The organism is Cellulosimicrobium sp. SH8, assembly GCF_025818875.1.
GTDB classification, from domain to species: Bacteria; Actinomycetota; Actinomycetes; order Actinomycetales; family Cellulomonadaceae; genus Cellulosimicrobium; species Cellulosimicrobium cellulans_D.
Window position 1 is genome coordinate 114,315 of record NZ_JAMXMH010000006.1, and the last position, 56,255, is coordinate 170,569.

Genomic DNA, 56,255 nt, shown 5'->3' on the forward strand with positions numbered 1-56,255 from the left:
GTCATCAACCGCTACCAGGGGTGGCTGTTCTTCCCGCTGCTCACGCTCGAGGGCCTCAACCTGCACGTCCAGGCGTACCGCTCGCTCCTCGCGGGCGGCCGGACGCGCGGCAACGTCCGGGCCCGGGTCGTCGAGCTCGTGATCCTCACGCTGCGCCTGTCGCTCTACGTGGGCGCGATCTTCTGGTTCCTGCCGCTGGGCATGGCGTTCGCGTTCCTCGGCGTGCAGCTCGCCGTGTTCGGCGTCTACATGGGGGCGTCGTTCGCGCCGAACCACAAGGGCATGGCGATCATCCCCGAGAACACGAAGATCGACTTCCTGTCGAAGCAGGTCCTCACGTCGCGCAACATCCGCGGCGGCTGGTGGATGAACGTCCTCATGGGCGGGCTCAACTTCCAGATCGAGCACCACCTCTTCCCGAGCATGCCGCGCCCCCACCTCGCGCGGGCGCGCGAGATCGTGCGCGAGCACTGCGCGAACCTCGGTCTGCCGTACACGGAGACGAGCCTCGTGCAGTCCTACGGGATCGTGATCCGCTACCTCAACCGCGTCGGCCTCTCGGCGCGCGACCCGTTCGACTGCCCGATGTTCAAGCAGCTCCGCAAGGTCTGACCGAGGCGGCCGCTCGCCCGGCCACCCGGACCCCGCCCGACGACGCGCGGCCGGTCCGCTCAGGACGACGCGGCGTGCCCGTGGCGCCAGTACCCGACGAAGTCGACGTGCGTCTTGGGCACGCCGCGGTCGTTGACGAGGTGGCGGCGCACCCCGGTCGCGAGGGTCGACTCGCCCACCGCGTAGGCGTAGACGGGCCCGGAGGGCAGGTCGGCCGACCGGACGGCCTCGAGCGCCAGCGCGCCGGGCAGGAGCTCGTGCGGGTCGGCGCCCGCGGGCGCCGCACCCTCCCGCACGACCCAGCGGAGCTCGACCCCGGCCGGGACGCGGAACTCCTGCGCGTCCGCCGCCTCGGGGATCTCGACGATCGCGAGGCCGCGCGCGTCGTCGGGCAGCGACTCGCAGATGCCCGCGACGGCGGGCAGCCCGGTCTCGTCGGCGACGACGAGGGTCCAGTCGTGCGGGACGCGCGGGTTGTACCCGACCCCCTGGTCGAGCACCCCGACACGGTCCCCCGGCTGGGCGGACAGCGCGAACGACGACGCGGGTCCGGCGTCGCCGTGCACGACGAAGTCGACGTCGATCTCGCGCAGGTCGGGCCGCGCTGCACGCACCGTGTAGTTGCGGACCCAGGGCCGGCGCGCCTTGGGCGTCGCGAGGTACTGGACGTACCACAGGCCGGAGGTGCGCGTGGGCAGGCGCAGGGAGTCCTGGTCGTCGCGGGCGAGGAACAGCCGGAACCACTGGTCGAAGCCCATGGGCGTGAAGTGGTCCAGGTCCTCGCCGCCGAGGGTCACCCGCACGACGTTCGGGCTCACCCGCTTGGTGCCCACCACGCTCAGCGTGACGACGTGCGGGTCGGCGGGCTTGACCATCGTGAAGGTGGCCATCAGCGGCTCCTCGGGTGCGGCCCGGGCCTCCCGGGCGGACGACGGCCCCGCGACCACGGCGACCGAAGGCAAGGTTAGCCTCACCTACTGCTCGTCGTCGATGTGGTCGATCCCACACACCCCGCGCCGCTCCCCCGTCCCGGCACGCCGCTCTCCGCTGTCATGCTCGACGCGTGGAGCTCCCCGTCGCCTGGTCCGTCCTCCTGCTCGTCGCCGCCGCGTGGAACCTGCTCATCTGGCCGCGCTTCCTCCAGCGCATCGCCAAGGATCCCCGCTCGCGCGACGCCGACGGCCGCGCGACCCGCTTCCTCACGGTGCACGTCGTGCTCATCGCGGTCTCGCTCGTGCTGGCCGTCGCGGTCGGGGTGCTCGGCGTCCTCACGCTCGTCTGAGCCCGGCGAGCCGCTCCGGGTTCCGGAAGAGCAGGACGCGCACGACGCGCTCGCCGTCGTACTCGACGGTCGCGGCCATGGCGGGCTCCCCGCCGACCGTCCACACGCCGCCCAGCGCGCCGTTCACGAGCGCGGGCTCGAACGCCATCGCGGTCGTCTCGGGCTTCGCCGACAGGCCCACGAGCATCCGCGCCACCTTGTCCGCGCCCGTGACCGGCCGCAGCGCCGCGCGCGCCTTGCCGCCGCCGTCGCTCACCACGACGACGTCCGGCGCGAGGACCTCGACGAGCGCGGTCGTGTCGCCCGTCGCGCACGCGGCCATGAACCGCTCGACGGCGGCGCGCTGCGCGTCGTCGGGCGGCGTGAACCGCGGGCGCCGCGCCCGCACGTGCTCGCGCGCGCGGTGCGCGGTCTGGCGCACGGCCTCGGGCGAGCGGTCGAGGCCCTCGGCGATCTCGTCGTAGGGGACGTCGAACACCTCGCGCAGCACGAACACGGCACGCTCGAGCGGGCTCAGCGTCTCCAGCACGACGAGCAGCGCCATCGACACGTCCTCCGCGCGCTCCACCTGCAGCGCGGCGTCCGGCGTCGTGAGGAGCGGGTCGGGCAGCCACGACCCCACGTACGTCTCGCGTCGCGTCCGCAGCGTGCGCAGCCGGTCGAGCGCGAGCCGGGTCGTGACGCGCACGAGGTACGCGCGCGGGTCCAGGACGCCGGACCGGTCCGCCGACGACCAGCGCAGCCAGGCCTCCTGGACCACGTCCTCGGCGTCCGCGGCAGAGCCCGTCATCTCGTACGCGACCGCGAAGAGCAGACGGCGGTGTGCCGCGAACGGCTCGACGTGCGCGGCGCTCTCGCTCACCCGGCCAGCCTGCCAGCCGTGCCCGCGGTGCGCAGCCCGCCGCCGAGCGGGACCTCGCACCGGTCGCTGAAGCCCTGGCTGGACAGGCCGAGGGCGGCGTTGATCCGGCTGCGCAGGTTCTCCAGCGCCACGAAGGCGGTGAGCTCGACGAACGCGGGCTCGCCCAGGTCGTCGACCAGCGCGGCCGCGAGCTCGTCCGTCACCGTCGGCGGGGTCGCGGTGGCGGCCTCGGCGTACTCGAGCACGCGCCGCTCGACGGCGGTGTACGCGTCGCTCTCGCGCCACGCGGGCACGTCGTGGAGCTTGCGGGGGTCGACGTCCCCGTGCTCCGACTCCCAGTAGCCGAAGTCGACGCACCACGAGCAGCCGATCTGCACCGCGGACGCCATGACCGCGAGCGCCGACAGCGTCGGGTCGAGCGTCCGCCAGCGCGCGACGCCGGCCTCGAGGACGCAGTACGTCGTCGCGACGCGCGGGTTGTGCCCGACGGCGGCGAGCGGCTCGAGCACGGCGCCGTACCGGCGCCGTGAGAGCGCGGCGAGAGTGCGGTTGAGCAGGGTCCGGGGCGGGTCGAGCGAGATGCGGGCCACGAGGGTCTCCTTCCGTCAGCCGGCGCGGTGCGCGCCGGTCGTGCGCGGGGTCGACCATCCAGACGCGCGCCGCGGGGCGTACGTGACATGCCCGCGCGTGACCTGCGTCACGGCCGGTGGGCGCGCTTCTCGTTGCCCCGCCGGTAGTTTCCCGTCGCCCGGGCGAGCAGGAGCTGGACCTCGCCCTCGTCGTCGCGCGCCTCGGCCCGCTCCAGGGCCGCGACGAGCCGGTCGGCCGCCGCCCCTGCGACGGTGACGACGACGCGCCCGCCGCGCGCGACCCGGACGCGACCGTCCTTGGTCACCTGGTGGTCGAACGGGTTGGGGAACGGGTCGGGGGGTGCGGGGTCGCTCGACATCCCGCCACGCTAGGGCGCGTCCGACGGCACGCGCACGGCCTTTTGCCGGGCGCGCGGCGGCACGAGGTTCGCGAGCGGCGAGTAGCGGGGTACCCAGCGCGCGAGAGCCGCCGCGGAACCCGCGCCGAGGAGCGACGTCGCCCAGACGCCCGCCGCGAGCGACCCGAGGGCGGCCCCCGCCGAGAGCACGAGGGGCCCGAGCGCGTCGCCGGTGTCCTGGAAGAGCCGCCACACGCTGAGGAAGGTCGGGCGCACGTCCGGGGGCGCGACGTCGGCCCCGAGCGTCATGACGATGCCCGACCCCATCCCGTTGCCGACGCCGAGCAGCGCCGCGACGACCGTCACCGCGGCGACGGTGTGGGCGAAGGGCAGCAGCGCGAGGCCGAAGGCCATGGTGAGCATCGACGGCACGGCGACCCACAGGCGCCCGAACCGGTCCATGACCTTGCCCGCCGGGTAGAACAGCAGCATGTCCAGCGCGCCGGAGACGCCGAAGATCAGCGACGTCACCTCCGCGTCCAGCCCGAGGTGCTCGCCCCAGAGCGGGATGACGGTCTGGCGCGCCCCGCGGACCGCGCTCACGAGGAGGATCGCGACGCCGAGCGTCGCGAAGAGGCGCCGGTGCTCGCGCGCGACGGCGGCGATCGTGACGCGCGGGCCGCCCGCGGCGCGGCTCGCCCGGGACCGGGCCCGACCGTCACGCTCGCTGGCGTCCGGGCGCACGACGGTGAGCACCGCCACCGCGGCGAGCGCCGACCCGGCACCGAGCCAGTACGCGCCCCGCACGTCCGTCGCCGCGATGACGGCGGCCCCGGCGAACGGGCCGAGGAACAGGCCGATGCGGTGCACGCCCGCGAGCGTGGACAGGACGCGAGCCCGCCGCAGGGGCGGGGTGATCTCCGTGAGGTACGCCTGCCGGGCGAGGTTGAAGACGGCGGTCGACGCCCCGAGCGCGAGCACGCCCGCGGCGAGGCCCCCCAGGCTCGGCGTGAGCGCGATCGTCGTGAAGGCGGCTGCTGCGACGCCGCCCGCGAGGAGCATCGCCGCGCGGTCGCCGAGCCGCTGGGCGAGGGCCCCGGCCGGGAGGTCGAACAGGATCTTGCCGATCGGGACGAGCGCGGCGACGAGACCCGCGACCGTGAGGCTCGCGCCGCGCCCGGTCGCGGTGACCGCGACGACGGGCAGCATCGCGCCGATGCCGATCTCGAGGACGAGCGTCGGGACGAACGCGCCGAGGACGACGCTGCGGAGCGGGAAGAGCGGCGCGTCGGTGCCCGCCGGGGCGGTCACCGCACCTCCGCCGCGACCTCGACGCCCACCGGCTCGCCGTCGGGTCGCGCCACCTCCACCCCGCGGCACGCGGGGGCGTCGGCGAGGAGCTCCAGGAGCTGGGGCGCGGCGGACGCCGTGCTGTCCCAGCGCCCGGTCACGACGGAGACGACCCAGCTCGGTGCGCCGCCCTCCGGCAGCGCGAGCGTGACGAGGCGCTCGGCCTGCGGCTTCGCGGCGACGTGGCGGGGCACGAGGGCGATGCCGAGGCCGCGGTCGACGAGCTCGAGGAGCGTGTGCACGTCGTTGACCGAGCAGCGCACGCGCCGGTGGACGCCGTGCGCCGCGCACGTCGCGTCGTTGACGGGGCGCGCGCCCCAGGACGGGTCGAAGTCGACGAACTCCTGGCCGGAGAGGTCGGCCCAGTCGACCCGGCCGCGCGTGGCGAGCGGGTGCTCCGGCGCGCACACGAGCACGAGCGGCTCGCTGCCCAGCACGGTCTGCGACAGCGAGCCCAGGTGCTCGGTGGTCGCGACGAACGCGACGTCGAGGTCGCCCTCGCGCACGCGCGCGAGCAGGTCGTGGGAGCCGGCCTGTGCGAAGTGGATCTCCACCTGCGGGTAGCGGCGGTGGAAGCGCTCGAGCAGCGTGGTGACGTCGAGGACGCCGAGGCACTGCTCCGACCCGACGCGCAGCGAGCCGGACAGGGCGCGCGTCGCGCGGACGACCGCGTCGCGACCGGCGGCCGCCTGCGCGAGCATGGACCGTGCGTGCGGCAGCAGCGCCAGGCCCGCCTCGGTGGGCTCGACGCGGCGCGTCGTCCGCGTGAACAGGCTCGCGCCGAGCTCCTCCTCGAGGCTGCGGACCGCGGCGGACAGGCCCGACTGCGAGACGCCGACGAGCTGGGCGGCCCGGGTGAACTGGCGCTCGTCCGCGAGCGCGACGAGGTACTCCATCTGACGAAGATCCATTGACCACTCACACTTCTCTATATGACAACTACTAGTTGTTGGACTTCTAGGTTATCGCTTCCTAGGCTCGAGCAGTCCCGGTCGGTCGTCTCGCACCGCCCGGCGCCCCGCCCTCGCAGGCGGGCGACGTCCCCCTTCCTACCCCTGAACCGTGAGGAAGTCCCCCATGCAGCAGCGCACTCTCGGATCCCGGACGGTCTCCGCGATCGGTCTCGGCGGCATGCCGATGTCGATCGAGGGGCGACCGGACGAGGCCCGCTCCGTCGCGACGGTCCACGCCGCGCTCGACGCCGGCGTCACGCTGATCGACACGGCCGACGCCTACCACCTGCACGCCGACGAGGTCGGGCACAACGAGGAGCTCATCGCCCGCGCGCTGCGCTCCTCCGGCCGCGACACCTCCGACGTCCTCGTCGCGACCAAGGGCGGCCACCTGCGCCCCGGCGACGGCTCCTGGACGCGCAACGGCGACCCGACCTACCTCAAGCAGGCCGCGAAGGAGTCCGCGCGCCGGCTCGGGGTCGACGCGATCGGGCTGTACCAGTTCCACCGCCCCGACCCCGAAGTCCCGTACGCGGACTCGGTCGGCGCGCTCGTCGAGCTGCTCGACGAGGGCGTGATCCAGCTCGCCGGGATCTCCAACGCCGACGTGGGCCAGATCGACCTCGCGCACCAGCTCCTCGACGGGCGCCTGGCTTCGGTACAGAACCAGTTCTCGCCCCGCTTCCGGTCGAGCCAGGGCGAGCTCGACCACTGCGCGGCGCTCGGCGTCGCGTTCCTGCCGTGGAGCCCGCTCGGCGGCATCGCGAACGCCGCGGAGCTCGGCGCACGCCACGCCGTCTTCCAGGAGGTCGCCGACGCGCACGGCGTGAGCGTCTACCAGGTCACGCTCGCGTGGGAGCTCGCGCTCGCACCCGTCGTGATCCCCATCCCCGGCGCCTCGCGGCCGGAGTCGATCCGTGACTCCGCCGCCGCCGCCGACCTCGTCCTGACCCCGGAGGAGGTCGCGCGGCTCTCCGCCGCGTGACGACCTGCCGGAACCCACCAACCCCCGCGAAGGAGCTCCACCGATGAAGACCTTCACCCTGCCCGCCACCGACCTCGTCGTGCCGAACGTCGTCCTCGGCCTCATGCGCATCCAGGACAAGACCGACGACGAGGTCCGCACGCTCGTGCGCACCGCCCGCGACGCCGGCATCACGTTCCTCGACCACGCCGACGTGTACGGCACCGACCTGCACGGCTGCGAGCGCCGCTTCGCCGAGGCGCTCGACCTCTCCGCCGCCGAGCGCACGGAGTGGGTCATCCAGTCCAAGGCCGGGATCGTGCGCGAGGGCCCGTACTTCGACTACTCGTACGAGCACCTCGTCGCCTCGGTCGAGGGCTCGCTCGACGCGCTGCGCACGGACTACCTCGACATCCTCCTGCTGCACCGGCCCGACGCCCTCGTCGAGCCCGAGGAGGTCGCGCGCGCGTTCGCCGACCTGCACGCCGCGGGCAAGGTGCGCGCGTTCGGGGTGTCCAACCACACGCCGGGCCAGATCGAGCTGCTGCGCCGGTACGTGGAGCAGCCGATCGTCGCGAACCAGCTCCAGCTCTCGATCACGCACGCGCCGATCGTCGCGCAGGGGGTCGCGTCGAACATGCAGGGGCTGGACCAGTCGATCAGCCGCGACAGCGGGATCCTCGACTACTGCCGCCTGCACGACATCACGGTCCAGGCGTGGTCGCCGTTCCAGGCGGGGTTCTTCACCGGCGTCTTCCTGGGTTCGGAGAAGTACCCCGAGCTCAACGCCGTGATCGACCGTCTCGCCGCCCGCTACGACGTGCCGCCCATCGCGATCGCCACCGCCTGGATCACGCGGCACCCGGCACGGATGCAGGTCGTGCTGGGCACGACGAGCCCGGAGCGCGTCGCCGGCGCGGCCCTCGGCTCGGAGGTGCCGCTCACGCGCGCCGAGTGGTACGAGCTGTTCCGCGCCGCGGGCTACACCGTCCCCTGACGGTCGTGCCGCGGCGAGCGCCCCGGACCCCGTGCCGAAGGTCACGCACGGGCCGTCCGGGCCGCCCGCCGCGGCGGTCTAGGCTCGTGCCGTGGCAACCTTCTCGGCAGTGACCCGGCAGCACATCCTCCAGGCGATCGCGGACTGGGACGACCGGGGCCGGGACGCGTTCCTCGGGGTCTACGGGTTCACGGCGACCCCGGGCACGCCGCTCCTCCACGAGGACCGGGCGTACGACGCCCAGGCGATCCTCGGCGTCGCGCACCGGTACGCGACCGGGCGCGTGGCGACGGCCGAGGAGTTCCGCAACAGCCCCGTCGGCGTCGCCGACCTGCTGCGCAAGCGCGGGTTCGACGTACCCGGCGCCGCGCCCGCGGCGCCGGTGCCCGCGCGCCGGACCGCGGCGAAGGCCACGACCGCTCCCCGCACGCCCCGGCGCACGACGACGCCGCGCGCGTCCGAGCCCGAGAAGCCGCCGGCCGTGTGCCCCACGTGCTTCACGGTGCTGCCCGCGACGGGCATCTGCGACGACTGCGGCTGACCGGGTCTCCCCCAACGCACGACGAGGGGCGCCGTCCGGACGGACGGCGCCCCTCGTCGTGCTGCGAGTGCCCGCGGGGGCCGCGGGCTAGCGGGTCAGTTGACCTCGGACGGGTGCGCGCTCACGCGGCCCGAGCCGTCGCCCGTGTCGAGGGCGTCGATCGCGGCGACCTCGTCGGCGGTGAGCTCGAACCCGAAGAGGTCGAAGTTCTCCGCCATGCGCTCCTTGCGCGACGACTTGGGGAACACGATGAAGCCGCGCTGCAGGTGCCAGCGCAGGACCGCCTGCGCGGGGGTCACCCCGTGGGCGGTCGCGGCGTCGACGACGGCCTGCCGCTCGAACAGCGGGTACTTGCCCTGGCCGAGCGGGCCCCAGGCCTCGATCTTCGTGCCGTTCGCGTCGGCCCACGCGAGCACGTCGCGCTGCTGGTAGGCCGGGTGCAGCTCGATCTGGTCGACGGCGGGAACCACGCCCGTGTCCGCGACGATCCGGTCGAGGTGCTCGGGCAGGTGGTTCGAGACGCCGATCGAGCGCGCCAGGCCGGCGTCACGGATCTCGATGAGCTTGGCCCACGCGTTCGTGTACTGGTCCTGGGCGGGCGCCGGCCAGTGCGTGAGGTAGAGGTCGACGAACTCGAGGCCGAGCTTGTCGAGGCTCTCGCGGATCGCGTCGTGCGGCTGCTCGCCGGACTGACGGTCGTTCCAGAGCTTCGTCGTGACGAACAGCTCGTCGCGCGCGACGCCGCTCTTCGCGATCGCGGCGCCGACGCCCTCCTCGTTGCGGTAGATCGCGGCCGTGTCGAGGTGGCGGTAGCCGACCTCGAGGGCCTCGCTCACGGCCTTCTCGGCCTCGTCCGGCGGTACGAGGAAGACGCCGAAGCCGAGCTGGGGGATGGTGTGCCCGGAGTTGAGCGTCACGGTCGGGACAGAGGGAACGGTCATGCCCTCCAGCCTAGGAACCGGGCGTCCGGCCGTCCAACGACTGCCGGTGGTGCGACTCAGCGCTCCCGCTCATGAGTCCCTGACCTGCTACGCGGGATCCGGGCTGGACTTTGTAGATCACGGTTTGGTTACATGGGCGCGGTCCTGACCACGAACGAACCGGAGCGCACCATGTCCCGAGGCCGCCACAGCGCAGCCCCCGCAGCGCCCGCGCGCGCGTTCCGGCTCCCGGCCCTGCCCGCTCTCCCGGCACTCCCGGCACGCGCCCTCAAGCTCCCGGCGCTCGCTCTGGTCGGGCTGCTCGGCGCAGGCGTGGTCGGCGCGGGCCCCCAGCCCGCCGAGGGCAACCCTGACCTCGCGCCGCTGAGCGTCGAGCCGACAGCCGGGTCGACCGTGGAGCGCGGCACCGGTGCCGCCAGCCGGTCCGCCGCGCGCGTCGCTCCGCCCGCCGCGACGCAAGAGTCCCCGCTCGTCGAGACGGCGGCGCAGATCACGGTCGTGCCGGCCGCCGAGGCCGCCCCGCCGGCCCCGGTCGTCCCCGCCGCCATCGGTCAGCTCTGGACGACCGACGCCGTCAACGTCCGCACCGGGCCGTCGGCCGACGCCGAGCGTGTCGCGACCGCCGCGTTCGCCACCGCCGTCGACGTCACCGGGGCGACCGAGGGCGAGTGGAGCCAGGTCGTGTGGGGCGGCGCGGCGGCCTGGATCAAGTCGAGCTTCCTCGCGGACTCCCAGCCCGAGGCTCCGGCGGCGACCACCGCGAGCGGCGGGTCGGGCGCGAGCGGGATCTCCGACGCCGCGTGCTCGGTGAGCTCCGGGATCGAGTCGTCGCTCCGGTCCAACGCCCGAGCGGTCTACCGGGCGGTGTGCGCGATCTTCCCGCAGGTGACCTCCTACGGCGGGATCCGGCCGGGCGACAGCGGCGACCACGGCACGGGCCGCGCCCTGGACATCATGATCACGGGCGAGACGGGCTGGGAGATCGCCCGCTACCTCCAGGCCAACGCCGGGGCGCTCGGGATCACCTACCTCATCTACCAGCAGCAGATCTGGATGGCCGGAGACCCCGCGAGCGCGTGGTCCGGCATGGAGGACCGCGGCGGCACGACCGCGAACCACTTCGACCACGTGCACGTCAGCACGTCGTAGGTCCGCGACCGCCCGTCACGGCACGACGTTCGAGAACAGCCTCCTCCCCAGGGCGTCCACGTCCGACCCGTCACGGGTCAGGCCCACGTAGCCGCTGCGCTCGACGACGAAGACGTCGGACGGGACCGCGGCCGTCAGCCGCGACACCCAGGAACGCTCATGGGAGTGGGCGACCACCTGGACGCCGTCGGCGACCAGCCGCAGCACCACGTCGACGAGCCCGGGGTGCGCGGGCAGCGGTGCAGGACCATCCTCGTCGCCGTACCGGGCATCCTCAGGAGCCGACCCGCCCGAGAGCTTGAGCGACCTGAGCCGCGGCAGCCCTGTGAGGAACGCGCCGTCGGCGCCGTCGAGGCTCAGCGACAGCCGCTCGACGGCGGTGTCTCGCAGCGCGGTGAGGTCGGCACCCCGGGTCGTACCGACCAGGCGCAGCTCCGTGAGCGCGGGCAGCTGCGCCAGCGCCTCGACGCCCGTGATGCCGGGTCCACCAGTGACGTTCACGTGCAGCCGCCGGAGCTCGATGCACTCCGCCAACGGCGCGAGGTCCGCGCGCTCGACGAGGACCATGCCGAGGCCCGTGAGTCCCTGCACCGCGCCGATGCCCTCGACGGTCGAGCACGCACCAAGCTGGAGGATGGCATCCCCGGGGCGGAACATCGCCGCGGCGAACTCCCGCCGGTCGAACCTCCCCCACGCGCGGTGCAGCTCCGCGAGCTCGACGTCGGGATAGCCGTCGCGCGCGTACCCGGCGAGCACCTCGAGCGCCGCCGGGGTGGCGATGCTCCCCAGCGCCCGGAGGGCGACCCGCCGCTCGGCCGCCCGCTGCCCCGGGCGTGCAGCGAACCACCGGGCATCCGCGCCAGGATGCCCGGCGAGCCACCTCCCCACCTGAGCCAGCTTCTCGGGGAGCACGGGGACGTCGTCCCCGGCGGGCGCAGGCGGCGAGCTGGGGGCAGCAGGGGACGAAGGCGCGGACCCCGACGCCGCCGCGTGCTTCGCGACGGCCCGGCGGATCGTCGCGACCTTCGGAGCACCCCGCTCGGCGGTCTCCGCCGGGAGCCGGTCGAGGACGGTCACGTCCGCCCGGGCCGCGAGCGCGAGGAGCGCCCAGAGCGCCCGCGCGTCGAGGGCACCCGCGAGGCTCGACGCGTCGAGGCCGGCGGCCGCCCCGACGTCCGGGTCCTCGAACACCCGCAGGGCAGCTCGCTCCAGCGCGGGATCGCTCGGGAGCCGCGAGGCGCCCTTGACCGCGTTGGGCTGGTTCGAGTTCCGCTCGAACCGGGCCAGCAGCTGCTCCGCCCGCTCTGCGCCCACAGCATCCGAGAGCGCGGCGAGGACGTCCGTCGAGCCCGGCATGGGAGCCTCCGTTCACTGCACAGGGGGGTCAGGGCGGTACCGAGCTCCGACGGCACCGACACCGTGAGCGGTGTCCTCGCGACCCTATCGGTCCCGTCCGCGGCCCGAACGCTCACGAGCACGTGACCCGACGACCACCGCCCTCGTCGCGCGGACTCGCACGGCGCCGGTCACGCGAAGAGCTCCTGGCCGATGAACGCGGTGCTCGTGCCGTCGAGGAGGCCGGCGTCGTCGCGGACGCCCGCCGGGACGGCCCAGATCCCCGAGCCCGTGTGGCGCAGGTACTCCATCATGGGGTCGTCGCGCGACAGGGTCGTCTGCATCGGGACGTACTGCGTCGCGGGGTCACGTACGTAGGCGAGGAAGAAGAGCCCGGCGTCGAGGCGCCCGAGGCCGTCCGAGCCGTCGGTGTAGTTGTAGCCGCGGCGCAGCATCCGCGCCCCGGCGTTGCGCGTGGGGTGCGCGAGCGCGACGTGCGCCGACGGATCGATGAGCGGCTCGTCGCCGCGGCCCGTGACCGTGAAGTCGGGCTCGGTGAACTCGTCGCCGCCGGAGAGCGGCGCACCCGAACCCTTGGTGCGCCCGACGATCGCCTCCTGCTCGCGCAGGGGCGCCCGGTCCCACGTCTCGATGGTCATGCGGATACGCCGGGCGACGAGGAAGGACCCACCGGCGAGCCAGTCCGCCGCCGGGTCGTCGCCGGGCGCGACCCACACGTGCTCGTCCAACGCCTCGCTCTCCTCGGCCTTGACGTTCGCCGTGCCGTCCTTGAACCCGAACAGGTTGCGCGGCGTCGCCTGCGCGGTGGACGTCGACGACGTGCGGCCGTACCCGAGCTGGCTCCACCGGACGCTCGCGGTCCCGAACGCCAGGCGTGCGAGGTTACGGATCGCGTGCACCGCGACCTGCGGGTCGTCGGCGCATGCCTGGACCGCGAGGTCTCCCCCGCAGCGCGCCTCCTCGAGCGCGTCCGCCGGGAAGTGCGGCAGGTCCTGGAGCAGCGCGGGCCGACGCCCGTCGAGCCCGAACCGGTCGACGCCGTCGACCGTGCGGAACAGCGACGGCCCGAACCCGAACGTCAGGGTGAGGTTCGACGCGGGCAGCTCCTGCGCCTCCCCGGTGTCGTCGGGCGGCGCGTCGTAGGGCCCGGACACCGGCCCGAACGTGCCCGCCGGCAGGCCGCGCGTCATGCGCGCCGCCGCGGCGGTCCACGCCGTCAGCAGCGCGACCAGGTCGTCGCGCGACGTCGTCGTGAGGTCCCACGTGGCGAAGTGGAGCCGGTCCTGCGCGGGCGTCGCGACGCCCGCCTGGTGCGCACCCGCGAACGGGACGACGTCGTCCGGCCCGACGGCCGCCGTCGGGCCCGAGGGCGCGTCCGTCGCACGGGCCGCCGCGAACCCGCCCGCGGCCCCGGCCGCGAGCAGTCCCGCGCCCGCCGCGCCCAGGAGGGAGCGACGGGAGAGGCGCGGCGACGCGCCCTGCGGCTCGGGCGACCCGCCCTCCGGGGTCCGGGGCCCGGCGGGCTCCCCTGGCACGGGCGTCTCGGGCTGGGTCATCGCACGCTCACGTCCATGGTCAGAGGACGACCGCGGCGGTGAGCTGCGACAGCGGCTCGCTCAGCGCGTCGACGCCGTCGGCGAGCGTCTTCACCTGCTCGGCCGTGAGGTCGGTGTAGAGCACGAACCCGTCGCCGTCGCGGTACCGGTCGAGCTCCTCCTGGAGCGCGGCGAACCGGGCGTCGAGGTCGTCGGCGAGGTCGGCGTCCTTCGCGAGGACGACGTCGCGCAGGCCGTCGTACGCGACCTTCGCGCCGTCGACGTTCGCCTGGAAGTCCCACAGGTCGGTGTGCGACCAGATCTCCTCCTCGCCCGTGACCTTGCCCGTGGCGACCTCGTCGAGCAGACCCTTGGCCCCGTTGCCGATCGCGGCGGCGTCGATCTGCTCGGCGAAGGACGCCTCGTGCGTGCGGTCGTAGAGCTCCTGCGTGTCGGCGAGCAGCAGGTCGGCGTACTGTGCACGCTGCGCGTCGGTGAGCGGGGCGTACTCCGCGCCGCCGTTCGCGTCCGGGGCCGGCGGCCACAGGTCCTTCTCCAGCAGGTGCCAGCCCGTCCACTCCTGACCCGCCTCGAGGTCGGCCTCGCGCAGGTCCATGCGCGGGTCGAGGTCGCCGAACGACTCCGCGACCGGCTCGATCCGCTCCCAGTGCACGCGGACCGGGGCGTAGAGCTCGCGCGCCGCGTCGTCGTCGCCCGCCGCGTAGGCGTCGACGAACTCCTGGGTCCCCGTGAGGAGCTGCTCGGTCTGGTCCTTGACGTACGCGACGTAGTTGGTCGCCGCGGCCTGGACCTGGTCGGCGACCTCGCCCGTCGGCTCGACGACGGCGCCCGAGTCCGTGACCGTGAAGTCGGCCCGGATGCCGTCTCCGACCATGCCCGGCTTGCACGCCGTGACGTACGAGCCGGGCTTCGCGGTGAGGACCAGGTCGCGGGTGATGCCGGGGCCGATGTTCTCGACCTCGGACACGATGCGCAGGCCGTCCTCGGCGAGCAGGTAGAACTCCGTGACCCGGCTCCCGTCGTTCGTCACCGAGAACACCAGGTGGCCCGACGGCGCCTCGGCCGCCGACACGTCGCACGCGTCGTCCGTCGAGCTCACCGTGAGCGCCGTCGGCCCGTCTGCCCCGGGGCTCGTCGCACCCGCCGGGTCGTTCGGCGTGCAGGCCGCGAGGGGGACGAGCAGGACGGCGGCAAGCAGCGGCGCGGCTGCGCGCGGGGCCGGGGTGCGGGTCATCGGTCTCCTCCGAGAGGTGCGGTGTTCGTGACGGGTACGGGCGCGGGCTTCGCCGGTGCGCCGGGGGACGGCCCGAACCACACGGTCCGGACGAAGAAGAACAGGGTGGGCAGCAGGTAGAGCCACCAGGCCGCGAGCTCGAGCCAGGTCGTGGCGGGCGAGAAGTTGAAGACGCCCTTGAGCACCGTGCCGTACCAGCTCGACGGCGGGACCTGCGCCGACACGTCGAACGCCAGGTTGCCCAGCCCCGGCAGGATGCCCGCCTCCTGGAGGTCGTGGACCCCGTAGGAGAGCACGCCCGCGGCGACCACGATGAGGAACAGCCCGGTCCAGGCGAAGAAGAGCCGCAGGTTCAGGCGGAGCGCCCCACGGTAGACGGCCCACGCGAGCCCGACCGCGACGGCGATGCCGAGCACGGCGCCCAGCAGGGGCCGGGTGGTCGCCCCGGTCGCCTGGGCGCCGGCCCACAGGAACAGCGCGGTCTCGAGCCCCTCGCGCCCGACGGCGAGCATCGCCATGACGACGACGGCCCACCGGCCTGCGGCGATCGCGTCGTCGAGCTTGTGCTGCAGGTCCGCCTTGAGGTGCCGCGCCGTGCGACCCATCCAGAAGATCATCCAGGTGATGAGCCCGACGGCGAGGATCGAGAGCGTGCCGCCGATCGCCTCCTGCGCCTCGAACGACAGCCCTTGGGGGCCGAACGTGAGCGCCGCGCCGAAGCCGAGGGAGACCAGCACGGCCACGCCGACGCCGGACCACAGCGCCGGGAGCAGGTCGCGGCGCCCGGTCTTGACCAGGTACGCGACGAGGATGGAGACGACGAGCGACGCCTCGAGCCCCTCGCGCAGACCGATGAGGAAGTTCGCGAACACGGATCCTGACCCTCCGGGACGTCCCGAGTCCTGGAGCAGGGGTACGGGAACCGATCGTTCAGGCCGCGCGTTATTAGGCCAGCCTGTGCTAACTCCGCAGATGCTACTCCTCGCCGCCGTCGGCTCCGACCCCATGGACCCGATGCGGACCGCCGCGGCCGTGATGGTCGTCACAGCGATCACCACGGCGGTCGTCGCCGGGTGCTGTGCGCGGGTGCCCTCACCGTGCTGCTCGTCACGTGGTTCCTCGGCGCGCCGACGACGCTGTCGACCCGGCGTCGCGCGAGTAGGCCGGTCGCTGCCCTGGAACGACGAAGGCCACGTCCGATCCCTCTGCGGGATCCGACGTGGCCTTCGACCGTTGACGGGTGGAGCTGAGGGGACTCGAACCCCTGACCCCCTGCATGCCATGCAGGTGCGCTACCAGCTGCGCCACAGCCCCGTGGATCTGCGAAGATCCTGGTCAAACACTGGATGAACACTCTGCTGAGCGGTTTCCCGTCCTGCGGAGCGTCGCTAGTCTACGCAGAAACCGGCTCCAGATTCCAATCCGGTCCCGCGTTCCACTCGTCGAGCGGGAACCCGGCGCCGACGTTGTGCGCCACGAGGCGCCACGCGGGCGTCGCAGCGGGCGCGGAGCGGTGCAGGTGGGACCAGTGGACGTTGTGCAGGCCGGAGATCCCGCGCCACCCCTCCGGGTCCAGCCCGAGCAGCGCGGTGACGGCGAGCGTGATCGCGGCGCCGTGAGACACGACGACGAGCGTGTCGTCGTGCTCCAGCGCCTCGACGTGCTCGGTGACGGCCTCCACGAGGCGCGCGGCGACGGCGGCCTTGGTCTCGGCGCCCGCGCGCGTGGGCTCCTCGCCCCGGCGCCACGCCGTGTACTCCTCGGGCCACCGCTCGGCGATCTCCGGGCCCGTCAGGCCCTCCCACTCCCCGAACCCGCGCTCGCGCAGCCGCGGGTCGAGCAGGACCTCCGCGCCGATCGCGCCCGCGTACGCGCGCGCGGTGTCGGTGGCCCGCACGAGGTCCGACGCGACGACGCGCGTCGCGCGGTGCGCGCTCGCGAGCGCCTTCGCGCCGTGCTCGGCCTGCCACTGCCCGACGCCGTCGAGCGGGATGTCGACCTGGCCCTGCAGGCGCATCGCGGCGTTGTACGCCGTCCGGCCGTGGCGCAGGAGGACGAGCGTGCCGGCGGTCACGCCAGGGGCTCCCCCGAGAGGCGGATGGCGCCGTCGCCGCGGGTCGTGTCGTCGGCGTCGCCAGCCGTGCCGTCGCCACCGCGCGCGTCCTCGGGGAGCTCGACGACGGGGCAGTCCTTCCACAGGCGCTCGAGCGCGTAGTAGACGCGGTCCTCGGAGTGCTGCACGTGCACGACGACGTCGCCGAAGTCGATGAGGACCCAGCGGGCCTCCTGCTTGCCCTCGCGACGGATCGGCTTGGACCCCGCCTTGAACATCGCCTCCTCGACCGCGTCGACGATCGCCGAGACCTGGCGCTCGCTCGACCCCGACGCGATGAGGAACACGTCCGTGAGGACGAGCTGCTCGCTCACGTCGAGCGCGATGATCTCCTCGGCCTTGCGGTCGGACGCCGCCCGCGCCGCGATGACGGCGAGCTCTACGGCTCGTTCGGTGGCAGTCACGTGTCTCCGTTCATGGTGCGGCCGTTCAGCGGCCGGTGTCGAGGGTGCCGGGGTCGTCCCACGTGGACACGGCGGTCGCCGCGGCGCTCGTGTCCTCGGTGGCGAGACCCGGGTCGTCGCGCGAGACGAGCGTCCACACGAGCAGGCCGAGGACGAACGCCACGGCGACGAGGATGAGGTAGTGCAGCCATGTGTACGAGGGGCCGCGCGGCTCGTCGTCGAGGTCGTCGTCCGCCTCGTCGTCGAGCTCGTCCGCGCGGGCGCGCACACGGGGGAAGAGGTCGTCGGACGGGCCGCCGGCCGCGACGGGTGCTGCGGCCGCCGTCTCGCGCACGCCGCCGAAGGGCGAGGCGGGCTCGCGGCCCGCGCTCGCGGGCTCGGGTGCCGAGCCCGAGGTGATCGCCGACCACGGGAGCGCGGCCCCCGGGGCCTCGGCGGGCGGAGCCGCGGGCCGCGCGGCAGCCGGCGTGCGCTCGGGCGCAGGCGCGGCGGTCGCACCCCACGGAGACGGAGCGGGTGCGGGAGCCGGCGTGGCGGGGGGCGCGGCCGGTGTCGCGGCGGGGGCTGAGAAGGCCGACAGCCGCTGCGGTTGGGCGGGCGGCGCCTCGGGCGCGCCGACCCGGCCGACCGGTGCGGACCCGAAGCCGGTCACGGGGGCGGACGGCGTCGGGGGCCGGACGGGGCCGGTGGCGCCCGGCACGGCGGGTCGCGGCGTGCCCGCAGGGGGTCGAGAGCTCGTGCGCGTCGGCACGACGGGCGTCGGGGCCGGCGGTCGGATCGCGACGCGCTCCGCCGTCTCCTGCACCGGGGTGAGGCGACCCGTCTCGTCGAGACCGCGCATGCCGCCCGAGGCGGCCGGCGGGCGGACGACGGACGGCTGCGACGGGTAGTCCGTCGGACCGGTCGTCTCGCGCAGGGTGCGGCGCGACGGCGGCGGGGTCGCCGGAGCAGCGGGCCGCGCCGGGGCAGGCTGCTGCCACCCGCCGGCGCCGGGCGCCGGGGCGGGTGGAGGCGTGCCGGGCTGCGCGGACCGCTCGGCCGCGGCCGCCTGCTCGCGCTCGCGCATCTCGCGCCGCGTGAGGGGGCGGACGGGCTGCATGTTGCTGCCGTTGTCACTCATCGTGCTGACCTCGATACAAACCGTGCTTGGCGATGTACTGGACCACGCCGTCCGGAACCAGGTACCACACCGGCTGGCCCGCCTCCGCACGCCGACGGCAGTCCGTCGACGAGATGGCGAGGGCCGGGACCTCGAGCATGGTGACCACGCCCGGCGGCAGACCCTCGACGCTCAGGCTGTGGCCCGGGCGGGAGACAGCCACGAAGTGTGCCATCTTCCACAGCTCGTCGGCATCCTTCCAGGTCAGGATCTGCTCGATCGCGTCCGCACCCGTGATGAAGAACAGCTCCGCGTCCGGGCGCGCGGCCCGCAGGTCGCGCAGCGTGTCGACCGTGAAGGTCAGTCCCGGCCGGTCGACGTCGACCCGGCTCACCGTGAACCGCGGGTTCGAGGCGGTCGCGATGACCGTCATGAGGTACCGGTGCTCGGCCGGGCTGACGCTCTGGTGCTGCTTGAACGACGGCTTGCCCGTGGGGACGAACACGACCTCGTCGAGGTCGAACCGCGCCGCGGCCTCGCTCGCCGCGACGAGGTGGCCGTGGTGGATGGGGTCGAACGTGCCACCCATCACCCCCAGGCGGGGACGGCGCGGGCTCATCGGGGCGTCATCGGTCGCGGGCGCTTCCGTCGTTCGCTATCAGTGCCGCGTGCCGACGCTGCGGAACGCGTAGGTCACGAGCAGCAGGGCCACGAGCCCGCCGAACCCGAGCAGCCCGTAGGCGAGCGGCGGGATGGGCAGGTGCGACGCGGCCTCGGCGCCTTCCTCGGCGGCCAGCACGACGGCAGAGATCACGACGTCCTCCTCGAAGGTCGTCCCCGGGGCGGACGGTGTCGTGCCGCGGTCCGGGGTGGTGCGGTGGAACGGTACGCCTGCCGGGACCGGCCCGACGGCGGACCGGACGGGCTCCGGTCGCCGACCAGTCTCTCACGACCGTCCGGCGGCCCGGTCCGGCAGGTATCAGGTACTTGCCGACGAACCGCGCGTCACGGACGAACGTGACCGTCGCCGTGCACGACCCATTTCGTCGTCGTGAGCTCGGCGAGGCCCATGGGGCCGCGCGCGTGGAGCTTCTGCGTCGAGATGCCGATCTCCGCGCCGAGGCCGAACTGGCCGCCGTCGGTGAACCGCGTCGACGCGTTGACCATGATGGCGGCCGAGTCGAGCTCCGCGACGAACCGCTCCGAGGACGCGAGGTCGCGCGTGACGATCGCCTCGGTGTGCCCGGACGTCCACGTGCGGACGTGCTCGATCGCGGCGTCGAGGTCGTCGACCACGCGCACGGCGATCTCCGGCGCGAGGTACTCGGTCGCCCAGTCCTCGTCGGTGGCCGCGAGCACCTCGGTACCCTCGGGCGCGAGGCCGGCCGTGCGGTCGTCGCCGTGCACGACGACGCCGGCCGCGGTCAGCGCGGCGAGGGCGGCCGGCAGGAAGTCGGGCGCGGCGTCCGCGTGGACCAGGAGCGTCTCGGCGGCGTTGCACACGCCCACCCGCTGCGTCTTGGCGTTGAGCAGGATCTCGAGCGCCATCGCCCGGTCGGCGCTCGCGTCCACGTACACGTGGACGTTGCCGACGCCGGTCTCGATGACGGGCACGGTCGACTCACGCACCACCGTGCGGATGAGGTCGGCGCCGCCGCGCGGCACCAGCACGTCGACGAGCCCGCGCGCGTGCATGAGCGCGACGGCGCCCGGACGGCCGTGGCGGTCGATCGACTGCACGAGGTCGCCGGGAAGCCCCTGCCCCTCGAGCGCGCGGGCGAGCACGCCCACGATCACCTCGTTGGAGCTCGCGGCCGCGGAGCCGCCGCGCAGGATCACGGCGTTGCCGCTCTTCAGCGCGAGCCCCGCGGCGTCGACCGTCACGTTGGGCCGCGCCTCGTAGATCATGCCGACGACGCCCATCGGCACGCGGAGCTGGCGCAGGCGCAGCCCGTTCGGCAGCGTCGATCCGCGCACGACCTCGCCCACCGGGTCCGGCAGGCCCGCGAGGGCGCGCACCGCGTCGGCGATCGCGACGATGCGGGGGCCGTCGAGCGCGAGCCGGTCGAGCAGGCCCTCGCTCATGCCGTTCGCGCGCTCGCGCGCGAGGTCGACGGCGTTCGCGGCCACGATCTCGTCCGTCGCCGCGACGAGCGCGTCGGCGAGCGCGAGGAGCGCGGCGTCCTTGGTCGCGCGCGTGGCCGTCGCCAGGGTGCGCGAGGCGACCTTGGCGCGGCGCGCGACGTCCTCGACGGCGGTCGCGACGTCGCTCCCGGTGCCGGCTGCGGCCGGACCGGCGGGCTGGGGCTCGGTGGCGCCCGCGACGACGGGCGCGTCCTCGGTGGTGGTCATGGACCGAGCCTACGTCGGTCGGCCTCGCGCCGGGGGCGCCGTCCGACGGCCGGTCAGCGGCCCCGCTTGCGCACCAGGACGAGGTCGTCGCGGTGCACGACCTCGCGGTCGTAGCCCTCGCCCAGCTCGGCCCGCAGCTCGCCCGTCGACCGGCCGAGGAGGTCGGGGATGTCACGGGACTCGAACGCGACGAGCCCGCGGGCGACCACACGCCCGTCCGAGGCCACGAGCTCGACCGGGTCCCCGGCGTCGAACTCCCCCTCGACGGCCGTGACCCCCGCGGGCAGGAGCGACGCGCGCCCGCCCTGCACGGCCTGCACCGCGCCGTCGTCGAGGACGAGCCGACCGCGGGTTCGCGCGGCGTGCGCGAGCCAGAGCCGACGCCGGGTCGTCCGCTTGCCGGTCGCGGCGAACCAGGTCCCGACCGCGTCGCCCGCGAGCGCGGCGGCCGCGTTCTGCGCCTGGGTCAGCACCACCGGGATGCCCGTACCGGTCGCGATGGAGACGGACTCGAGCTTGGTGAGCATGCCGCCCGTCCCGACCGCGCTCCCCCGGCCCGTGACCTCGATGCCCTCGATATCGGCCGCCGAGCGCACCTCGGCGATCCGCCGCGTGCCCGGGCGTGAGGGCGGGCCGTCGTACAGGCCGTCGACGTCGGTGAGCAGCACCATCGCGTCGGCGCGCACGAGGTGGGAGACGAGCGCGGCGAGGCGGTCGTTGTCGCCGAACCGGATCTCGTCCGTCGCGACGGCGTCGTTCTCGTTGACGATCGGCACGACGCCGAGGTCGAGCAGTCGCTCGAGCGAGCGCTGGGCGTTGCGGTAGTGACCGCGGCGCACGGTGTCCTCCGCGGTGAGCAGCACCTGCCCGACGCGCAGCCCGTGCCCCGCGAACGCCTCGGTGTAGCGGGCGACGAGCATGCCCTGGCCGACCGAGGCGGTCGCCTGCGCCGTCGCGAGGTCGCGCGGTCGGCTCGCGAGCCCCAGGGGGCCGAGGCCGGCGGCGATCGCTCCGGACGTGACGAGCACGACCTGGCCGCCCGCCGCGCGTCGGGCCGCGAGCACGTCGACGAGCGCGCGCAGGGCGGTGAGATCGAGGTGCCCGTCCGGGCCCGTGAGCGAGGACGAGCCGATCTTCACCACCACGCGGTGGGCGGAGGCGATCTCGGAGCGGGAGGACAGCGCGTTCACGCGCCCATCATCGCCGCTCGCCGCTCCCGGGCGCGCAGGATTTCACGGACCAGGACGCCCCGAACCGGTTGTGGGCGGGGAATGGGCCCGGTCCCCTCGTGGGGACCGGGCCCATTCCCCGCCCACAGCGGATATCCGCGTCAGTCCGCGTCGGGGTCCGTCCACGTGCCGGCCTCGCGCTCGGTCCACAGCTCGCGACGCGCCTCGGCCTTGGCGTCCATGCGCTCGTGGTGCTCGCGACGCTTCTCCGAGCGCGTCGGGCGCAGGCGCTCGTCGAGACGGTTGTCGGAGCCGCGCGGGCCGCCGAGCAGCTCGGAGCCGGTCATGAGCGTCGGCTCCCAGTCGAAGACGACGGCGTTGGCGTCGGTGCCGATGCGCACCTCGTCACCCCCGACGGCCCCGGCGGCGAAGAGCTTCTCCTCCACGCCCAGGCGGGCGAGACGGTCGGCGAGGTAGCCGACAGCCTCGTCGTTGCTGAAGTCCGTCTGGCGCACCCAGCGCTCGGGCTTGGCGCCGCGCACCTCGAACCAGTAGTCCGTGGCCCCGCCCTTGCGCGTGACGGTGAACCCGGCCTCGTCGACGGCGCGGGGCCGCAGCACGACGCGCGTCGGCTCCGGCGCGGGCGCCTCGGCACGGGCCTTCTCGACGAGCTCGGCGAGCGCGTAGGTCAGCGGGCGCAGGCCCTCGTGGCTGGCCGTCGAGATCTCGAACACGCGCAGGCCGCGCGCCTCGAGGTCGGGCTTGACCAGGTCGGCGAGCTCGCGCGCCTCGGGCACGTCGATCTTGTTGAGGACGACGAGCCGGGGCCGCTCGGTCAGCGGCACGCGGCCGCCCTCGATGTCGAGGTCCTGGGCGTAGGCGGCGAGCTCCGCCTCGATGACGTCGAGGTCGCTGATCGGGTCGCGGCCCGGCTCGAGCGTCGCGCAGTCGAGGACGTGCACGATCACGGCGGTGCGCTCGATGTGGCGCAGGAACTCGAGCCCGAGGCCCTTGCCCTCGCTCGCGCCCGGGATGAGGCCGGGGACGTCCGCGACGGTGAACCGGGCGGAGCCCGCCTGCACGACGCCGAGGTTCGGCACGAGCGTCGTGAACGGGTAGTCGGCGATCTTGGGCCGCGCGGCCGAGATCGCGGCGACGAGCGACGACTTGCCGGCGCTGGGGTACCCGACGAGCGCAACGTCGGCGATCGTCTTCAGCTCGAGGACGACGTCCCGCTCCTCGCCCGGCTCGCCCAGCAGCGCGAAGCCCGGCGCCTTGCGGCGCGGCGACGAGAGCGCGGCGTTGCCGAGCCCGCCGCGACCGCCCTCGGCGACGACGTACTCCGCGCCGTCGCCCACGAGGTCGGCGAGGACGGCGCCGTCCGCCGTCTTGACGACGGTGCCGTCCGGCACGCGCAGGACGAGGTCCTCGCCGTTCGCGCCGTCGCGGTCGTCGCCCATGCCCTGGGTGCCCGACGTCGCGTGCCGGTGCGGCGAGTGGTGGTACTCGAGCAGCGTCGTGGTCTGCGCGTCGACCACGAGGCGCACGGTCCCGCCGTCACCGCCGTTGCCGCCGTCGGGGCCGGCGAGCGGCTTGAACTTCTCGCGACGGACCGAGGCGCACCCGTTCCCGCCGTTGCCGCCGGAGACGTGCAGGACGACACGGTCGACGAAGCTGGCCATGGAACGATCCTCTCAGAGGTGGGTGTGCGAGAAACAGCAGGAGGGGCGCACCGCGTCGGTGCGCCCCTCCTGCTCGAAGCCTGTGGCTGTCGCTCAGCCCTCGACGGCGACGATGTCGATGACCTTGCGGCCACGACGCGTGCCGAACTGGACCGCACCGGCGGCCAGGGCGAACAGCGTGTCGTCCTTGCCGCGGCCGACGTTCTCACCGGGGTGGAAGTGCGTGCCGCGCTGGCGGACGATGATCTCGCCCGACTTGACGACCTGACCGCCGAAGCGCTTCACGCCGAGGCGCTGGGCGTTGGAGTCGCGACCGTTGCGCGAGGAGCTCGCGCCCTTCTTGTGTGCCATGACGAACCTGCTTTCGTGCTGGTTGCTGAGGGAGGGTGCCGGTCGGCGCGGGCGGCCCGTGGCCGCTACCTCGCGCCGGGCGAGGTCACTTGATGCCGGTGACCTTGAGGCGGGTCAGCTGCTGACGGTGACCCTGACGACGGCGGTAACCGGTCTTGTTCTTGTACCGCAGGATCGTGATCTTCGGACCCTTCTCGTCCCGCACGACCTCGGCGGTGACCTTGACCTTCGCGAGCTTCGCCGCGTCGGTGGTCACCTTCTCCCCGTCCACCAGCAGGAGAGCGGGCAGCTCGAGGGACTCACCGACCTTGGCGGACACCCGGTCCACCACGACGATGTCGCCGACTGAAACCTTCTCCTGGCGGCCACCGGCCTTGACGATCGCGTACACCACGTTGCTGCTCATCTCTCCTAGTCTTGGCGTGCTCGTCACGGCGAGTTCGTCTTGGAGACTCCGGCCACGCCGCGGCGTGCGAGTGCGAGTCGTCCGTGGGCACACGGGACCGGCGCGCCTGGGCGCGCCGACGTTCAAGACTACGGATCCCCGGCGCGCAGGTCAAATGGCGCGTGCCGGTACCGCGCACGACGACGCGCGCGCAGGCCCGCCTCGGTCGCGACGGCCCCGGGAGGCCTTCTCACTCGAGGACGAACGTCACCTCGAGGACGACCTGCCAGGCGACGATGCGCCCGTCCTCGATGTCAACCTTCTGCTCCTTGACCCACGCGCCGGAGACGTTGCGCAACGTGCTCGCCGCGCGCTCGACCCCGACGCGGACGGCGTCCTCGAAGCTCGTGTCCGACCGCGCGCTGAGATGCGTGATCCGTGCCACCGTGCCGCTCATGCCGTGCTCCCCGGTTCCGGGCGGGCGCACCGGTGCGCCCGCGCACCTCTCGAGCATCCCGCCGCCCGCCCGGCCCCGCCACCCGGAGCGAGGGCCCCTCCGGTGCCACGCGGGCGTCCGACCGGGCAGGCGCGGCCCGGTCGTGCCTACGCTGGCCGGGGAGGTGGTCGCATGCGCTCCGCGAGCCCGCCGGGCGGCACCTCCGGTCACGCCCGGGACGCCGTCGCCGCCGCGATGCGCGTCGTGGACCGCCGCGCGTTCGTCCCCCGCGCGCAGCGCCGCTGGGCGGGCCAGGACCGCCCGCTCGCCATCGGGCACGGCCAGACGAACTCGCAGCCGTCGACCGTCGCGGCGATGCTGCGGCTGCTCGACGTCGCCCCCGGGGACGGGGTGCTCGACGTCGGGTCCGGCTCCGGGTGGACGACGGCGCTGCTCGCCGTCCTCGTCGGGCCGGCGGGACACGTGCTGGGGGTCGAGCGCGACCCCGACCTCGCCGCGTGGGGCGCGGCGAACCTCGCGACGGCGCACTCGCCGTGGGCGCGCATCGTGACGGCGCCGCGGGGGGTGCTCGGCACGCCGGGCGAGCGCTACGACCGGATCCTCGTGTCCGCCGCGGCCGACACGCTCCCCGAGGCCCTCGTGGGCCAGCTCGCGCCGGGCGGCCGCATGGTGATCCCCATCCGGCACACGATGGTGCTCGTCGAGGCCGCGCCGAGCGTGCCCGGCGAGCCCGACGAGCCCGGCCGCGTCCGCCTCAGCGAGCACGGTTCCTACTCGTTCGTCCCGCTCGTCGAGGACCCGCCCGGCCCGACCGGGTCGCCCGGCTGAGACCGCCACGGCGCCCCGGGCAGGTGCGCGCGGCAGCGCGCCTCGTAGCTCTCCGCGCCGCCGACGTGCGCCGCTGCCGGGACGAGCGGGTCGTGCGACCCCGGACCTGCCGCGACGGCCTCCGGCGCCACCCGTACGTGGAACGCCGCGTCCTCGCCGCACACCGCGCACACGGCCGTGAGCTTGTCGACGCGCTCGGCGAGGGCCGCGAGCGTGGGCAGGGGCTCGAACGGGCGTGCGTCGAACGTCACGTCGAGCCCCGCGACGACCACCACCACCCCGTCGTCCGCGAGGCGCTGGACGACGTCGACGAGGTCCGGCCCGAAGAAGTGGGCCTCGTCGACCGCGACGAGGTCGAGCGGGGCGCCGTCGCGCACCAGGCGCGCGAGGTCGGCCGCGTCGCGGGCCGTCCGCGACGGGATCGCCAGACCGGAGTGCGAGCTCACCGTGCCGGTCCCCCGCCGGGTGTCGAGGACGTGGCCGACCACCTCGACCCGTCGTCCCGCGACCTCGGCGCGGCGCACCCGGCGCAGCAGCTCCTCGGTCTTGCCCGCGAACATGGGGCCGCACACCACCTCGACCCGCCCGCCCGCGCGAGGCGAGGCGTCCGGGAGTCGCGCGGCGCCGCTCATGCGAGCAGTGAACCACCGACGCACCGGCGCCGCGCGACGCGGAGCCGATGCCGCCCGGTCAGTGGTGCCGGGCCGAGCCGTTCGACGGCGGGCGGACGGGGAGCGGCTTGGGCTCCCCCGCCGGGCCGAGGACCGAGACGCGGTCAGGCGCGCCGGGGCGGGCGACGTCGCGACGCCTGAGGAGCGTGGTCCCGGGCGACCCGGGACCCTCGGCGTCGGAGGCACGGCCCGCGGGCTCCGCGGTCACCGCCGCCGGGGGCGCGGTGTCCCCGGCGTCTGCTGGGGCGGCAGGAGCCACCGGGGCGGGTGCGGGGTCGCGCCGCTCGACGTCGCGCGCAGGCTCCGCGACCGGCGCGACCGTCGCCCCTGCGGCGATCCCGGCGAGGCCCGCCCCGCCGACGCCCGGGACGGAGCGCACGAGCGGGAGCTCGCGCGTGCCGGTGCCCGCGGGACGCGCGGACTCCTGGGCGCGCTCCCGCGCCGGCTCCTCCTCGGCGTCGCGCTCCCCCGAGGGCGCGGCGGGAGCGGGCGGAGTCGCGGCCTCGCGCCGCGCGGGCGCGGGCGGGACGACGTCGGCCGGCCGGGTGCCGCGGGCACCGAGCGCCGGGTCGGCGGGCAGGATGCCACGGTTGAGCTCGCCGTAGGGCACGTGGACCGACGGGGCGACGCGTCGTGCGGCCTCGACGACGGCCCGCTGGTCGTCGAAGAAGATGTGCGGGCGCAGCACCTCGAGCACGCCGTCCTTGTCCACGCCGCCCAGGAAGAACGCGTCGTCGACGGTGACGCCCCAGGACGACAGCGTCGCGACCGCGCGCTCGTGGGCCGGGGCGGACCGCGCCGTGACGAGCGAGACGTGCACGCGCGGCTGGTACGACGCGTCGGCCGCCTGCCGCTCGCGCTCGACGACCTGGACGCGGTGGATGCCGACGAGGAGCTCGCGCAGCGGGCCGCGCCCGAGCGGGACGTCGGCGTTGAGCTCCTCGTGCTCGCGGAACGACGCGAGGCCGCCGTCCTGGAAGCGGCGCTCCGACGAGTCGTCCGCGAGCACGCCGTCGAAGTCGAACGCGATGCGCAGCTCGTCGCCGGCCTCGTCCGCGAACGTCGGGTCCAGCACGTACCCGGCCGGCAGGCCGAGGTCGACCGCGTCGCGCACGGACCGCTCGTCGGCGGAGAGGAACAGGTCGACGTGCAGCGGCCGGATGAACTCGTGCGGGCTGCGGCCCTGGCGGAAGACGGCGCGCGTGATGTCGAGGTCATGGTGCCGGATCGAGCGCATGACCCGCAGGCCCGTCTCCGGCGAGTTGCGTGACATGACGATGACCTCGACGAGCGGGTCGTCCGCCGCTGGCGCCAGGTCGTTCAGCGCGAGCAGACGGCGCACGAACCCGAAGGCGACGCCCGGGGCCAGCGCGTCGTCGCGATGGCGCTCCTGGAAGTCGCGGTACGCCGCCTCCCCCTGCGTACGGAACACGCGGTCGGACTCGGTGAGGTCGAACAGTGCGGACGAGGCGACGCCGACGACGAGGCGGCCAGAGAGGTCGTAACCCATGGCGGCATGATGCCAGGTGCAGGTGACGGGGACGAAGACGCCTCTGAGCCGGTCACGAGCCGGTCAGGCCCGGAGGGCCCACTCCCGGCGCAGGACGCCCAGGACGACCGCGTCGTACCGCGCGCCGTCGACGACGCGCGCGTCGCGGAACCGGCCCTCCTCGACGAGACCGAGCGCTCGGCCGGCGCCGAGCATCGCGGCGTTCCCGGACCACGTCGCGAGGTCGAGGCGGACCCAGTCAGTCACCGAGAACAGGTAGGTGATCCACGCGCCGAGCGCGTCGCGGCCCAGGCCGCGGCCGCGCACCGCGGGGTCGTAGAGGCCGATGCCCACGCGCGCCCACTGCGTCTCCGCCGACTCCCAGTACCAGGAGCACGTCCCGACGAGCCGGTCCTCCTCGTCGGCGACCACGACGCGCCGCGGCGGGAGGCCGTCGTCGGCCAACCCGTCCGGGCGGGCTGCCTGGCCGGCGGCCGCGCGCGCGAGGCGCGCCACCGCCGCGTCGGACGCGGCGTCGTCGGGCACGGGGTAGTACGGCCCGTCCCACCGGTGCCACTCGTGCTCCGGGCGCAGCCACGCGCGGTACGCGGCGAGGTCGTCCGCGCGCCACCCGCGCAGGCGGGCGCGGGCCCCGGCGGCGTACAGCGGTACGCCGCCGGGTGCGGCCCCCGTCACTCCTCGCCGGGCTCCGCGTGCGCGTCGTCCGCGGGGATCGACGCGGGGTCCGCGCCGTCGTGCTCGTGCTCGTGAGCGTGCGCCGCGGCCGCGGCGATCGTCGCGAGCGTGGCCTTCACGGCCGCACGCGCCTCCGAGGTGACCTCCGGGAGCACCGGGACGGCCGCCTGCGGGAGGGTGATCGCGGTGTCCTTGGCCGCCGTGGTGCCGGAGCCCGACCCTCGCTTGCGGCGCGACCGCGAGCGGCCGGCCTCGGCCGGCTCCTCGACGGCAGGGCTGCTGCCCGTGCCGCTGCCGTGGTCGTGACCCCCACGACCGTTGCCGCCCGACTTCTCGATCGGGTCGGTGTGCACGATGAACCCGCGCCCGTGGCAGTGCTCGCACGTCTCGCTGAACGCCTCGACGAGCCCCTGGCCGACGCGCTTGCGCGTCATCTGCACGAGCCCGAGCGACGTGACCTCGGCGACCTGGTGCTTGGTCCGGTCGCGGCCCAGGCACTCGACGAGGCGACGCAGCACGAGGTCACGGTTGGACTCGAGCACCATGTCGATGAAGTCGATGACGATGATGCCGCCGATGTCGCGCAGCCGGAGCTGGCGGACGATCTCCTCGGCCGCCTCCAGGTTGTTGCGCGTCACCGTCTCCTCGAGCGTGCCGCCCGAGCCGGTGAACTTGCCCGTGTTGACGTCGACGACGGTCATCGCCTCGGTGCGGTCGATGACGAGCGAGCCACCGGAGGGCAGCCAGACCTTGCGGTCCATCCCCTTGGCGAGCTGCTCGTCGACGCGGTGCACCGTGAAGACGTCCTGCGTGCCCGTCCACTTCGAGACGCGCTCGCGCAGGTCCGGCGCGAGCTCCTCGACGTACGAGGAGATCTCGCTCCACGCACCGTCGCCCTCGACGACGAGCGAGCTGAAGTCGTCGTTGAAGATGTCGCGGACCACGCGGATCGCGAGGTCGGGCTCGCCCTGGAGGAGCGCCGGCGCCGAGGCGCTCTTCGACTTCCTCTCGATGGCCTCCCACTGCCCGCGCAGCCGCTCGACGTCGGCGCGCAGCTCCTCCTCGCTCGCGCCCTCGGCGGCGGTGCGCACGATGACGCCCGCGCCGTCGGGCACGACCTCCTTGAGGATCTTCTTGAGGCGGTTGCGCTCCGTGTCGGGCAGCTTGCGGCTGATGCCCGTCATGCCGCCGCCCGGCACGAACACGAGGTAGCGGCCCGCGAGCGTGATCTGCGACGTGAGGCGGGCGCCCTTGTGCCCGATCGGGTCCTTGGTCACCTGGACGAGCACGGAGTCGCCCGACTTGAGCGCCTGCTCGATGCGGCGCGGCTGGCCCTCGAGCCCGGCCGCGTCCCAGTTCACCTCGCCCGCGTACAGCACGGCGTTGCGGCCCTTGCCGACGTCGATGAACGCCGCCTCCATGCTGGGCAGCACGTTCTGGACCCGGCCCAGGTAGACGTTGCCCGCCATGGACGCCTGCGACTGCTGGGAGACGTAGTGCTCGACGAGCACCCCGTCCTCGAGCACGGCGATCTGCGTCCGGCCCGCGCGCTCGCGCACGACCATCGACCGCTCGACCGCCTCACGGCGCGCGAGGAACTCCGCCTCGGTGATGATCTGGCGGCGACGCCCCGCGTCCCGGCCCTCACGGCGGCGCTGGCGCTTCGCCTCCAGGCGCGTCGATCCCTTGAGCGCCGTGACCTCGTCGGCCAGGCTGCGCTCGCGCGGCCGCGAACGGGTCGAGGAGCTCTCGCCGCTCTCGCCCCGCCCACCGCGGCGGCGACGGCGGCGACGGCGGCTGCTGCCCGCCTCGTCCTCGCCGGGCTCGGCGTCGGCGGAGTCGTGCTCGGTCTCGTCGGCCTCGGCGTCCGCGCCGGTGTCGGCCGGCTCGTCGCCCTCGGCGGGGGTCTCGTCGCTCTCGTCCTGCTCGCGACCCGCGTCCGGACGACCGCGGCGACCGCGGCCACCACGGCGACGGCGACGGCGAGGACCGGACTCGGCCTCGTCGGACGCGGCCTGGTCCTCGGGCTCGTCGGGCTCGGCCTCGTCCAGGTCGACGAAGTCCTCCGGGCCGAACGCGTCGTCGGGGAGCTCGACCCCCTCGGCGACGAGCTCCGACTCGATGGCCTCGATCTCCTCGACGGCCGCAGCGTCCTCGCCCGTGAGCGCGACCTCGACCGTCACGTCCTCCGGGCGCTCCGGCGCCACCGGGGCGGCCGCGGACTTCTTCGGGGACCGCTCGCGCGGCTCGACCACGACGGGAGCTGCCTCGGCCGCAGGGGTCGGCTCGACGTGACGCGGCGGGCCGGCCGGGCTCTGGGCGCGGCGGGGTCGGCGCGGCGCGGCCGCGGGATCGGGCGCCTGGAAGAGCAGGGCGGTCGTCGCGAGCCGCGGCGTGCTCGTGCCCGCACCGGTCGCGGCGGGCGAGACGGGCGCCCCGGGAGCGGCCGCGGGCGCCGGTGCGTCGCTGGACGTCGCCTCCGCCGCCTCCTGCGGCTCGAGCACGGCCTCGGCCGTGGCCGCCTTCGAGGTCGCGCGGCGCGAGCGGCGCGCGGGCTTCTTCGGCGCATCCTGGGGGGCGGGCGCGTCCGCCTCGGCGGGCGGCACGGTCGCCTCGGCGGCGACGGTCGGCGCGTCGGCGGTCGGCGTCGCCTCCGCGGCAGGAGCCTCCGCCGCGGGGGCCGTCGTGGTCGGGGCACCGGCCGCGGCGGTCGCGCGGCGCGAGCGGCGCGCGGGCTTCTTCTCCGCGGGAGCCTCGGTCGCGGCACCGACGGGCTCTGCGGCCTCGGCAGGCGCGGCCTCCGGCGCCTCGATCACCTTCGCGTCCACCGTCGCGTCGTCCGCCGGGGCCGCCTTGCGCGTCGTCCGGGTGCGCTTGGTCTTGCGCGGCGCGTCGGTCGTGCCGAGCAAGGCGTCCGCGTCCGGGCCGGCGGTCGCGGGAGGCGCCTGCTCCGCGGCGGGGGCCGCGCTCAGCCCGAACTCCGAGAGCACGTCGAGCGGGGCGTCGGGCGCGGTGGTCGCGGGCTTCCTCGCGCCGCCCTGGGCGCGGCGCGCGGTGCGGCCACGGCCCTTCGCTGCGGTCGCCTCCGGTGCCGCCTCGGGCTCGGAGGTCACCGCGGCGTCGTCGACCGCGGGCTCGGCGGACGCGGACGTGGTCCGGGTCGCGCGGCGCGAGCGGCGCGCGGGCTTCTCCTCGGCCGCGTCGGGGACTGCCGGCGCGGCGGCCGGGTTCGAGTCCGCGAGCGCCGCGGGCGCCTCGGCGGAGGCGGTCGCACCCCCGGCCGTCGCGACCGGCGCCTGGGGCGGCGCCGCGCTGCGCGTGGCGCGGCGGCGGGCGGGCTTGCGCCCGGCCGGAGTCGAGCTCTCGGCCCGGTCGGGGGCCGCCGCGGCGTCCGCCGTCGACTCGGAGGGGGTGTTGTCGGAAGTGCTGTCGAGCGTCACGCGTCGTGCTCCTGCTGCCACAGGGACCGCCCCGCACCGTGCGGCCCCTCGGGGCGGTCGGTCGTCGCTCGTGACGAGCGCACCGGAGCGCGTCGTCCGGCGACGGAAGTCGTCGGCCACGGTCGCGGTCCGCGTGCGCGGCGCGGGCGCCTGCCACCGGGCCCTTCGCCCCGGTCGGCGCTCCGACTGCCGCGGTCCGCTGGTGCCGCGATCTCGTGCTCGTCGGGAGGGCGATGCGGTGCCCACCCGGCTCCGCCCAGTATCGCACAGGGGCGCGAACGAACCTGGGCGACACGCACCGCGCCCCGGGCCGCGGGTCCCGGCAGATCAGGACCATGGTCCCGGAGGCTTGTGAACATAGTCACAAGCGGTCGATTTTCAGCACTTGGCGTCATCTCCCGCCCTGCTGATGGGGCAGATTGGGCCTACCGTCGGAGCATGGGCGGTCCTCCCCCGGACCGTCCTGACCGGCGTCGTAGCTCAGCACCTCCCCCTGAAGCCCGCCGACCCGTCGGCCCCCCGAGGAGCGCACGTGGAAGCCCTGGATCTCGCCCGGTGGCAGTTCGCCATCACGACCGTCTACCACTTCATCTTCGTCCCGTTGACCATCGGGCTGGCACCCCTCGTCGCGATCATGCAGACGGCCTGGGTCCGCACCGGCAACGAGCGGTGGCTGCGCCTGACCAAGTTCTTCGGCAAGCTCCTGCTCATCAACTTCGCGCTCGGCGTCGTCACCGGCATCGTGCAGGAGTTCCAGTTCGGCATGAACTGGAGCGAGTACTCGCGCTTCGTCGGCGACGTGTTCGGTGCGCCGCTCGCGATGGAGGCGCTCGCCGCGTTCTTCATCGAGTCGACGTTCCTCGGGCTGTGGATCTTCGGCTGGGACCGCCTCAACAAGAAGGTGCACCTCGCGTGCATCTGGGCCGTGGCGATCGCGACGAACCTCTCCGCGTTCTTCATCCTCGCCGCGAACTCGTGGATGCAGCACCCGGTCGGCGCGATCTTCAACCCCGAGACCGGGCGCGCCGAGATGAACGACATCGGCGCCGTCCTCACGAACAACACGCTGTGGGCCGCGTTCCCGCACCAGATCACGGCGACCTTCCTCACCGCGGGCACGTTCGTCACGGGCATCGCGGCCTGGTGGATGGTCCGCCTCGTGCGCACACGCAAGGCGGAGAACGTCGAGCTCGCGCGCGACGTCTACCGCCCGGCCGTCACGCTCGGCGTCATCGCCATGCTCGTCGGCGGGCTCGGGGTCGCCGTCTCCGGCGACATCCAGGGCAAGATCATGTACGAGCAGCAGCCCGGCAAGATGTCGTCGGCCGAGGCGCTCTGCCAGGGCTCGGAGGGTGCCGCGTTCTCCATCCTCACGATCGGCGACCTGTCGAACTCGTGCGAGAACGTCCGGCACCTCATCGAGATCCCCGGTCTCGCGTCCTACCTCGGCACCGGCCACTTCTCCGGGCCGGAGAGCTACCTGCCCGGCGTCGAGGACGTCCAGGAGCAGATGACCGAGCGCTACGGCGACGTCACCGCCACCGGCGACCCCGTCACGTACACGCCGAACCTCGCGATGACCTACTGGTCCTTCCGGCTCATGATCGGCATGGCCGCCGGCTCCGTGCTCCTCGCGCTCATGGCGCTGTGGCTCACCCGCAAGGGCCGTGTCACCGACAACGTGTGGTTCGCGCGCGTCGGGCTCATCGCCATCCCCATGCCGTTCCTCGCGAACTCGTTCGGCTGGATCTTCACCGAGATGGGCCGCCAGCCGTGGGTCGTCGCCCCGAACCCCACGGGCATCGACCAGATCCGCCTGCTCACCGAGCGGGGCGTGTCCACGGTGGTGAGCCCCGGTGTCGTCCTGACGTCGATGATCGTCTTCACGCTCCTGTACGGCGCGCTCGCGGGCGTCTGGTTCACGCTCATGCGCCGCTACGCGATCGAGGGGGTACCGCTGGTGGTGCACGACGAGTCGCCCGAGGCGCAGGAGCCGCCCGACGACGGCACCGAGGCCGCAGACCGCCCGCTGTCCTTCGCGTACTGACGCGCCCGGACCCGTCCAGAATCTCAGGAGAACACCACCGTGGATCTCGCCGTCGTCTGGTTCGTGCTCATCGCGGTCCTGTGGACCGGCTACCTCGTGCTCGAGGGCTTCGACTTCGGGGTCGGCATGCTGCTGTCGATCCTCCCGCGCGGCGACAAGGAGCACCGCGAGAAGGAGCGCCGCGTCCTCATCAACACCATCGGCCCCGTCTGGGACGGGAACGAGGTCTGGCTGCTCACCGCGGGCGGCGCGACCTTCGCCGCCTTCCCCGAGTGGTACGCGACCCTCTTCTCCGGCTTCTACCTGCCGCTCCTGCTCATCCTCGTCGCGCTCATCGTGCGCGGCGTGGCGTTCGAGTACCGCGGCAAGATCCGCGACGAGGGCTGGGCGCGGCGCTGCGACGTCGCGATCCAGGTCGGGTCGTGGGTGCCCGCCGTGCTGTGGGGCGTCGCGTTCGCCAACCTCGTGCGCGGCGTGCAGCTCGACGCCGACCACCAGTTCGTGGGCGGCTTCTTCTCCCTCCTGTCCCCGTTCGCGCTCCTCGGCGGCCTGGTGACGCTGAGCCTGTTCCTGCTCCACGGTTCCGTGTTCGTCGCCCTGAAGACCGACGGCGAGATCCGCGCCCGGGCCCGGCAGCACGCCTCGGTCTTCGGCGTCGCGGCGCTCGTGCTCGCGGGCGGCTGGGCCGTGTGGGCCCAGGTCGCCTACTCCGTCCCCTGGACGTGGGCCGCCGTCGTGCTCGCGGCGGGCGGCCTCGTGGCGGCGCTCGTCGCCAACCGCCGGGGCGCCGAGGGCTGGGCGTTCACGGCCTCCGCGGTGACGATCGTCGCGGCCGTCGTCCTGATCTTCGGGTCGATGTACCCGGACGTCATGCCCGCCGTCGACCCGGCGAACTCGCTGACGATCCACAACGCGTCGTCCACCGACTACACGCTGACCGTGATGACGTGGGTCGCGGTGATCCTCACGCCGCTCGTCATCGCCTACCAGTCGTGGACCTACTGGGTGTTCCGGCGCCGTCTGTCGACCACGGACATCCCCGCGCCCGCCGGTCTCTCGCTCAAGAAGGTCCGCGAGGCGGCGTTCGGCGGGGCGTCGTCGGGCGGCTCGGCGGGCCGCGACCTCGGGACCGGCGGGTCGGGAGACGCGTGAAGCCGCTCGACCCGCGGCTCCTGCGCCACGCGCGGGCCGCGCGAGGGTACGTCGTCCTGACGGCGGTGCTGGGGTTCGCCACGGCGGCCCTGGTGGTCGCCCAGGCGGTCGTCCTCGCGTCGGTCCTCGCGCCGGCGATCCAGGGGACGGCCGACCTGGCCGACCTCGGGCCGCGGGTCGGGCTGCTCGCCGGGGTCGTCGCGGCCCGGGCGGCGACGTCCTGGGCGCAGGAGCGGTTCGCGCTGCGCGCCGCGACGCGCACGGTGGCCGAGCTGCGCGAGCAGGTCGTCACGCACGCGGTGGCCCTCGGGCCGCGCTGGCTCGCGTCGGGGCGCGGACCCGAGGTCGCGACGCTCGCGACGCGCGGGCTCGACGCCCTCGAGCCGTACATGGTGCGCTACCTGCCCCAGCTGCTGCTCGCCGCGACGGTCACGCCCGCGACGCTCGCCGTCGTGCTCGGGCTCGACTGGGTCTCGGCGGTGATCATCGCCGTGACCATCCCCCTCGTCCCGATCTTCATGGTCCTCGTCGGGCGGCTCACGGCCGGGACCTCAGAACGGCGCCTCGTCGTCATGCAGCGGCTCGGCGCACAGGTCCTCGACCTGCTCGCCGGCCTGCCGACTCTCCTCGCGTTCGGGCGCGCGCGCGGCCCGGAGCGGCGCGTGCGCGCACTGGGCGAGGCCAACCGGCGCGCGACCATGGGCACGCTGCGCATCGCCTTCCTCTCGGGCATGGTCCTCGAGCTCCTCACGACGCTCTCCGTCGCGGTCGTCGCGGTGGGCGTCGGGCTGCGCCTCGTGCACGGCGGCATGGAGCTCGAGCCCGCGCTCGCGGTGCTCGTGCTCGCGCCCGAGGTCTACCTGCCGCTGCGCCAGGTCGGGCTGCACTTCCACGCGTCGACCGACGGCATCGCCGCGGCGGAGCAGGCGTTCGCGGTGCTCGACGAGGAGGCTCCCCAGCCCGGGACGACCCCCGCACCCGCGCTCGCCGGCGCCACCCTGGCCCTGCACGCCGTGAGCGTCCGGGCGGGTGACCGTGCCGTGCTCGCGCCCGCCGACCTCGACCTCACGCTCCGGTTCGAGGGGTCGGGCCGCGTCGTCGCCCTCACCGGCCCGAGCGGGGCGGGCAAGACGACGTCCGCGCTCGTCCTCCTCGGCCTCGTCCGCCCCGACGGGGGCTCCGTCACCCTGACCGCTCCGGGCACCGGGCCGCTCGACCTCACCGACGTCGACCCGGCGACGTTCTGGGCCCAGGTCGCCTGGCTGCCCCAGCGGCCCGCCCTCGCCCCGGGCCGGCTGCGCGACGTCGTCGCCGGCGGCCTGCCCGTGAGCGACGCCGACCTCGACCGCGCCGCCCGCACCGCCGGCCTCGACGCCGTGCTCGCGACGCTGCCCGGCGGGTGGGACACCGAGGTCGGGCGCGGCGGCGTCGGCCTCAGCGTGGGACAACGCCAGCGCGTCGCGCTCGCCGCAGCCCTGCTCGGCGACCCCGCGCGCGTCCCGCTCGTCGTGCTGGACGAGCCGACGGCCCACCTCGACGCCCGCGGCGAGCAGGTCGTGCTCGACGCCGTGCGGGCCTTCCGCGACCAGGGCAGGACGGTCGTCGTCATCGCGCACCGGGCCTCGCTCGTCCGCGCCGCGGACGACGTCGTCGAGGTCCGCTCGACACCGCTCGACGATCCTCCGGCTCCCGCGGACGGCGGGACCGACGACGCGGCCGCGCTCGCCGCCGCACCCGCACCCGCAGCCGCAGCCGCAGCCGCCGAGAGGAGGCACCCGTGACGGCGCCCCGTGACCGCCTCGCGAACGACCCGCTGTGGCGCGCCGTCGGGCTGCTCGACGTGCGCTGGCGCCGCGTCGTGTGGGCCGTCGTGCTCGGCACGCTCTCGCTCGGCAGCGCCGTCGGCCTCGCGGCCGTCGCCGCCTGGCTCATCGCGCGCGCCTCGCAGATGCCGCCCGTCCTCACGCTCTCCGTCGCGGTCGTCGGCGTCCGCGCCTTCGGCATCTCGCGCGGCGTCTTCCGCTACCTCGAACGCCTCGCCTCGCACGACGTCGCGCTGCGCGGCATGGCCGCGCTGCGCGCGAACCTCTACACCGCCCTCGCGGAGGGCTCGCCCGGCGCGCTCGTCGGGCTGCGCCGCGGCGACCTGCTCGCCCGGGTCGGGGCCGACGTCGACGCGGTGGGCGACGTCGTCGTGCGCGCGCTCGTCCCGGCCGGCGTGGCGCTCGCGATCTCCGTCGGCTCCGTCGTGCTCGTCGGGGCGTTCCTGCCCGCAGCGGGCGTCGCGCTCGCGCTGTGCCTGCTCCTCGCCGCGGTCGTCGCGCCGTGGCTCTCGGCCCGCTCGGCGCGCGAGGTCGAGGCGCGCGGCGCGACGGCGCGCGCGGCGATGACCGCGACGACGCTCGAGATCCTCGAGCAGTCCGGCCCGCTCGCGGTCTCCGGTCGTCTCGACGCGCGCCTGGACGATCTCCGCGCGACGGACCGCGCCCTCGCCCGCGTGACCGACGACGGCGCCCGCCCCGCCGGGGTGGCCGCCGGGATCGCCGCGCTCGCGGTCGGCCTCGCGGTGCTCGCGTCGCTCCTCCTCGGCATCCCTGCAGTGACGGCCGGGACGCTCGCGCCCGTGGAGCTGTCCGTCATCGTGCTCACTCCGCTCGCGGTGTTCGAGGCCGCGAACGCCCTGCCCGCCGCCGCCGTCCAGCTCCACCGCTCGCGCCAGGCGGCGGCGCGCGTCGTCGGGCTCCTCGACGGCTCCGCGGGGCGCGCCACCACGAACGCCCGCACCGCGGTCGCGTCCGTCCCCGGTCCGGCGGAGCCGTCGTCCACCGAGCAGGCGTCGCTCGTGCTCGACGACGTCGCAGCAGGCTGGCCGGGCACGGCGCGCGTCGTCGTGGCGGGCGTGGACCTCGACCTCCGCCCCGGGCGCGCGGTCGCCGTCGTCGGGCCGTCCGGCGTCGGCAAGACGACGCTGCTCGCCACGGCCGCCGGGCTCGTCCCCGCGCTCGCGGGCCGGGTGGCGCTCGACGGTGCCGACGTCGGCGCGCTCCCCCGCGAGGACGCGGCGCGCGGCGTCGTGCTCGTCGCCGAGGACGGGCACGTCTTCGACACGACGGTGCTGGAGAACGTGCGCGTCGCGCGGGGCGACGTCACGGCTGAGGAGGCCGCGGCGACGCTGCACGACGTCGGCCTGGACGCCTGGCTCGCCGCGCTGCCGGACGGCGTCGGGACGCTGCTGGGTCCGGACGCCACGACCGTGTCCGGTGGCGAGCGTCGTCGTCTGCTCGTCGCGCGCGCGCTGCTGTCACCGGCGCCGCTGCTGCTGCTCGACGAGCCGGCCGAGCACCTCGACGCGGCCGGCGCCGACGCGCTCGTGCGGCACCTCGTCGCGACGACCCGCGCACCGGGGGCCGCGTCGGCCGGGGGCGGTCGGCGCGGCGTCGTCCTCGCGACGCACCGGCTCAGCGCGCTGGAGGCGGTCGACGAGGTGCTGCTCCTCGGAGTCCCCGAGGGCACCGGCGACGGCCCGGCACGCGTGGTCGCGCGCGGTACGCACGCCGACCTGCTCGGGCTCCCCGCCTACCGGTGGGCGCTCGACCAGGAGGCGCCCGCATCGCGGTAGTCCGCGCGTCAGCCCTCGCCGAGGCGCGCGAGGAACAGCGCCTCGCCGACCGCGAGGTTCTCGATCTCGCTCGGCGCGACCGACTCGTTGGGCGCGTGGATGAGGCACGCGGGCTCCTCGACGCCGAGCAGCACGATCTCCGCGCCCGGGTACTGCCCGGCGAGCACGTTGCACAGCGGGATCGAGCCGCCCTGTCCCGCGGTCACCGTCTCGCGCCCGTACGCGTCCGCGAGCGCCGCCGTGAGCGTGTCGAAGACGTGCCCGCTCGTGCGGGCCGCGAACGGTTGCCCGACGGCGTCGCGCTCCACGCGCACCCGCACCCCCCACGGCGCGTGGGCCTCCAGGTGCGCGACCAGCTTGTCCTGCAGGTCCTGTGCGTCTGAGCCCGGCGGGACGCGCAGGTTGAGGCGTGCCGCGGCGCGGGGCTGGATCGCGGCGGCGGAGCCGACGACGCTCGGCGCGTCGATCCCGAGGATCGTCACCACCGGGCGCGCCCAGAGCCGGTCGGCGACGCTGCCCGTCCCGACGAACCGGACGCCGTCGAGCACGCCCGCGTCGTGGCGGAACTGGTCCTCGTCGTACGCGACGCCGTCCCACGTCCCGTGCCCGACGGCGGCGGGCACGCCGTCGATGGTCGTGTCGCCGTTCTCGTCGCGCAGGCTCGCGAGGATCGCGACGAGGGCCGCGAGCGCGTCGGGGGCGGCGCCGCCGAACATGCCGGAGTGGATCTCGCCCTCGAGCGCCTCGACGTGCACGACGACGTTCGCCGCGCCGCGCAGCGTCACGGTGAGCGTCGGCAGGCCGAGCTCGGCGTTGCCCGTGTCCTGGATGAGCATCGCGTCGGCCGCGAGCGCCCCGGGGTTCGCCTCGACCCACCGGTCGAGGCCGCCCGTCCCCTGCTCCTCCGAGCCCTCGACGACGAGCCGCACGCCGACCGGGTAGTCCTCGCCGCCGAGCGCGCGCAGGGCGCGCAGCGCGGTGAGGTGCGTGACGACGTTCCCCTTGCAGTCGGCGGCCCCGCGCCCGTAGAGCCGGCCGTCGCGCTCGGTGAGCTCGAACGGCGGCGTCGTCCACGCGGCGTCGTCGAGGGGCGGCTGCACGTCGTAGTGCGCGTAGAGGAGCACCGTGGGCGCGCCGTCGGGGCCGGGGCGGTGCCCGAGGACGACCTGCGACCCGTCAGGAGTGACCTCGAGACGCGTGTCGATCCCCTCGGCGCGGAACGCGTCGGCGACCCACCGCGCGGCCCGCTCGCACTCGGCGCGGGGGAAGAGACGCTCGTCGGCGACGGACGGGATGGCGACGAGCGTGCGCAGGTCGTCGAGCGCGCGGGGCACGAGGTCCCGTACGGCGGCGCGCACCTCCTCGACGTGCCCGTCGCCGTGAGTGCCGGTCCGGTCCTCCGGCTGGTCGCTCGGCTGGTTCACGCGTCCTCCTCGGTCGGGGTGCCGTCGGCACCCTCGGTGGCGTCGCTGCCCGGCTCCGTCGTCCGGCCGGGGTCGAGGTCGAGCGAGTCGACGTAGGCGTCGAACTCGTCGAGCTGGTCCGGGCAGTAGACCTCGATGACGAGGCGGTCGCCCTCGAGGCGGCGCTCGTCGAGCACGGACGGGCGCAGACCCGGTCCGGCCGCACCGTTCGCGGCGCCGAGGTTCGCCGTCGCCTCGACGAGCGCCGCGGGGTCGGTGCAGAACCCGCCGCCGTCGTCGCCGAGCACGTCGGCGATCGTCTCCTCGCTGAAGGCCGTGATCCCGATCTCGGCGAAGCGGTCGTGCAGCTCGGCCGCCTTCTGCTCGGCCGCGCGCGCGTCGCGGTTGGACCGCACGTTGTCGAAGACGATCAGCATGACCGCGCCGAGCGCGACCAGGAGCAGCGCGGCGGCGGTGTACGTCACCCACCGCTTGGACGAGGCCAGCTCGGGCTCGTGCACGGGGACGTGGTCGGGGCGCGTCGAGGTCATGCCGCCTCGCCCTCCCCCGCCTCGTCCGCCGCCGCGATGGCCGCGGCCTCGGGGTCTTTCCAGGACGGCTTGCGCAGCAGGTAGAACAGCGCCGGCACGAGCAGGCCGATGATGCCGAGGCCGCCGCCCACGATGAGCACGTACACCCCGACGTTCCCGCTCGAGAACTGGGCGGGCGGCACGAACCCGATGATCATCGCGGCCACCGACGCGCAGAACCCGACGACGCACAGGAGCGTGAGCGCCGGGGCGCGGTAGCCGCGCGGGTGGTCGGGTGCACGACGGCGCAGCCGCACGGCCGCGACGAACAGCAGCAGGTACATGACGAGGTACACCTGCGTCGTGATGACGGACAGGATCCAGTAGGCGCTCGACACGTCCGGGATGAACGCGTAGAGGAGCGCGATCCCGGTCGTGATGACGCCCTGCGTGACGAGGATGTTCTGCTGCACGCCGTGCTTGTTGAGGCGCTGGAGGAACGGCGGCAGGTAGCCCTCCTCGCGCGCGACGGTGAGCAGGCCCTTGGACGGCCCGGCGAGCCACGTGAGCATCCCCCCGAGGGACGCCGCGATGAGCATGAGGCCGAGGATCGGCGTCAGCCAGCTCACGCCGAAGTTGGCGAAGAACGCGTCGAACGCCTGCATGACGCCCGCGGTGAGGCTGAGCTGGTCGGCCGGGATGACCCAGCTGATGGCGACGGCCGGGAGGATGAAGATGAGGAGCACGAGCCCGATCGCGAGGAACATCGACCGCGGGAACTCCGTCGAGGGCTTGCGCAGGCTCGTGACGTGCACCGCGTTCATCTCCATACCCGCGTAGGACAGGAAGTTGTTGACGATGAGCACGAGCGACGCGAGCCCCGTCCAGGCGGGCAGCAGGTGCTGCGCGTCCATGGGCGCGGCCGACGGGTTGCCCTGGCCGAGGAACACGATGCCGAGCACGACGAGGATCGCGGCCGGGATGAGCGTGCCGATGATGAGGCCCCAGCTCGACAGCCCGGCGACCGTCTTGGTGCCCTGCGAGGAGAGCCACACGCCCGTCCAGAAGAGCACGACGATGACGATCGCCACGTACAGCCCGTTGCTCGCGAGGCTCGGGTTGATGACGTACGCGAACGTGCTCGCGACGTACCCGAGCAGGCTCGGGTAGTAGAAGATCGTCATCGCGAACTGGCACCAGATCGCGAGGAAGCCGAGCGGCTTGGACACGCCGTCGGCGACCCACCGGTACACCCCGCCCGACCAGCCGGACGCGAGCTCGGCAGACACGAGCGACGTCGGCAGGAGGAACACGAGCGCGGGCACGACGTAGAGGAACACGGCCGCCAGGCCGTAGACCGCCATCGTCGGGGCCGCCCGCAGGCTCGCGACCGACGACGTGATCATGAACGCGAGCGTGAGCCACGTGATGTAGTTCTTCGGCGTCCGTGCCGTGATCGCCGCGCGCACCTCAGCGTGCGTCGGCGCGCCCGTGGACGAGCCCATCCCCACCCCCGAAGCCGTGACCCCGCGGGGCCGACCGGGACGGCGCGCGGAGGGCGCGTCGTCGGAACACCGCGAACATATCGCCGGGAGCGACGTCGCGCCTGCGGAAGCGCAGGTGGGAGGCCCGAGCGGGCGGTGATACGTTCGCGAGGCGGCCCGTCCCGCACCGGGCAGGCCGCGACCTCGACGGACCACCCCGGGAGCAGCGTTGAAGATCCTCGTGCCCAGCACCATCGCCCTCGACGTGCACGCCGGGCCGGGCGACGCCGTCGTCCGCTACGACGCCGCCGCGCCGTTCCGTCCCGAGGACGTCGACGCCGAGGTCCTCGTGACGTGGGCGAACACCCCCGCGAACCTCGCGGACGCCGCCGCGCGGCTCGCGCGCCTGCGCTGGGTCCAGACGCTCGCGGCGGGCCCGGACGCGGTGCTGGCCGCCGGGTTCGGGCCCGGGGTGACGGTCACGTCGGGCCGGTCGCTGCACGACGGCCCCGTCGCCGAGCACGCGCTCGCCCTCGTCCTCGCGGCGGTGCGGCGGCTCGACGTCCTCAGGGCGGCGCAGCGCGAGCGCCGCTGGGACACCGCCGTGAACCGGGCGCAGGCGGACCCTGCGACCGCCGGGTGGTACACGCTCGACGGCGCGCGCGTGACGGTCTGGGGGTTCGGCTCGATCGCGGCGCGGCTCGCCCCGCTGCTCGCCGCCCTGGGCGCCGACGTGACCGGCGTCGCGAGCGCGCGCGGCGAACGCCACGGGTTCCCCGTCGTGACCGACGACGACCTGCCGGACGTCCTCGCGACGACCGACGTCCTCGTCTCCCTGCTGCCCGCCCTCGACACGACGCGGCACGCGTTCGACGCAGCCCGGATCGACCAGCTCCCCGACCACGCGGTCTTCGTCAACGTCGGCCGCGGCGCCACGGTCGACGAAGACGCGCTCGTCGCGGCGCTGCGCGACGGCCGCCTCGGCGGCGCCGCGCTCGACGTCACGGCGACCGAGCCCCTGCCGGAGACGTCACCCCTGTGGGACGCGCCCCGCCTGATCCTCACCCCGCACGTCGCGGGCAACCGCCCGCAGCGCGCGTCGGACCTGGTCAACGCCAACCTCGACGCGCTCCGCGCGGGCCGTGAGCTCCGCAACGTCGTCGCTCGCTGACCCTGCGACGACGGCGAGACGAACGGAGAGCCGTCGGCGGACGGACGACCTACCAGCGGCCGTTGCGGGGGCGCGGCTGGCAGCGCGGGCACGTGTAGGACGAGCGGTTCATGAACTCGTCGCGGCGCACCGGCGTGCCGCAGCGCGGGCACGGCTCGCCCTCCTGCCCGTACACCGCGAGCGACCGCGAGAAGTAGCCGGATTGCCCGTTGACGTTGACGTAGAGTGCGTCGAAGCTCGTGCCGCCCTGCGCGAGCGCCTCCGTCATCACCTCGGCGGCGGCGTCGAGCAGGCGGTGCGCCTCCGGGCGGCGCAGCGTGTCCGTGGCACGCGCGAAGTGCAGGCGGGCGCGCCACAGCGCCTCGTCGGCGTAGATGTTGCCCACCCCGGAGACGACCGTCTGGTCGAGCAGCGCGCGCTTCACGCCGGTCCGACGACGGCGGATCGCGTCCACGACGTCGTCGCGCCGCAGCGCGGGGTCGAGGAGGTCGCGACCGATGTGCGCGACCGGGCCGGGCACCGCGGCGAGGTCGGAGCCGAGGCCGCCGGGGGCGCCGTCGGGCGTGGGCACGAGGTCCTGGACGGACAGGTGCCCGAACGTGCGCTGGTCGACGAAGTCGAGCGCGAGCGCGCCCGCCGGGCCGGCGCCGTCGGGCTCGAGCACGAGGCGCACCCGCAGGTGCGGCGACCGCTCCCCGAGGCCCGGCCCCGAGCGCACCAGGAGCTGGCCCGACATCCCGAGATGGGCCAGCAGCGCGGCCGCGGGGCCGTCGTCGGGCCCACCCGTCGGCCCGCCCCGCACGAGCGGGAGCCAGAGGAACTTGCCGCGGCGCACGGCGGCGTCGAGCCGCTGGCCGAGGAGCTGGTCCCGGAAGTCGGCCGGGCCGCCGTCGTGGCGCCGCACGCTGTAGTCGCGGAGCACCTCGACGTCGACGACCCGTGAGCCCAGCACGTGACGGTCGAGACCGTCGCGGACGGTCTCGACCTCGGGCAGCTCAGGCACCGGCGTCCTCGGCCGCCTCCGCCGTCGCCGACGCCCTCGCGCGCTCGTCGGACGGCTGCGGCTCCGCCCGCTCGGTCGCCAGGGCACGGTAGGCGCGCTCGGCGGCCTCCTGCTCGGCGTACTTCTTCGCGGTGCCGCTGCCGGTCCCGTAGAGCCGGCCGTCGAGGTGCACGTACGAGGTGAAGACGCGCGCGTGGTCCGGCCCGACGGCGTCGCTCGAGTAGGAGGGCGCGCTCAGCCCCGCGGCCGCGGCCGCCTCCTGGAGCGACGTCTTCCAGTCGAGCCCGGCGCCGAGCCCCGCGGCGGCCGCCAGCGTCGGCTCCACGAGCCGGAGCACGAGGCCCCGTGCGGGCTCGAGCCCGTGGCTCAGGTAGACCGCGCCGATGATCGCCTCGACCGTGTCCGACAGGATCGAGTCCTTGTCGTTGCCGCGCGTGCGGATCTCGCCCTTGCCGAGCAGCACGTACTGCCCCAGGCCGAGCCGGCGCGCGATCGCGGCGAGCGACTTCTGCGACACGGTCGCGGCCCGCATCTTGGCGAGCTCGCCCTCCGACAGGTCGGGGTGGCGGCGGTAGAGGGTCTCCGTGACGACGAGGCCCAGGACGGTGTCACCGAGGAACTCGAGACGCTCGTTCGTGGGGATGCCGCCGTTCTCGTGCGCGAACGACCGGTGCGTGAGCGCAAGCACGAGAAGCTCGGGGTCCAGATGGACCCCGAGCTTCTCGAGAAGACCGGATGCCGGTGCAGCCGGTGCCACGCGCCTCAGCCTGCGTGCTCGGTGCGCAGCGCCTCGGCGTACTGGCGGCCCTTGTAGGTACCGCACGTCGGGCACGCCGCGTGCGACAGCTTGTCGCCCTTGCACTGCGGGCAGGTGGTGAGGTTCGCGGCGGTCGTCTTCCACTGCGAACGACGCGCACGGGTGTTGCTGCGCGACATCTTGCGCTTCGGAACAGCCACGGCTAGCTCTCTTTCGTCTCGTCGGACACGTTCGAGGTGTCGAACATGCTCTCCAGCGCCGACCAACGAGGGTCGGCAAGTTCGTGCGTGTGCCCCGGGTCGTCCGCCAGACGCGCCCCGCACTCGGAGCACAGCCCCGGGCAGTCCGCTCGGCACACCGGACTGAATGGTAGTGCAGTGACGACCGAATCCCGTAGCGCGGGCTCGATGTCCGCGAGGTCGCCGTCGAGGTCGTAGACGTCCTCGGCGTCCTCCAGGTCGTCGCCCGACTCCTGTGCGGCCTTCGCGCGCTCGGGGTAGGCGAAGAGCTCCCCGAGCTCGACCGTGACGTCCTCGTGGACCGTGTCGAGGCAGCGCACGCACTCCCCGACCGCGCGGCCCGTCACCGTCCCGGAGACCAGCACGCCCTCCATCACGGCCTCGAGGCGCAGGTCGAGCTCGAGCTCGCTGCCCTCGGGGATGCCGATGACCGCGGTACCGAGGTCGGCGGGCGCGGGGACGGTCGCGACGACCGTCCGCATGCTCCCGGGTCGCCGACCGAGCTCGTGCGTGTCGAGCACGAGCGGCGACGTCTTCTCGGCGGTGATGGCGCGCTCCAAGATCGGAGGCCGCGGGCGTGGGGGCCCGCGGACGGATGGTCAACGATGGTCGGGGGCCGACGGCCGCTCGACGGCGACTGCCAGGCACAGGCCGACGCGTGATGCGTCGAGCCAAAGGTCGATCTTACGTCACGTGACGGCTCGACCGCCACCTGCCGCGGCGTGCCGCTCCCGGACCGGTGCGGGCGTCAGCGGCCGGCCCGGTCGCCTGAGCGCTCGCGCATCGTCGCCGGGAACGGCGACTCCTCCGGCTCGCCGACACGGCCGCCGAGGCGGTCCGCGAGCTTCGCCCGCCCGCCCTGGACCTGCGCGAGCAGCTTGCCGAGGTCGACCTCGAAGTCCGCGAGCCTGCGGTCGCAGTAGTCGTCGGCGTCGCGCCGGAGGACCGCCGCGGCCTCGTCGGCCTCGTCGACGATCTCCCGGGCCCGCGACTCCGCCTGGACCACGACCTGCTCCGCCTGCACGAGCTCGATCGCCCGCGCCCGCGCCGTCGTGAGGATCTCCTCCGCCTGCCGGTGCGCGTCCTCGAGCACCGCGTCCGCCTGGGCGAGCACCTCGTCCGCGTGCGCGAGCTGCTCGGGCAGCGCGCCGCGCAGCTCGTCCAGGAGCGCGACCGCGTCGCCCTTGTGCACCAGCACCGACGACGACATGGGCATGGCGCGCGCCGTCTCCACGAGGTGCGTCAGGTCGTCGAGGATCGCGTTCAACCCGACCTGCGCCTCCTCCGTCGCGCGGTCCTCGTGCGGCACCCGCCGGTCCTGCTGCTCGCTCACGTACCCGGTCCTTCCCGTCGTGCTCACCTGCTGCTCCCCTGCACCCGTGCCAGCGCCGCACGGACGGCGTCGCCCACCCCCGGCGGGACGAGGTCGTCCACCGGCCCCCCGTACCGCGCGATGTCCTTCACGAGCGACGACGCGACGTGCAGGAGCGCGGCGTCGCCCGCGACGAACACGGTCTCGACGCCGGCCAGGTGCCGGTTCATGAGCGCCATCGGCAGCTCCGCGTCGAAGTCCGCGCCACCGCGCAGTCCCTTGACCACGGCGCCCGCCCCGATCTCGCGGCAGAAGTCCACCAGGAGCCCCGGCACGACCTCGACGCGCACCCCGTCCAGCCCGGCGTCGTCGACGGCCGCGCGGGCGAGCGCGACGCGCTCGTCGACGCTCAGCAGCGCCGACTTCGACGCGTTCCGTGCGACGCCGACGACGACCTCGTCGAAGAGCGCGCGGGCACGTCGGACGATGTCGAGGTGGCCCAGGGTGATCGGGTCGAACGACCCGGGACAGACGGCTGTGGTCACCTCGTCACGGTAGTACACGGCGTCGCGCGGACGGCGGCGGCACGGCCGGGCGGGCGCGGATCTCCGTCGCGCGCGACGATGGTCGGCGTGACCGCCCCGGAGGAACCCGTCGTCGTCGTCCCGCTCACCACGCCCGAGCTGGTGCGCTCGCTCCACCGCGAAGTGCTCGCGCCGTCGTTCCCGCCCGCCGAGCTCGTGGACGTCGGCGAGCTCCTCGACGACCACGCGACCGGGCGCCTGCGCAGCCTCGGCGTGGTGGAGGACGGGCGCGTCGTCGCCGGCGTCGTCGGCGAGTGGTTCCCCGACGCGCGCGTCCTCCTCGTCCTCTACCTCGCGATCGCGCCCGGCCGGCGCGGCGGCGGGGTCGGCGGCCGGCTCGTCGCCGCGGCGCTCGCCGACTGGCGCGCGCTCGACCCGCTCCTCGTCGTCGGGGAGGTCGAGCACCCGGCGCACCACGCCGGCAGCGAGGCGCACGGCGACCCCGTCGCCCGGCTGCGGTTCTACGCGCGCCTCGGCGCGCGCGTCCTGGCGCTCCCCTACTTCCAGCCCGGCGACGGCCCCGGCGGCGAGCGCGTCCCGGCGCTCCTCCTCGTGTCGTTCCCGCTGGGCCCGGGCACGCCCGACGACGTCCCGGCAGCACCCCTGCGTGCCTTCCTCGCGGAGAACCTCCGCGCGAGCGAGGGCACGCTGGCCGACGACGCCGCGACCCACCGCCTGCTCGACGCCGCGTCCGGGGACCGCGTCGCGCTCGTCGACCCGGCCGACCCCGCAGCTCTCGCGACCGTCCCCGTCGGCCTCCTCTCCCCCGACGAGACCTCCGCCCCCGTGGCCTGACGGCAGCGTCTGCCGGGGTCGCCACCGGCCCACCGAGGGAGGACTCGAGCCTGCGAAGTTCGCCCACCGAGCATGCGGTTGCTGCCCGTTCCGCGGCGGGGACGAGCGACGACCGCCTGCTCGGCCTGAGGGGCGAGATCCTCCGGCGGGCGGCGCGTGGGGCTACGTCTCGTCGGGGAGCTCGGGGCCGACGAAGTACACCGTCGTCTCGCCGTAGTCCTTGCGCGCGACGACCTCCCAGCCCGACGGCCAGGTCGGCTCGGGGGTGCGGGTCGACCGCTCGACGACGACGACGGCGGCCGGGTCGAGGACGCCGGGCACCGCGAGGTGGGCGAGGACGCGCTCGAGGGCCTCTGCGGTGACGTCGTACGGCGGGTCGACGAGCACGAGGTGGTACGGGCCGCGAGACGCGCGGCCAGTCGGCGTCCCGTCCGCCCCGCCGACCGCCGCCCGCTGCGCCGCGTCCGCGGCCACGCCGGCGACGAACGTCTCGGCGGGTTGCGCGACGACGTGCACGTTCGACAGGCCGAGGGTCGCGACGTTGCGCCGGGCGACGTCGGCGGCGACCCGGGCCGAGTCGACGAGCGTCACGTCGGCGGCACCGCGGCTCGCGGCCTCCAGGCCGAGCGCGCCCGAGCCCGCGTAGAGGTCGAGGACGTGCGCGTCGTCGACGACTCCGAGGTGCTCGAGCCGGGAGAAGATCGCCTCGCGGACGCGCTCGCTCGTCGGCCGCGTCCCGCGGGGCGGGACCTGCAGGGTGCGCCCACCGACTGTTCCCGCCACGATCCTCGTCACGCGCCCACCCTACGCACGGGTCGCGGCGCGCGACGCACGGGGCACCTCCGTCGCGACGCGCCCGACCGCGGCGCGACCGGACCGCGACCCGGGCGGAGGCGGCCGCCCTCCCCCGTCACGCTCGTTCGAGGAACTCCTCGCGCTCGGGGTCGAGCTGGTCGCGGATCGCGTCGGCGAGCGTCGGGTGGTCGGCCAGGTCGGGGTCCTCCGCGACGACGGCGGCCGCGTCGGTGCGCGCGGTCGCGATGACGTCGGCGTCCTTGACGACGCGCAGGAGCCGCAGGGAGCTCGCACGCCCCGACTGCGCGGCGCCGAGGACGTCCCCCTCGCTGCGCAGCTCGAGGTCGACGGTCGCGAGCTCGAACCCGTCGGTGGTACGCGCGAGGGTCTCGACGCGGGTCGCGGCGTGCGTGCCGGGCTGCGCGGTCGAGACGAGCAGGCACAGCCCCGCCGCGGAGCCGCGGCCGACGCGCCCGCGGAGCTGGTGGAGCTGGGAGATGCCGAACCGGTCCGCGTCGAGCACGACCATCGCCGTCGCCTCGGGGACGTCGACCCCGACCTCGACGACGGTCGTCGAGACGAGGACCTGGACGGCGCCGGACGCGAAGTCGGCCATCACGGCGTCCTTGTCCGCCGGCGCCATCTGCCCGTGCAGCACCCCGACCTCGAGCCCCGCGAGGCGCGGGTGGCCGCGCAGCTCCTCGGCCACCTCGAGCACGGCCCGCAGGGGCGCGCGTTCCGGGGCGTCGGGGTCGACGAGGAAGTCGGGCACCTCGTCGAAGTCGTCGGTCCCCTTGGGCGGCCCGTCCGCGTCCGGCTCGTCCGGATGGATGCGCGCGCACACCACGTACGCGCGGTGCCCGGCGTCGACCTCCTCGCGCACGCGCGCCCAGGTGCGCTCCATCCAGGCCTCGTTGCCGGCGGGCACGACGTGGGTCGTGATGCCCGCGCGCCCGGCCGGGATCTCGGTGAGCGACGACGTCTCGAGATCGCCGAACACGGTCATCGCGACCGTGCGCGGGATCGGGGTGGCCGTCATAACGAGGAGGTGCGGGGCCGTCCGCGCCTTGGCCCGCAGGGCGTCGCGCTGCTCGACCCCGAACCGGTGCTGCTCGTCCACGACGACGAGGCCGAGGTCGGCGAACTGCACGTTCTCGGACAGCAGCGCGTGCGTGCCGACGACGATCCCCGCCGCCCCGCTCGCAGCGTCCAGCAGGGCCTCCTTGCGGGCGGCGGCGCCGAGCGACCCCGTGAGGAGCGCCACACGCGTCCCGTGCTCGGCGCCCCCGAGGAACCCGCCGTCCGCGAGCGGCCCGAGCAGCGCGCGCAGGGTGCGCGCGTGCTGCGCGGCGAGCACCTCGGTCGGGGCCAGGAGCGCCGCCTGCCCGCCGGCGTCGATCACCTGGAGCATGGCGCGCAGCGCGACGACCGTCTTCCCGGAGCCCACCTCCCCCTGCAGGAGCCGCTGCATGGGCCGCGCGAGCGCGAGGTCCGCCGCGATCTCCGCGCCGACCTCACGCTGGCCCGTCGTCAGCGTGAACGGGAGGGCGGCGTCGAAGTCGGCGAGGATGCTCGGCTCCCCCGGTCCGCGGGGAGGGCGGGCCGTCGCCGGCTCGGCCGCGGCGCGGGCGCGGCGCTGGGCGAGCGCCGCCTGCAGGACGAACGCCTCCTCGTACCGCAGCCGGTCGCGGCCCCGCCGCCACTGCTTCTCGTCGTAGGGCTCGTGCACGTCGCGCAACGCCTCGAGCCGCGTCCCGAGCCCGTGCCGCTCGCGGACGGCGTCCGGCAGCGGGTCCGGGACGTCCTCCTCGCGCAGCGGGTCGAGCACCGTGCGCACCGCGGGCTGGATCTTCCAGCTCGGGATGCTCGCGCTCGCGGGGTAGATGGGGATGGGCCGGCTCGCCTCGAGCACGGCACTCTCCGCGTCCTCGGCGTCGTCGTCGACCCCGATGATCTTGTAGTCGGGGTGCGTGAGCTGCCGCGTGCCGCGGTACAGCCCGACCACCCCCGTGAAGAGCCCGTGCCGCCCCGGGGCGAGCCGCTGCTCGTGGTAGCGCAGGACGTTCGGGCTCTTGGCGAAGAACGTGAGCGAGAGCTGCTGCGGGCCGTCGGTCACGACCGCCTCGAGGATCGCGCCCGCTCGGTTGCGCATGCGCCGGACGGTCGCGCTGCGGACCTGCGCGACGATCGTCACGTGCTCGCCGAGAGCGAGGCCCCCGAGGTCCGTGAGGCGCCCCGGGTCCCCGTAGCGTCGGGGGTAGTGGCGCAGGAGGTCCCCGACGGTCTCGAGGCCCAGCTTCGCCAGCGGGCCCGCGCTGCGCGTGCCGACCGCGCGGGTCAGCGGCTCGGACAGGCGGTCGCTCATCGCTCGGCCTCCACGGTGTCCTCCCTGTCGTCGCCCTCGGCCTCCGGCCCCTCGACGGCGACCGTGACCACACCGCCGTCGCGCCCCGAGCGCAGGAGCACGACCTCGGCGCCGCCCTCGGTCGCGTGCGCCACGAGCGCGTCGAGGGCCACGGCGGGCACGTCGTCGTCGGCGAGCACCGTGACGAGCGCGCCGAGGGGCGCCAGGAGCGGTCGGAGCAGGTCCGTCAGCCGTTGCACCAGCTCCGACGCGGGCACCCCCGTGGCGCCGAGACGGGCCCACCGGACGGCGGCGAGCGCCGAGCGGGCCGCGTCGAGCCGCTGCGCGGCAGCGGGCTCCACGAGCTGGGCGGCGGCGAGCGCAACCGCGACGTGCACGTCGGTCGACGCGGGCAGCACCTCGAGCGTCTCGACCCCGTCGTCGCGCAGGGTCGCGCGCAGGGCTGCGACGTCGTCCTCGGCGAGGTCCGCACCGGGCAGGAGCGCGACGTGCGTCGCGCGGGCGTCGACCGCGACACGGCGCAGGGCGGACAGGTCGATCGGGCCGGGGCCCTCCCGCAGCAGCACGACGGCGCCCGCCCGGGCGAGGTCCGCGACGAGCCCGGGCGCCGCCGTCACCGCGACCAGCCCCGGGCCGCCCGCCTCGGCGTCGTGCGCCCCGTCGGCAGCGGTGTCCAGGACGTGGGCTTGCTCGTGGCGCCCCGGGAGGTGCCGGACCCGCACCTGGCGCAGCACCGTGTCGTCCCCCGCCGTGGGCGTCGGGTCCTCCTCGCGGTCGTCCCGCGCGGACCGCACCGTCGCGAGCGCGGCACGCCCGACGGCGACCGCGGCCATCGGGTCGTCGGTGTGGACGTGCGCCTGCCAGAGGCCCGAGCCGTGGTCCCCTGGACCGCCCACCACGACGACGGAGTCGCCGATCCGCGCGAGCTCCGCACGCAGGGGCTCGGCGGGGTCCGCGACGGGCCCGCCCGCGGGGTGCGCCGAGCCGCCCACCGGGACGTCGACCACGTACATCACCTCGAACTCGCCCCCCTCGTGGTCGGCCTCCGGTCCGGCGCCCGCCGCCCCGGGCGAGCCCGGCACCGGCACCATGCCGGCCATCATGCCGAGCACCTCCGACACGCCCGGCCCCGCGTGCCGGGCGTCGTCGTTCCCGCCGAGCACACCGACCGGGACGGTGCCGGCGGCCGCGGCGTCGTCCCCCGGCGCGGGCCCCGGGGCGCGGGCGTCGAGCGCCGAGACGAGCGCGCCGAGGACGAGCACCAGGCCGAGCGCTCCGGCGTCCAGGACCTGCGCCCGGGCGAGCACGTCGAGCTCGCCGGTGCTGCGCAGCGCCGCGGCCCGCGCCCCGTCCCTGGCCGCGGCCGCGACGACCGCGGGCGAGGAGGCGCCGGGACCCTCCGACGCGGCCCCGGCCGCGCGGGCGGCGGCGTCGGCCGCCGTGAGGATCGTGCCGGGCGCGGGGCGGGCCACCGCTCCGCGGGCGGTGCGGGCGGCGTGGTCGAGGCCGGTCGCGAGCGCGGCACCGGTCACGGTCCGGTGCTCGGCGAGCGCGAGCGCGAGCCCGCGGAGGTACTCGCTGAGGATGACGCCCGAGTTGCCGCGCGCGCCGACGAGGGCGCCTCGGGCCAGGCGCACGAGCAGGTCGCCGGCGCCGCCCGCCGTTCCCTCGTCGGCCGCTCCCGCCGCGTCGCCGGCAGGCAGCGCGCGGACCGCGTCGAGGAGCGTGAGGTACATGTTGGTGCCCGTGTCCGCGTCCGCGACGGGGAAGACGTTCACGCGGTCGAGCGACTCGCGCGCGGCGGCGAGCGCGCGGACGCCACCGTGGCCCCACGCGACGACGGCGGCGGCGTCGACCACGTCGGCTCCGGGGCTCACGTCGGTCCGGCTCCTCGCGCTCGGGGGGCGACCGGGCCGGTCGGCCGGGCGGTCGGACGGCACCGCGGGCCGTCGGGACCACGGTAGTCAACCGCGCGCGCCGCCGGGGCGCGCGGTGGGCCGCACCGGCCACCCGAGGGTGTGACGAGCGCCCGGTTTGAGCTCGGGCCCCCGGATCGGCTACCCTGACGAGGTTGCCCGGGTGCTTCGCGCGCCCTCGACACCGTCGAGGAGCCGCCGAGGAACACCGGGCGAGACACCCTACAGACCATTCAGGACGTCGCCGCTGCGTGCGCGACGTGCACGACGATCAGGAGAAACCGTGGCTGCCAACTGCGACGTCTGCGGCAAGGGCCCGGGCTTCGGGCACAGCATCTCGCACTCCCACATCCGGACGAAGCGCCGCTGGAACCCGAACATCCAGCGCGTGCGCGCCGTGGTCGCGGGGACGCCCAAGCGTCTCAACGTGTGCACCTCCTGCCTCAAGGCCGGGAAGGTCACCCGTCCCGCCTGAGCATCGCGAGACCGTGACGAGAGCGTCTGCCGGATCCGGCAGGCGCTCTCGTCGTCTCTGCACGTCGGACCGGGGACCGCCGGTCGCCGAGATGCGGAGATCTCCTGAAGATCGGGACAAACCGGTTTGGCGGATCCGGGCCACGGTGGCAGTCTTTGTGCATGGTGACGGAACTGAGCGAGGTAACCATCCGCCCGGCCGCTCCCGCGGACGCGAGCGCCATCGCAGCCGTGCACATCGCGTCCTGGAGGGGCGCGTACGCCGGCATCGTGCCCGACGAGTACCTGGCCTCGCTCGACCACGACCAGCGCGAGCAGCACTGGGTCCAGAGCCTCGCGACCCCCGGCGCCCGCACGTGGCTCGCCGACGCCGACGGGCGCACGATCGGCTTCGCCACCCTCGGTCCCAGCCGCGACGAGGACGCCGAGCCGGGCGACCTCGAGATCTTCGCCATCTACCTGGACCCCGAGTCCTGGGGGCGCGGCGTCGCGCGCGACCTCATGCGCACCATGCTCGGCGAGGTGCGTCCCGGCACGACCGTCACGCTCTGGGTCCTCGAGGACGCGGAGCGCGCGCGCCGCTTCTACCGTCGCCACGGCTTCACGCCGGACGGCGTCGAGCGCCGGGACGACATCGGCGGCAAGGACCTCACCGCCGTCCGCTACCGCCGGGGCTGACCGCCGCGCTCAGGCACGGAAGTGGTCCCACCCGGTCGCGCGGCGCGCCACGCGGCCGTCGACCCGGACACCCGGATCGTCACACCACGCGCGTCGGACCGTGCCGATCGCCCGGAACGCTCCGGGCAGGTCGGCGCCCGCGGGGAACGTCGCGAGCAGCGCGTGGTCCTCGCCTCCCGACAGCACCCAACCCTCGGCGCGGTCGCCGGCGTCCGCCCCGGCGTCGGCGACCGTCGCGGCGTCGCCGTCCGTTGCTCCGGCACCGACCCCGCTCGCTCCGTCGACCGCGGCCGCGGCCGCGCGCAGCCGGTCGCGGTCCGCGCCCAGAGCGGCGAGCGCGAGGTCCACGACGACGCCGCTCGCCCGCGCCATCCGGCCCGCGTCCCGCAGCAGCCCGTCGGACACGTCCATCATCGCGGTCGCGCCGGCGTCGGCGGCCACGGGCCCCGCGGCGAGCGGAGGGTTGGGACGCAGGTGCGCGACGACGAGCGCGTCGTCGAGGTCCGCCCGGTCGGCGTCGAGCAGCGCGAGACCCGCCGCGGACCGGCCCAGGCTCCCCGCGAGGGCGACGACGTCGCCTTCGCGGGCGCCGGAGCGCAGCACCGGCTCGCGGCCCTCGAGGTCGCCGTGGACGGTGACCGCGACGACGACCTGGTCCCCTCCTGAGAGGTCCCCGCCGACGACCGCGGCACCGAGGGGCGTGCACGCGTCGGCGAGCCCTCGCGCGAGGCCGGTGACCCAGTCGACGGGCAGGTCGCCGGGCATGACGAGCGAGACGACGAGCGCCGCAGGGCGCGCGCCCATCGACACCACGTCGGCGAGGTTCTGCACCGCGGCCCGCCACCCGACGTCGTACCCGGACGACCAGCGCCGGCGGAAGTGCCGGTCCTCGACGAGGACGTCGGTCGACACGACGTAGCGGCCGTCCGGCGCCGCGACGACGGCGCAGTCGTCCCCCGGCCCGACGAGGGTGGTCGGCGCGGTGGGCAGCAGGGGGAAGATCCGGGCGAGGAGCGCCTCCTCGGGCACGTCGCGGACCAGCAGGGGCGTCTCGCTCACGCCGCCACCCTAGTCGCCGCCCGGGCGGTCACGGGCACCCTCCGCGGGCCGCTACGGTGGTCGCGTGCTCGACGCCGTCCCTCCCGCCTCGCCGTCCACCCGCCCCGGTCCGTCCCGGCCCCGCCGGTCGCCCCTCCTGGCCCGGGCCTTCGCCGTGCCGGCGCTCCTCGGCGTCGTCGCGGCGACCGCCGCGTGCGCACCGAGCATCGGCGTCCCGGTGGCGGACGACGCCCAGAACCCGCTGTGCGCGGACGTCGTGCTCGCGCTGCCGGAGACCCTCGGCGAGGACCTGGCGAAGGTCGGCACGACGAGCCAGGCCACCGCGGCCTGGGGCGAGCCGGGTGCCGCGGTGACGCTGCGGTGCGGCGTCGAGGTGCCCGGACCGACGACGACGACGTGCCAGAGCGTCGAGTCCGACGGCGGCACCGTGGACTGGCTCGTCGTCGAGGACGAGGGCACCTGGACGTTCACCACCTACGGGCGCGACCCCGCGGTGCAGGTCGTCGTGCCGCCGGCCGTGACCGAGGACCACTCCACGTCGTTCATCGCGGACCTGGGCCGTGCGGTCATGGAGGTCCCGCAGACGCGCGCGTGCGTCGGAACGGGCGACGTGGGCTGAGCCCGGCGGGTCGTCGCGGAGGGGTCAGCGCAGGCCGGTGGGCCGCTCGAGCGCGAGCGCGACGAGCTCGTCGATGAGCTCGGGGTAGCTCAGCCCCGACTTCTCCCACATGCGCGGGTACATCGAGAACGGCGTGAAGCCGGGCATCGTGTTGATCTCGTTGACGACGACCTGCTCGTCGGGCGTGACGAAGACGTCGACTCGCGAGAGACCCTCCGCGCCGACCGCCTCGAACGTCCGGATCGCGATCTCGCGCACGCGCTCCACGAGGTGCTCGGGCAGGTCGGCGGGGCACGACAGCTCGACTCCGGCCTCGTCGAGGTACTTGGCCTCGAAGTCGTAGAAGTCGTGCGCCTCGCCCGTGACGACGATCTCGCCGGGCAGCGACGCGC

General features: G+C 75.0%; 56 protein-coding genes and 1 tRNA gene (2 of these 57 cut by a window edge). 16 read left to right on the forward strand and 41 right to left on the reverse strand.

Annotated features, from left to right (window positions below; all coding sequences use genetic code 11):
- Nucleotides 1-612 carry the 3' portion of a fatty acid desaturase family protein gene (locus NF338_RS10035; protein WP_264030636.1) on the forward strand. The gene continues 498 nt to the left of window position 1, outside the view, so only the last 612 of its 1,110 coding nucleotides appear in the window; its start codon lies beyond the left edge, outside the window; the stop codon is at nt 610-612.
- A 59-nt stretch (nt 613-671) separates the two neighbouring features.
- Here NF338_RS10035 and NF338_RS10040 read toward each other — a convergent pair whose 3' ends face one another.
- Entirely contained in the window at nt 672-1,502 is an 831-nt protein-coding gene (locus tag NF338_RS10040) for a siderophore-interacting protein (protein WP_264030637.1), read from the reverse strand.
- 173 nt (nt 1,503-1,675) lie between these two features.
- Between NF338_RS10040 and NF338_RS10045 the strand changes: the two genes are divergently transcribed.
- Entirely contained in the window at nt 1,676-1,894 is a 219-nt protein-coding gene (locus tag NF338_RS10045) for an SCO4848 family membrane protein (RefSeq protein WP_264030638.1), read from the forward strand.
- Here the strand turns inward: NF338_RS10045 and NF338_RS10050 are convergent.
- The 5 genes from NF338_RS10050 to NF338_RS10070 form a co-directional block, all read right to left on the reverse strand.
- Nucleotides 1,881-2,756, reverse strand: coding sequence for an RNA polymerase sigma-70 factor (locus NF338_RS10050; protein ID WP_264030639.1), 876 nt, complete (start codon nt 2,754-2,756; stop codon nt 1,881-1,883). The two genes, NF338_RS10045 and NF338_RS10050, sit on opposite strands and share 14 nt — an antisense overlap.
- A complete protein-coding gene (locus NF338_RS10055; protein WP_264030640.1) occupies nt 2,753-3,346 on the reverse strand; it encodes a carboxymuconolactone decarboxylase family protein in 594 nt (197 codons plus the stop codon). Before NF338_RS10055 ends, NF338_RS10050 begins: the two co-directional genes overlap by 4 nt.
- Before the next feature lie 107 nt (nt 3,347-3,453).
- The gene (locus NF338_RS10060) at nt 3,454-3,705 is read right to left on the reverse strand and encodes a hypothetical protein (protein ID WP_264030641.1); all 252 of its coding nucleotides are present in this window, start codon (nt 3,703-3,705) and stop codon (nt 3,454-3,456) included.
- A gap of 9 nt (nt 3,706-3,714) precedes the next feature.
- A complete protein-coding gene (locus NF338_RS10065) occupies nt 3,715-4,995 on the reverse strand; it encodes an MFS transporter (protein ID WP_264030642.1) in 1,281 nt (426 codons plus the stop codon).
- The gene (locus NF338_RS10070) at nt 4,992-5,945 is read right to left on the reverse strand and encodes a LysR family transcriptional regulator (RefSeq protein ID WP_264030643.1); all 954 of its coding nucleotides are present in this window, start codon (nt 5,943-5,945) and stop codon (nt 4,992-4,994) included. Before NF338_RS10070 ends, NF338_RS10065 begins: the two co-directional genes overlap by 4 nt.
- Nucleotides 5,946-6,111: 166 nt before the next feature.
- On the opposite strand from NF338_RS10070, the gene NF338_RS10075 reads away from it, so the two are divergent.
- From NF338_RS10075 to NF338_RS10085, 3 genes are all read left to right on the forward strand, one after another.
- Nucleotides 6,112-6,972, forward strand: coding sequence for an aldo/keto reductase (locus tag NF338_RS10075; RefSeq protein WP_264030644.1), 861 nt, complete (start codon nt 6,112-6,114; stop codon nt 6,970-6,972).
- 43 nt (nt 6,973-7,015) lie between these two features.
- Nucleotides 7,016-7,948 (forward strand): aldo/keto reductase, encoded by a 933-nt coding sequence (locus NF338_RS10080; RefSeq protein WP_264030645.1) that lies wholly within the window; start codon nt 7,016-7,018, stop codon nt 7,946-7,948.
- Between the two features lie 91 nt (nt 7,949-8,039).
- A complete protein-coding gene (locus NF338_RS10085) occupies nt 8,040-8,489 on the forward strand; it encodes a hypothetical protein (RefSeq protein ID WP_264030646.1) in 450 nt (149 codons plus the stop codon).
- Between the two features lie 95 nt (nt 8,490-8,584).
- Here NF338_RS10085 and NF338_RS10090 read toward each other — a convergent pair whose 3' ends face one another.
- A complete protein-coding gene (locus NF338_RS10090) occupies nt 8,585-9,430 on the reverse strand; it encodes an aldo/keto reductase (RefSeq protein WP_264030647.1) in 846 nt (281 codons plus the stop codon).
- 132 nt (nt 9,431-9,562) lie between these two features.
- Between NF338_RS10090 and NF338_RS10095 the strand changes: the two genes are divergently transcribed.
- Nucleotides 9,563-10,579 (forward strand): SH3 domain-containing protein, encoded by a 1,017-nt coding sequence (locus NF338_RS10095; RefSeq protein ID WP_264030648.1) that lies wholly within the window; start codon nt 9,563-9,565, stop codon nt 10,577-10,579.
- 15 nt (nt 10,580-10,594) lie between these two features.
- On the opposite strand, the gene NF338_RS10100 is transcribed toward NF338_RS10095, so the two are convergent.
- The 16 genes from NF338_RS10100 to NF338_RS10175 form a co-directional block, all read right to left on the reverse strand.
- A complete protein-coding gene (locus NF338_RS10100) occupies nt 10,595-11,935 on the reverse strand; it encodes a hypothetical protein (protein WP_264030649.1) in 1,341 nt (446 codons plus the stop codon).
- 170 nt (nt 11,936-12,105) lie between these two features.
- Complete coding sequence (efeB, locus tag NF338_RS10105) at nt 12,106-13,491, reverse strand: iron uptake transporter deferrochelatase/peroxidase subunit (RefSeq protein WP_264030650.1); 1,386 nt, start codon at nt 13,489-13,491, stop codon at nt 12,106-12,108.
- A 19-nt stretch (nt 13,492-13,510) separates the two neighbouring features.
- Nucleotides 13,511-14,725 carry an iron uptake system protein EfeO gene (efeO, locus tag NF338_RS10110; protein ID WP_264030651.1) on the reverse strand — a complete coding sequence of 405 codons (1,215 nt, stop codon included), beginning with the start codon at nt 14,723-14,725 and terminating at the stop codon, nt 13,511-13,513.
- Nucleotides 14,722-15,597: an iron uptake transporter permease EfeU gene (gene efeU / locus NF338_RS10115; protein WP_264030652.1), complete on the reverse strand. Its 876-nt coding sequence runs from the start codon at nt 15,595-15,597 to the stop codon at nt 14,722-14,724. The genes efeO and efeU overlap by 4 nt, the downstream gene beginning before the upstream one ends.
- A 369-nt stretch (nt 15,598-15,966) precedes the next feature.
- Nucleotides 15,967-16,039: transfer RNA gene (locus tag NF338_RS10120), tRNA-Ala, on the reverse strand.
- Between the two features lie 79 nt (nt 16,040-16,118).
- Nucleotides 16,119-16,799, reverse strand: a complete 681-nt coding sequence (locus tag NF338_RS10125; protein WP_264030653.1) for a histidine phosphatase family protein — start codon at nt 16,797-16,799, stop codon at nt 16,119-16,121.
- Entirely contained in the window at nt 16,796-17,242 is a 447-nt protein-coding gene (gene rsfS / locus NF338_RS10130; protein ID WP_264030654.1) for a ribosome silencing factor, read from the reverse strand. Before rsfS ends, NF338_RS10125 begins: the two co-directional genes overlap by 4 nt.
- 25 nt (nt 17,243-17,267) lie before the next feature.
- Nucleotides 17,268-18,362, reverse strand: a complete 1,095-nt coding sequence (locus tag NF338_RS10135; RefSeq protein ID WP_264030655.1) for a hypothetical protein — start codon at nt 18,360-18,362, stop codon at nt 17,268-17,270.
- On the reverse strand, nt 18,355-18,960 hold the full coding sequence (nadD, locus tag NF338_RS10140; protein WP_047233692.1) for a nicotinate-nucleotide adenylyltransferase: 606 nt from the start codon (nt 18,958-18,960) through the stop codon (nt 18,355-18,357). Before nadD ends, NF338_RS10135 begins: the two co-directional genes overlap by 8 nt.
- Nucleotides 18,961-18,999: 39 nt before the next feature.
- Entirely contained in the window at nt 19,000-19,155 is a 156-nt protein-coding gene (locus tag NF338_RS10145; protein WP_021483496.1) for a hypothetical protein, read from the reverse strand.
- A gap of 191 nt (nt 19,156-19,346) precedes the next feature.
- Nucleotides 19,347-20,693 (reverse strand): glutamate-5-semialdehyde dehydrogenase, encoded by a 1,347-nt coding sequence (locus NF338_RS10150; protein ID WP_264030656.1) that lies wholly within the window; start codon nt 20,691-20,693, stop codon nt 19,347-19,349.
- 53 nt (nt 20,694-20,746) lie between these two features.
- Nucleotides 20,747-21,874 (reverse strand): glutamate 5-kinase, encoded by a 1,128-nt coding sequence (gene proB / locus NF338_RS10155; RefSeq protein ID WP_264030783.1) that lies wholly within the window; start codon nt 21,872-21,874, stop codon nt 20,747-20,749.
- Nucleotides 21,875-22,023: 149 nt separating this feature from the next.
- The gene (gene obgE / locus NF338_RS10160; protein WP_264030657.1) at nt 22,024-23,544 is read right to left on the reverse strand and encodes a GTPase ObgE; all 1,521 of its coding nucleotides are present in this window, start codon (nt 23,542-23,544) and stop codon (nt 22,024-22,026) included.
- Nucleotides 23,545-23,637: 93 nt separating this feature from the next.
- Nucleotides 23,638-23,895, reverse strand: coding sequence for a 50S ribosomal protein L27 (gene rpmA / locus NF338_RS10165; RefSeq protein WP_047234735.1), 258 nt, complete (start codon nt 23,893-23,895; stop codon nt 23,638-23,640).
- Between the two features lie 85 nt (nt 23,896-23,980).
- Entirely contained in the window at nt 23,981-24,301 is a 321-nt protein-coding gene (gene rplU / locus NF338_RS10170) for a 50S ribosomal protein L21 (protein ID WP_047234734.1), read from the reverse strand.
- 229 nt (nt 24,302-24,530) lie between these two features.
- Nucleotides 24,531-24,737, reverse strand: a complete 207-nt coding sequence (locus NF338_RS10175) for a dodecin family protein (RefSeq protein ID WP_087469349.1) — start codon at nt 24,735-24,737, stop codon at nt 24,531-24,533.
- A gap of 171 nt (nt 24,738-24,908) precedes the next feature.
- Between NF338_RS10175 and NF338_RS10180 the strand changes: the two genes are divergently transcribed.
- Nucleotides 24,909-25,565, forward strand: a complete 657-nt coding sequence (locus NF338_RS10180) for a protein-L-isoaspartate O-methyltransferase family protein (protein WP_264030658.1) — start codon at nt 24,909-24,911, stop codon at nt 25,563-25,565.
- Here NF338_RS10180 and NF338_RS10185 read toward each other — a convergent pair.
- The 4 genes from NF338_RS10185 to NF338_RS10200 all read right to left on the reverse strand — a co-directional run bounded on the left by NF338_RS10185 (nt 25,508) and on the right by NF338_RS10200 (nt 31,861).
- Nucleotides 25,508-26,197 carry a thymidine kinase gene (locus tag NF338_RS10185; RefSeq protein WP_264030659.1) on the reverse strand — a complete coding sequence of 230 codons (690 nt, stop codon included), beginning with the start codon at nt 26,195-26,197 and terminating at the stop codon, nt 25,508-25,510. The genes NF338_RS10180 and NF338_RS10185 overlap by 58 nt on opposite strands.
- A gap of 58 nt (nt 26,198-26,255) precedes the next feature.
- Nucleotides 26,256-27,746 (reverse strand): 5'-nucleotidase, encoded by a 1,491-nt coding sequence (locus tag NF338_RS10190; protein ID WP_264030660.1) that lies wholly within the window; start codon nt 27,744-27,746, stop codon nt 26,256-26,258.
- Between the two features lie 63 nt (nt 27,747-27,809).
- On the reverse strand, nt 27,810-28,421 hold the full coding sequence (locus NF338_RS10195; protein ID WP_264030661.1) for a GNAT family N-acetyltransferase: 612 nt from the start codon (nt 28,419-28,421) through the stop codon (nt 27,810-27,812).
- Nucleotides 28,418-31,861: an Rne/Rng family ribonuclease gene (locus NF338_RS10200; protein ID WP_264030662.1), complete on the reverse strand. Its 3,444-nt coding sequence runs from the start codon at nt 31,859-31,861 to the stop codon at nt 28,418-28,420. Before NF338_RS10200 ends, NF338_RS10195 begins: the two co-directional genes overlap by 4 nt.
- Nucleotides 31,862-32,393: 532 nt before the next feature.
- Between NF338_RS10200 and NF338_RS10205 the strand changes: the two genes are divergently transcribed.
- The 4 genes from NF338_RS10205 to cydC are packed head-to-tail and all read left to right on the forward strand — an operon-like array spanning nt 32,394 to nt 38,679.
- Entirely contained in the window at nt 32,394-33,908 is a 1,515-nt protein-coding gene (locus NF338_RS10205; protein WP_264030663.1) for a cytochrome ubiquinol oxidase subunit I, read from the forward strand.
- 39 nt (nt 33,909-33,947) lie between these two features.
- Nucleotides 33,948-35,060, forward strand: a complete 1,113-nt coding sequence (gene cydB, locus NF338_RS10210) for a cytochrome d ubiquinol oxidase subunit II (protein WP_264030664.1) — start codon at nt 33,948-33,950, stop codon at nt 35,058-35,060.
- On the forward strand, nt 35,057-36,841 hold the full coding sequence (cydD, locus tag NF338_RS10215) for a thiol reductant ABC exporter subunit CydD (RefSeq protein ID WP_264030665.1): 1,785 nt from the start codon (nt 35,057-35,059) through the stop codon (nt 36,839-36,841). Before cydB ends, cydD begins: the two co-directional genes overlap by 4 nt.
- Nucleotides 36,838-38,679 carry a thiol reductant ABC exporter subunit CydC gene (gene cydC / locus NF338_RS10220; RefSeq protein ID WP_264030666.1) on the forward strand — a complete coding sequence of 614 codons (1,842 nt, stop codon included), beginning with the start codon at nt 36,838-36,840 and terminating at the stop codon, nt 38,677-38,679. The genes cydD and cydC overlap by 4 nt, the downstream gene beginning before the upstream one ends.
- A gap of 8 nt (nt 38,680-38,687) precedes the next feature.
- On the opposite strand, the gene NF338_RS10225 is transcribed toward cydC, so the two are convergent.
- The 3 genes from NF338_RS10225 to NF338_RS10235 are packed head-to-tail and all read right to left on the reverse strand — an operon-like array spanning nt 38,688 to nt 42,117.
- Nucleotides 38,688-40,103 carry a dipeptidase gene (locus tag NF338_RS10225; RefSeq protein ID WP_264030667.1) on the reverse strand — a complete coding sequence of 472 codons (1,416 nt, stop codon included), beginning with the start codon at nt 40,101-40,103 and terminating at the stop codon, nt 38,688-38,690.
- A complete protein-coding gene (locus tag NF338_RS10230; protein WP_264030668.1) occupies nt 40,100-40,633 on the reverse strand; it encodes a hypothetical protein in 534 nt (177 codons plus the stop codon). Before NF338_RS10230 ends, NF338_RS10225 begins: the two co-directional genes overlap by 4 nt.
- Nucleotides 40,630-42,117: an APC family permease gene (locus tag NF338_RS10235; RefSeq protein WP_264030669.1), complete on the reverse strand. Its 1,488-nt coding sequence runs from the start codon at nt 42,115-42,117 to the stop codon at nt 40,630-40,632. Before NF338_RS10235 ends, NF338_RS10230 begins: the two co-directional genes overlap by 4 nt.
- A gap of 208 nt (nt 42,118-42,325) precedes the next feature.
- Here NF338_RS10235 and NF338_RS10240 point away from each other — a divergent pair, with 208 nt between their 5' ends.
- Nucleotides 42,326-43,267, forward strand: coding sequence for an NAD(P)-dependent oxidoreductase (locus tag NF338_RS10240; protein ID WP_264030670.1), 942 nt, complete (start codon nt 42,326-42,328; stop codon nt 43,265-43,267).
- 49 nt (nt 43,268-43,316) lie between these two features.
- On the opposite strand, the gene mutM is transcribed toward NF338_RS10240, so the two are convergent.
- The 6 genes from mutM to coaD form a co-directional block, all read right to left on the reverse strand.
- Nucleotides 43,317-44,270, reverse strand: a complete 954-nt coding sequence (gene mutM / locus NF338_RS10245; RefSeq protein WP_264030671.1) for a bifunctional DNA-formamidopyrimidine glycosylase/DNA-(apurinic or apyrimidinic site) lyase — start codon at nt 44,268-44,270, stop codon at nt 43,317-43,319.
- Entirely contained in the window at nt 44,263-45,027 is a 765-nt protein-coding gene (gene rnc / locus NF338_RS10250) for a ribonuclease III (RefSeq protein ID WP_264030672.1), read from the reverse strand. Before rnc ends, mutM begins: the two co-directional genes overlap by 8 nt.
- A gap of 5 nt (nt 45,028-45,032) precedes the next feature.
- Nucleotides 45,033-45,227, reverse strand: a complete 195-nt coding sequence (gene rpmF, locus NF338_RS10255) for a 50S ribosomal protein L32 (protein WP_021482203.1) — start codon at nt 45,225-45,227, stop codon at nt 45,033-45,035.
- 2 nt (nt 45,228-45,229) lie between these two features.
- Nucleotides 45,230-45,748 carry a YceD family protein gene (locus tag NF338_RS10260; RefSeq protein ID WP_412846617.1) on the reverse strand — a complete coding sequence of 173 codons (519 nt, stop codon included), beginning with the start codon at nt 45,746-45,748 and terminating at the stop codon, nt 45,230-45,232.
- Nucleotides 45,749-46,014: 266 nt separating this feature from the next.
- Nucleotides 46,015-46,599 carry a hypothetical protein gene (locus NF338_RS10265; protein ID WP_318783031.1) on the reverse strand — a complete coding sequence of 195 codons (585 nt, stop codon included), beginning with the start codon at nt 46,597-46,599 and terminating at the stop codon, nt 46,015-46,017.
- 23 nt (nt 46,600-46,622) lie between these two features.
- Complete coding sequence (gene coaD, locus NF338_RS10270; RefSeq protein WP_264030674.1) at nt 46,623-47,123, reverse strand: pantetheine-phosphate adenylyltransferase; 501 nt, start codon at nt 47,121-47,123, stop codon at nt 46,623-46,625.
- 87 nt (nt 47,124-47,210) lie between these two features.
- Here coaD and NF338_RS10275 point away from each other — a divergent pair, with 87 nt between their 5' ends.
- Nucleotides 47,211-47,957, forward strand: coding sequence for a GNAT family N-acetyltransferase (locus tag NF338_RS10275; protein WP_264030675.1), 747 nt, complete (start codon nt 47,211-47,213; stop codon nt 47,955-47,957).
- Nucleotides 47,958-48,119: 162 nt separating this feature from the next.
- Here the strand turns inward: NF338_RS10275 and rsmD are convergent, their stop codons facing one another.
- The 3 genes from rsmD to NF338_RS10290 form a co-directional block, all read right to left on the reverse strand.
- The gene (gene rsmD, locus NF338_RS10280) at nt 48,120-48,752 is read right to left on the reverse strand and encodes a 16S rRNA (guanine(966)-N(2))-methyltransferase RsmD (protein WP_264030676.1); all 633 of its coding nucleotides are present in this window, start codon (nt 48,750-48,752) and stop codon (nt 48,120-48,122) included.
- A 115-nt stretch (nt 48,753-48,867) separates the two neighbouring features.
- A complete protein-coding gene (locus NF338_RS10285; RefSeq protein ID WP_264030677.1) occupies nt 48,868-51,117 on the reverse strand; it encodes an ATP-dependent DNA helicase RecG in 2,250 nt (749 codons plus the stop codon).
- A complete protein-coding gene (locus NF338_RS10290; RefSeq protein WP_264030678.1) occupies nt 51,114-52,994 on the reverse strand; it encodes a DAK2 domain-containing protein in 1,881 nt (626 codons plus the stop codon). Before NF338_RS10290 ends, NF338_RS10285 begins: the two co-directional genes overlap by 4 nt.
- 322 nt (nt 52,995-53,316) lie before the next feature.
- On the opposite strand from NF338_RS10290, the gene rpmB reads away from it, so the two are divergent.
- A complete protein-coding gene (gene rpmB, locus NF338_RS10295; RefSeq protein WP_024840757.1) occupies nt 53,317-53,508 on the forward strand; it encodes a 50S ribosomal protein L28 in 192 nt (63 codons plus the stop codon).
- Between the two features lie 161 nt (nt 53,509-53,669).
- Nucleotides 53,670-54,185, forward strand: coding sequence for a GNAT family N-acetyltransferase (locus tag NF338_RS10300; protein WP_053371462.1), 516 nt, complete (start codon nt 53,670-53,672; stop codon nt 54,183-54,185).
- A 9-nt stretch (nt 54,186-54,194) separates the two neighbouring features.
- Here NF338_RS10300 and NF338_RS10305 read toward each other — a convergent pair whose 3' ends face one another.
- On the reverse strand, nt 54,195-55,244 hold the full coding sequence (locus tag NF338_RS10305; RefSeq protein WP_264030680.1) for a thiamine-phosphate kinase: 1,050 nt from the start codon (nt 55,242-55,244) through the stop codon (nt 54,195-54,197).
- Nucleotides 55,245-55,308: 64 nt separating this feature from the next.
- On the opposite strand from NF338_RS10305, the gene NF338_RS10310 reads away from it, so the two are divergent.
- Nucleotides 55,309-55,863 carry a DUF3515 domain-containing protein gene (locus NF338_RS10310; protein ID WP_264030681.1) on the forward strand — a complete coding sequence of 185 codons (555 nt, stop codon included), beginning with the start codon at nt 55,309-55,311 and terminating at the stop codon, nt 55,861-55,863.
- Between the two features lie 24 nt (nt 55,864-55,887).
- Here the strand turns inward: NF338_RS10310 and NF338_RS10315 are convergent, their stop codons facing one another.
- On the reverse strand, nt 55,888-56,255 hold the end of the coding sequence (locus tag NF338_RS10315) for a D-alanine--D-alanine ligase family protein (RefSeq protein ID WP_264030682.1). Its footprint extends 802 nt past the window's final position; the window shows 368 of its 1,170 coding nt (coding positions 803-1,170); its start codon lies beyond the right edge, outside the window — the gene reads right to left on this strand; the stop codon is at nt 55,888-55,890.

What these genes read in the sequence shown, in the direction of transcription:
- efeO (WP_264030651.1), bottom strand. Translation starts at nt 14,725, where the DNA reads ATGACCCGCACCCCGGCCCCGCGCGCAGCCGCGCCGCTGCTTGCCGCC.
- rplU (WP_047234734.1), bottom strand. Translation starts at nt 24,301, where the DNA reads ATGAGCAGCAACGTGGTGTACGCGATCGTCAAGGCCGGTGGCCGCCAG.
- NF338_RS10090 (WP_264030647.1), bottom strand. Translation starts at nt 9,430, where the DNA reads ATGACCGTTCCCTCTGTCCCGACCGTGACGCTCAACTCCGGGCACACC.
- NF338_RS10230 (WP_264030668.1), bottom strand. Translation starts at nt 40,633, where the DNA reads ATGACCTCGACGCGCCCCGACCACGTCCCCGTGCACGAGCCCGAGCTG.
- NF338_RS10175 (WP_087469349.1), bottom strand. Translation starts at nt 24,737, where the DNA reads ATGAGCGGCACGGTGGCACGGATCACGCATCTCAGCGCGCGGTCGGAC.
- NF338_RS10185 (WP_264030659.1), bottom strand. Translation starts at nt 26,197, where the DNA reads ATGAGCGGCGCCGCGCGACTCCCGGACGCCTCGCCTCGCGCGGGCGGG.
- rpmA (WP_047234735.1), bottom strand. Translation starts at nt 23,895, where the DNA reads ATGGCACACAAGAAGGGCGCGAGCTCCTCGCGCAACGGTCGCGACTCC.
- NF338_RS10300 (WP_053371462.1), top strand. Translation starts at nt 53,670, where the DNA reads ATGGTGACGGAACTGAGCGAGGTAACCATCCGCCCGGCCGCTCCCGCG.
- obgE (WP_264030657.1), bottom strand. Translation starts at nt 23,544, where the DNA reads ATGGCCAGCTTCGTCGACCGTGTCGTCCTGCACGTCTCCGGCGGCAAC.
- NF338_RS10285 (WP_264030677.1), bottom strand. Translation starts at nt 51,117, where the DNA reads ATGAGCGACCGCCTGTCCGAGCCGCTGACCCGCGCGGTCGGCACGCGC.
- NF338_RS10080 (WP_264030645.1), top strand. Translation starts at nt 7,016, where the DNA reads ATGAAGACCTTCACCCTGCCCGCCACCGACCTCGTCGTGCCGAACGTC.
- NF338_RS10190 (WP_264030660.1), bottom strand. Translation starts at nt 27,746, where the DNA reads ATGGGTTACGACCTCTCTGGCCGCCTCGTCGTCGGCGTCGCCTCGTCC.
- NF338_RS10070 (WP_264030643.1), bottom strand. Translation starts at nt 5,945, where the DNA reads ATGGATCTTCGTCAGATGGAGTACCTCGTCGCGCTCGCGGACGAGCGC.
- NF338_RS10135 (WP_264030655.1), bottom strand. Translation starts at nt 18,362, where the DNA reads ATGAGTGACAACGGCAGCAACATGCAGCCCGTCCGCCCCCTCACGCGG.
- NF338_RS10100 (WP_264030649.1), bottom strand. Translation starts at nt 11,935, where the DNA reads ATGCCGGGCTCGACGGACGTCCTCGCCGCGCTCTCGGATGCTGTGGGC.
- NF338_RS10095 (WP_264030648.1), top strand. Translation starts at nt 9,563, where the DNA reads ATGGGCGCGGTCCTGACCACGAACGAACCGGAGCGCACCATGTCCCGA.
- nadD (WP_047233692.1), bottom strand. Translation starts at nt 18,960, where the DNA reads ATGAGCCCGCGCCGTCCCCGCCTGGGGGTGATGGGTGGCACGTTCGAC.
- NF338_RS10235 (WP_264030669.1), bottom strand. Translation starts at nt 42,117, where the DNA reads ATGGGCTCGTCCACGGGCGCGCCGACGCACGCTGAGGTGCGCGCGGCG.
- NF338_RS10150 (WP_264030656.1), bottom strand. Translation starts at nt 20,693, where the DNA reads ATGACCACCACCGAGGACGCGCCCGTCGTCGCGGGCGCCACCGAGCCC.
- NF338_RS10180 (WP_264030658.1), top strand. Translation starts at nt 24,909, where the DNA reads ATGCGCTCCGCGAGCCCGCCGGGCGGCACCTCCGGTCACGCCCGGGAC.
- NF338_RS10260 (WP_412846617.1), bottom strand. Translation starts at nt 45,748, where the DNA reads ATGCGGACGGTCGTCGCGACCGTCCCCGCGCCCGCCGACCTCGGTACC.
- NF338_RS10060 (WP_264030641.1), bottom strand. Translation starts at nt 3,705, where the DNA reads ATGTCGAGCGACCCCGCACCCCCCGACCCGTTCCCCAACCCGTTCGAC.
- efeB (WP_264030650.1), bottom strand. Translation starts at nt 13,491, where the DNA reads ATGACCCAGCCCGAGACGCCCGTGCCAGGGGAGCCCGCCGGGCCCCGG.
- NF338_RS10040 (WP_264030637.1), bottom strand. Translation starts at nt 1,502, where the DNA reads ATGGCCACCTTCACGATGGTCAAGCCCGCCGACCCGCACGTCGTCACG.
- NF338_RS10075 (WP_264030644.1), top strand. Translation starts at nt 6,112, where the DNA reads ATGCAGCAGCGCACTCTCGGATCCCGGACGGTCTCCGCGATCGGTCTC.